This window comes from Pelomonas sp. BJYL3 (assembly GCF_027257975.1).
GTDB lineage: Bacteria > Pseudomonadota > Gammaproteobacteria > Burkholderiales > Burkholderiaceae_C > Roseateles_B > Roseateles_B flavus.
Window position 1 is genome coordinate 220,527 of the sequence record NZ_JANZKX010000007.1, and the last position, 44,556, is coordinate 265,082.

The 44,556-nt window shown below is 69.9% G+C and carries 38 protein-coding genes (1 of these 38 cut by a window edge); 11 read left to right on the forward strand and 27 right to left on the reverse strand.

Annotation, left to right across the window (positions count from 1 at the left end):
• Positions 1–70, reverse strand: the 5' portion of a protein-coding gene (gene aat, locus O9Y01_RS20345) for a leucyl/phenylalanyl-tRNA--protein transferase (protein ID WP_269633458.1). It extends 689 nt beyond the left edge of the window; 70 of the gene's 759 nt are visible here — the first part of the coding sequence; it begins with the start codon at positions 68–70; its stop codon lies beyond the left edge, outside the window.
• 64 nt (positions 71–134) lie between these two features.
• On the opposite strand from aat, the gene O9Y01_RS20350 reads away from it, so the two are divergent.
• The 3 genes from O9Y01_RS20350 (at position 135) to O9Y01_RS20360 (ending at position 2,652) form a co-directional block, all read left to right on the forward strand.
• Positions 135–488 carry an ArsC family reductase gene (locus tag O9Y01_RS20350; RefSeq protein ID WP_269633459.1) on the forward strand — a complete coding sequence of 118 codons (354 nt, stop codon included), beginning with the start codon at positions 135–137 and terminating at the stop codon, positions 486–488.
• 202 nt (positions 489–690) lie between these two features.
• Complete coding sequence (locus tag O9Y01_RS20355; protein WP_269633460.1) at positions 691–1,893, forward strand: ammonium transporter; 1,203 nt, start codon at positions 691–693, stop codon at positions 1,891–1,893.
• A 63-nt stretch (positions 1,894–1,956) separates the two neighbouring features.
• On the forward strand, positions 1,957–2,652 hold the full coding sequence (locus tag O9Y01_RS20360; RefSeq protein ID WP_269633461.1) for a riboflavin synthase subunit alpha: 696 nt from the start codon (positions 1,957–1,959) through the stop codon (positions 2,650–2,652).
• 28 nt (positions 2,653–2,680) lie between these two features.
• Here O9Y01_RS20360 and O9Y01_RS20365 read toward each other — a convergent pair whose 3' ends face one another.
• From O9Y01_RS20365 to O9Y01_RS20390, 6 genes are all read right to left on the reverse strand, one after another.
• The gene (locus tag O9Y01_RS20365) at positions 2,681–4,117 is read right to left on the reverse strand and encodes an aminotransferase-like domain-containing protein (protein ID WP_269633462.1); all 1,437 of its coding nucleotides are present in this window, start codon (positions 4,115–4,117) and stop codon (positions 2,681–2,683) included.
• A 9-nt stretch (positions 4,118–4,126) separates the two neighbouring features.
• Positions 4,127–4,714: a LysE family translocator gene (locus O9Y01_RS20370; protein WP_269633464.1), complete on the reverse strand. Its 588-nt coding sequence runs from the start codon at positions 4,712–4,714 to the stop codon at positions 4,127–4,129.
• 230 nt (positions 4,715–4,944) lie between these two features.
• Positions 4,945–6,255 (reverse strand): eCIS core domain-containing protein, encoded by a 1,311-nt coding sequence (locus tag O9Y01_RS20375; protein ID WP_269633465.1) that lies wholly within the window; start codon positions 6,253–6,255, stop codon positions 4,945–4,947.
• A 44-nt stretch (positions 6,256–6,299) separates the two neighbouring features.
• The gene (locus tag O9Y01_RS20380) at positions 6,300–7,586 is read right to left on the reverse strand and encodes a hypothetical protein (RefSeq protein ID WP_269633466.1); all 1,287 of its coding nucleotides are present in this window, start codon (positions 7,584–7,586) and stop codon (positions 6,300–6,302) included.
• Between the two features lie 99 nt (positions 7,587–7,685).
• The gene (locus tag O9Y01_RS20385; protein WP_269633467.1) at positions 7,686–8,297 is read right to left on the reverse strand and encodes a hypothetical protein; all 612 of its coding nucleotides are present in this window, start codon (positions 8,295–8,297) and stop codon (positions 7,686–7,688) included.
• A gap of 10 nt (positions 8,298–8,307) precedes the next feature.
• Positions 8,308–9,210, reverse strand: coding sequence for a DUF2272 domain-containing protein (locus O9Y01_RS20390; RefSeq protein ID WP_269633468.1), 903 nt, complete (start codon positions 9,208–9,210; stop codon positions 8,308–8,310).
• 240 nt (positions 9,211–9,450) lie between these two features.
• Here O9Y01_RS20390 and O9Y01_RS20395 point away from each other — a divergent pair, with 240 nt between their 5' ends.
• Positions 9,451–10,833, forward strand: coding sequence for a methyl-accepting chemotaxis protein (locus O9Y01_RS20395; RefSeq protein ID WP_269633469.1), 1,383 nt, complete (start codon positions 9,451–9,453; stop codon positions 10,831–10,833).
• A 287-nt stretch (positions 10,834–11,120) separates the two neighbouring features.
• Here the strand turns inward: O9Y01_RS20395 and O9Y01_RS20400 are convergent, their stop codons facing one another.
• The 20 genes from O9Y01_RS20400 to O9Y01_RS20495 all read right to left on the reverse strand — a co-directional run bounded on the left by O9Y01_RS20400 (position 11,121) and on the right by O9Y01_RS20495 (position 35,857).
• Positions 11,121–12,545 carry a hypothetical protein gene (locus O9Y01_RS20400; protein WP_269633470.1) on the reverse strand — a complete coding sequence of 475 codons (1,425 nt, stop codon included), beginning with the start codon at positions 12,543–12,545 and terminating at the stop codon, positions 11,121–11,123.
• A 234-nt stretch (positions 12,546–12,779) separates the two neighbouring features.
• Positions 12,780–13,103, reverse strand: a complete 324-nt coding sequence (locus O9Y01_RS20405) for a hypothetical protein (RefSeq protein WP_269633471.1) — start codon at positions 13,101–13,103, stop codon at positions 12,780–12,782.
• Positions 13,100–15,811, reverse strand: a complete 2,712-nt coding sequence (locus tag O9Y01_RS20410) for an Ig domain-containing protein (protein WP_269633472.1) — start codon at positions 15,809–15,811, stop codon at positions 13,100–13,102. The genes O9Y01_RS20405 and O9Y01_RS20410 overlap by 4 nt, the downstream gene beginning before the upstream one ends.
• Complete coding sequence (locus O9Y01_RS20415) at positions 15,808–17,151, reverse strand: ATP-binding protein (RefSeq protein ID WP_269633473.1); 1,344 nt, start codon at positions 17,149–17,151, stop codon at positions 15,808–15,810. The genes O9Y01_RS20410 and O9Y01_RS20415 overlap by 4 nt, the downstream gene beginning before the upstream one ends.
• Complete coding sequence (locus tag O9Y01_RS20420; RefSeq protein ID WP_269633474.1) at positions 17,135–19,573, reverse strand: contractile injection system tape measure protein; 2,439 nt, start codon at positions 19,571–19,573, stop codon at positions 17,135–17,137. Before O9Y01_RS20420 ends, O9Y01_RS20415 begins: the two co-directional genes overlap by 17 nt.
• Positions 19,570–22,140 carry a hypothetical protein gene (locus O9Y01_RS20425; protein ID WP_269633475.1) on the reverse strand — a complete coding sequence of 857 codons (2,571 nt, stop codon included), beginning with the start codon at positions 22,138–22,140 and terminating at the stop codon, positions 19,570–19,572. Before O9Y01_RS20425 ends, O9Y01_RS20420 begins: the two co-directional genes overlap by 4 nt.
• Positions 22,137–22,928, reverse strand: coding sequence for a hypothetical protein (locus O9Y01_RS20430; protein WP_269633476.1), 792 nt, complete (start codon positions 22,926–22,928; stop codon positions 22,137–22,139). The genes O9Y01_RS20425 and O9Y01_RS20430 overlap by 4 nt, the downstream gene beginning before the upstream one ends.
• Positions 22,925–26,875, reverse strand: coding sequence for a baseplate J/gp47 family protein (locus O9Y01_RS20435; protein WP_269633477.1), 3,951 nt, complete (start codon positions 26,873–26,875; stop codon positions 22,925–22,927). The genes O9Y01_RS20430 and O9Y01_RS20435 overlap by 4 nt, the downstream gene beginning before the upstream one ends.
• Positions 26,876–26,890: 15 nt before the next feature.
• Positions 26,891–27,298, reverse strand: a complete 408-nt coding sequence (locus tag O9Y01_RS20440; RefSeq protein WP_269633478.1) for a GPW/gp25 family protein — start codon at positions 27,296–27,298, stop codon at positions 26,891–26,893.
• A 1-nt stretch (position 27,299) separates the two neighbouring features.
• Entirely contained in the window at positions 27,300–27,599 is a 300-nt protein-coding gene (locus O9Y01_RS20445) for a PAAR domain-containing protein (RefSeq protein WP_269633480.1), read from the reverse strand.
• A 10-nt stretch (positions 27,600–27,609) separates the two neighbouring features.
• Positions 27,610–29,397: a type VI secretion system tip protein VgrG gene (gene vgrG / locus O9Y01_RS20450; RefSeq protein ID WP_269633481.1), complete on the reverse strand. Its 1,788-nt coding sequence runs from the start codon at positions 29,395–29,397 to the stop codon at positions 27,610–27,612.
• Positions 29,398–29,401: 4 nt separating this feature from the next.
• Positions 29,402–30,070, reverse strand: coding sequence for a CIS tube protein (locus O9Y01_RS20455; RefSeq protein ID WP_269633482.1), 669 nt, complete (start codon positions 30,068–30,070; stop codon positions 29,402–29,404).
• A 2-nt stretch (positions 30,071–30,072) separates the two neighbouring features.
• Positions 30,073–30,276: a DUF5908 family protein gene (locus tag O9Y01_RS20460; RefSeq protein ID WP_269633484.1), complete on the reverse strand. Its 204-nt coding sequence runs from the start codon at positions 30,274–30,276 to the stop codon at positions 30,073–30,075.
• Positions 30,273–30,788, reverse strand: coding sequence for a phage tail protein (locus O9Y01_RS20465; RefSeq protein WP_269633485.1), 516 nt, complete (start codon positions 30,786–30,788; stop codon positions 30,273–30,275). The genes O9Y01_RS20460 and O9Y01_RS20465 overlap by 4 nt, the downstream gene beginning before the upstream one ends.
• Before the next feature lie 7 nt (positions 30,789–30,795).
• Entirely contained in the window at positions 30,796–31,254 is a 459-nt protein-coding gene (locus O9Y01_RS20470; protein ID WP_269633486.1) for a phage tail protein, read from the reverse strand.
• Positions 31,255–31,331: 77 nt separating this feature from the next.
• Positions 31,332–32,945: a phage tail sheath family protein gene (locus O9Y01_RS20475; RefSeq protein ID WP_269633488.1), complete on the reverse strand. Its 1,614-nt coding sequence runs from the start codon at positions 32,943–32,945 to the stop codon at positions 31,332–31,334.
• Between the two features lie 9 nt (positions 32,946–32,954).
• Positions 32,955–33,674 carry a hypothetical protein gene (locus O9Y01_RS20480; RefSeq protein ID WP_269633489.1) on the reverse strand — a complete coding sequence of 240 codons (720 nt, stop codon included), beginning with the start codon at positions 33,672–33,674 and terminating at the stop codon, positions 32,955–32,957.
• Positions 33,671–34,252: a DUF4255 domain-containing protein gene (locus O9Y01_RS20485; protein ID WP_269633490.1), complete on the reverse strand. Its 582-nt coding sequence runs from the start codon at positions 34,250–34,252 to the stop codon at positions 33,671–33,673. The genes O9Y01_RS20480 and O9Y01_RS20485 overlap by 4 nt, the downstream gene beginning before the upstream one ends.
• Positions 34,253–34,490: 238 nt before the next feature.
• Positions 34,491–35,159, reverse strand: coding sequence for a response regulator (locus O9Y01_RS20490; protein WP_269633491.1), 669 nt, complete (start codon positions 35,157–35,159; stop codon positions 34,491–34,493).
• Positions 35,156–35,857 carry a histidine kinase gene (locus O9Y01_RS20495; RefSeq protein ID WP_269633492.1) on the reverse strand — a complete coding sequence of 234 codons (702 nt, stop codon included), beginning with the start codon at positions 35,855–35,857 and terminating at the stop codon, positions 35,156–35,158. The genes O9Y01_RS20490 and O9Y01_RS20495 overlap by 4 nt, the downstream gene beginning before the upstream one ends.
• 303 nt (positions 35,858–36,160) lie before the next feature.
• Here O9Y01_RS20495 and O9Y01_RS20500 point away from each other — a divergent pair, with 303 nt between their 5' ends.
• The 7 genes from O9Y01_RS20500 to O9Y01_RS20530 form a co-directional block, all read left to right on the forward strand.
• Positions 36,161–36,655, forward strand: coding sequence for an META domain-containing protein (locus O9Y01_RS20500; protein WP_269633493.1), 495 nt, complete (start codon positions 36,161–36,163; stop codon positions 36,653–36,655).
• 103 nt (positions 36,656–36,758) lie between these two features.
• On the forward strand, positions 36,759–37,277 hold the full coding sequence (locus O9Y01_RS20505; protein ID WP_269633494.1) for a hypothetical protein: 519 nt from the start codon (positions 36,759–36,761) through the stop codon (positions 37,275–37,277).
• Positions 37,278–37,355: 78 nt separating this feature from the next.
• Positions 37,356–37,904: a YbaK/EbsC family protein gene (locus O9Y01_RS20510; RefSeq protein WP_269633495.1), complete on the forward strand. Its 549-nt coding sequence runs from the start codon at positions 37,356–37,358 to the stop codon at positions 37,902–37,904.
• Positions 37,901–38,140, forward strand: a complete 240-nt coding sequence (locus O9Y01_RS20515) for a DUF1289 domain-containing protein (RefSeq protein ID WP_269633497.1) — start codon at positions 37,901–37,903, stop codon at positions 38,138–38,140. Before O9Y01_RS20510 ends, O9Y01_RS20515 begins: the two co-directional genes overlap by 4 nt.
• Before the next feature lie 33 nt (positions 38,141–38,173).
• The gene (locus O9Y01_RS20520; RefSeq protein WP_269633498.1) at positions 38,174–38,821 is read left to right on the forward strand and encodes a 2-hydroxychromene-2-carboxylate isomerase; all 648 of its coding nucleotides are present in this window, start codon (positions 38,174–38,176) and stop codon (positions 38,819–38,821) included.
• Positions 38,822–39,061: 240 nt separating this feature from the next.
• Positions 39,062–40,744 (forward strand): MFS transporter, encoded by a 1,683-nt coding sequence (locus O9Y01_RS20525; protein ID WP_269633499.1) that lies wholly within the window; start codon positions 39,062–39,064, stop codon positions 40,742–40,744.
• Positions 40,745–42,279: 1,535 nt separating this feature from the next.
• On the forward strand, positions 42,280–44,556 hold a 2,277-nt coding region (locus O9Y01_RS20530; RefSeq protein ID WP_269633500.1), incomplete at its 3' end, for a calcium-binding protein.

Below are 44,556 nucleotides of genomic sequence, written 5' to 3' on the forward strand. Positions count from 1 at the left end.
CGGAGTCCGGACCCAGGGCTTGCGAGACCGGGGGAAAATCCAGGGAATCGGGGGCCAGCCAGGGGATCATGGGCGGATGGTAGCCGCAGCCCGGCAGACGGCCCGGACTCGCCATACGTTCAAGAGAGGATCAGATGATCAAGGTCTACGGCATTGCCAACTGCGACACCGTGAAGAAGGCGCGCAGCTGGCTGGAGGCGCAAGCGCTGCCCTACGAATTCCACGACTACAAGAAGGCCGGCGTGCCGGAGGTCCTGCTGCCGCATTGGCAGGCCGCCCTGGGCTGGGAACCCCTGGTCAACCGCAGCGGCACCACCTGGCGCAAGCTGGACGAGGCCCTGCGCGCCGGCGTGGTGGACGCCCCGTCCGCCCGGGCCCTGATGCGGGCCCAGCCCAGCGTGATCAAGCGCCCGGTGGTCGACTGGGGCGACGGCCGCCTGAGCCTGGGCTTCAAGCCGGAACAGTTCGAGGCCCTGCAGCGGGGCTGAGCGCTGGCCGGACTTGGTGCGTGGCGCGCCGCCATGCGCCAGGCTGGGGCGCGCCGGGCCGGTGCATGCACCTGATCGGTGCCGGATGGATCGGTCGGGCATGCCCCAAGCTGGGCATTGTTCTTGCGTTCCTGGTGCGCGACGGGCCGCGCTGGTGCGGCCTTCCCACCCGCAACACCCCAGGAACGCCCCAAGGAAGCCCATGGAGTCCATCAAGCAAAGCGCCGACGCGCTCTTCATCCTGCTCGGCGCCATCATGGTGCTGGCCATGCACGCCGGCTTTGCCTTCCTCGAACTGGGCACGGTGCGCAAGAAGAACCAGGTCAATGCCCTGGTCAAGATCCTGGTGGATTTCGCCGTCTCCACCGTCGCCTACTTCCTGCTGGGCTACACGGTGGCCTACGGGGTGCACTTCTTCACCGGGGCCGAGGCCCTGGCCGCGAAGAACGGCTACGAGCTGGTCAAGTTCTTCTTCCTGCTGACCTTCGCGGCGGCCATCCCCGCCATCATCTCGGGCGGCATTGCCGAGCGCGCCCGCTTCGGCCCGCAGCTGATGGCCACGGCGGTCATCGTGGGCCTGATCTACCCCGCCTTCGAGGGCGTGGCCTGGAACCAGGCCCTGGGCGTGCAGGCCTGGCTCAAGGCGAGTTTCGGCGCCGAGTTCCATGACTTCGCCGGGTCCGTGGTCGTGCATGCGGTGGGCGGCTGGATCGCCCTGGCGGCCGTGCTGCTGCTGGGCCCGCGCATGAACCGCTACCGCAAGGACGGCGCCATCAGCGCGCATCCGCCCTCCAGCATCCCCTTCCTGGCCCTGGGCGCCTGGGTGCTGGCGGTGGGCTGGTTCGGTTTCAACGTGATGAGCGCGCAGACCCTGGACAAGATCTCCGGCCTGGTCGCCGTCAATTCCCTGATGGCCATGGTGGGCGGCACCCTGGTGGCCGTGCTGATGGGCCGCAACGACCCGGGCTTTGCCTACAACGGCCCCCTGGCCGGCCTGGTGGCCGTGTGCGCGGGCTCGGATGTCATGCACCCGCACGGCGCCCTGATCACCGGCGGCGTGGCCGGCTTCATCTTCGTGAAGATGTTCACCCTCACCCAGAACCGCTGGAAGATCGACGACGTGCTGGGCGTCTGGCCCCTGCACGGCCTGTGCGGCGCCTGGGGCGGCATCGCCTGCGGGATTTTCGGCAGCCAGGCGGGGGGTGGCATCGGCGGCGTGAGCTTCTGGTCCCAGCTGCTGGGCACCCTGATGGGCGTGGCCTGGGCCCTGGCCGGGGGCTTCGTGGTCTATGGCCTGCTGAAGCGCTTCGTGGGCCTGCGCCTGAGCCAGGAGGAGGAGTTCGAGGGCGCCGACCTCTCCATCCACAAGATCGGCGCCACGCCGGACCGCGAGGTCAGCTGGTAAGCTCAACGCCTCTTTGACCCCAAGCACCGCCCGCGGGCGGTGCTGCCGTTTCGAGCGTCCGCCATGTTCACAGGCATTGTTCAAGGCGTGGCCCAGGTGGCCGCCCTCAGCGACCGTCCCGGTCTGCGCAGCTTCACCCTGCAGTTCCCGCCCGGCTTCTGCCAGGGCCTGGAGATCGGGGCCAGCGTGGCCTCGGACGGCGTCTGCCTCACCGTGGTGGCGCTGCACGAGGGCGATCGCGCGGACTTCGACGTCATGCAGCAGAGCCTGAACCTCACCACCTTGGGCGCGCTGCAGGTGGGCAGTCGCATCAACGTCGAGCGGGCCGCGAAGGACGGCGCCGAGATCGGCGGCCATCCGCTCTCCGGCCACGTGGACTTCATGGCCACGGTGCAGTCCATCCGCCAGCCCGAGAACAACCATGTCATCCGCATCGGCGTGCCGGCTCCGTGGATGCGCTACATCTTCGCCAAGGGCTATATCGCGGTGAACGGCGCCAGCCTCACCGTGGCCGAGGCCGGCCGCGAGCGCGACGGCTCGGGCTGGTTCGAAGTCTGGCTGATCCCCGAGACCCTGCGCATGACCACCTTCGGCGAGAAGGGCGTGGGCGCGCCGCTGCACATCGAGATCGAGCGCCAGACCCAGGTCCTGGTGGACACCGTCCGCGCCGCGGTCGACGAGCGCCTGGGCCCGCTGCTGCCCCATCTGGAGCAGTGGCTGGCCGAGCGGGGTCAGGTCTTGCCCGACCTGCTGGGCTGAGGCCCGAGGCGTCCCGCGCGGGGCGGGGTCAGCGCTGTGCTGCGCGCTGCAGCACGCCCTGCACGCCACTGAGGGCGCCGAGCCGGCTGCGCAGGTAGTCGCCCAGCCGCGCCTGCTGGCTGAAGGCCACGTTGAATCGGATGTGCGGATCCGGGGTCTTGAGCGCCGAGAAGGTGGCGCCCGGCACCAGCAGGATCTTGTTGCGCCAGGCGTCCTGCACCAGCTCGTCCACGTCCACGCCCTCGGGCACCGAGGCCCACAGGAAGAGACCGCCTTCGCCCGGGTGGTCCAGCCGCATGCCGGCCTGCTCCAGCAGGCGGCTGCACTGCAGGCGGGCCTGCTGCAGCCGGCGCTGCAGGCGCTCCTGGTGCTTGCGCAGCCGGCCGGCCATCAGGACCTCCAGCAGCACGTACTCGTTCAGCGCGGCGCTGCTGAGCACCGAGCAGATCTTGGCCCGCAGCAGCGGCTTGAGCAGGGCTGGCTCCGCGGCGATGTAGCCCATGCGCAGCGCGGGGCTCAGCACTTTGCAGAAGCTGGAGTAGTAGATGACGCCCTCCAGGCCCGCCAGCGCGGCCAGTCGCGAGGGATGGCCGGGATGGAAATGGCCGTGCACGTCGTCCTCGGCGATCAGCAGGCCGTGCTGCCGCGCCAGCACCAGCAGGCGGTGGAGATTGGCAGGGCTGCTGCTCCAGCCCGTGGGGCTGTGCAGGGCCGGCTGCAGGAAGAGCAGGCGGGGGCGGTGCTCCCGGCACGCCGCCTCCAGCTGGTCCAGGTCCAGGCCGTCGGGGCGGCGTCGGATGGCGATGGGCTGCACGCCCTCCTGGCGCAGGCGGTCGAACATCAGGAAGTAGCCGGGGTCCTCGACCAGCACCGTGTCGCCCGCGCGCAGGAAGCTGCGGCAGATGAGGTCGATGGCATGGGTGCCGCCATAGCAGGTCATCAGCCGTCCGGCCTCCACCGGCAGGCCCTGGCCGCGCAGCATCAGGGCGATGCGCTCGCGCAGCTCGGGCAGGCCCTGGGGCGGGCAGCGCGAGGCCATGCCCGCACTGCTGCGTGCCAGGCCGCGCTGCACTGCGGCGGCGGGGATGGCGTCTTCCAGCCAGGCCGGGGGCAGGGCGCCGCTGCTGGCCAGCAGCACGCCGGGGCGCTGGTCATTGGCCTGCTGGGCGAGCCAGACGCCCTCCAGCGTGTCCCCGGCCTCCAGCCAGGCTTCGTCCCGCTCCAGCAGGGGCGGCTCGCAGACGTGGTAGCCAATGGTGCCGCGGGACTCGATGCGCCCCGCCGACGCCAGCCGGTCGTAGGCCAGCACCACGGTGTTGGGGCTCACCGCCAGCTGGGCGGCCAGGGCGCGGATGGAGGGCAGGCGGGCACCCGGCGGCAGCTGGCGGCGCTCGATCAAGCCGGCCAGGCCGGTCTCGATCTGGTCGGCCAGGGGCTGGGAGGCGTGGCGGTCAAGCGGAATCACGGCGCCAGCTTAGCGGAGAAGCAGCAAGGCGAGCAGTGCCAGCGCGCCGCCCATGCAGAGATTGAAGCCGCGCTGCACCGCCGGCCGCTCCAGAAGCCTGCGGATGGCCACGCCGAACAGGGCCCACATGGAGATGGCCGGGAATCCCACCACGGTGCCGAGCACGGCCACCAGCAGCCCCGCCTGCAGGGGCGGCAGTCCTGCCGGCATGAAGGCCGAGGCCAGGGTCACGGCCTTCAGCCAGCTCTTGGGATTGATCAGCTGGAACAGCGCGCCATGCGCGAAGCCCAGGGGCTGCGGCAGGGCGCCGGCCTGCGCCATCGTGGCCCCACTGAGCTTCCAGGCCAGGAACAGCAGGTACAGCGCGCCGCCGATGCGCAGCAGCTGCTGGGCCAGCGGCCAGGCCAGGAAGAGCTGCCCCAGGCCCAGGCAGCAGGCCAGGGTCAGCACAAAGCCGCCCAGCAGGATGCCCAGGATCTGCGGCAAGGTGGCCCGGTAGCCGAAGTTGGCGCCGGAGGTGGTGAGCATGACGTTGTTGGGGCCGGGCGTGCCGGACATCAGCAGGCAGTAGCTCATCAGGGGGAGGAGGTCGGACATGGCGGGCGGCGGGCAGCAGTTGGATGCCGCAAGGCTAGGGCCACCAGGGTCGATGTCCAAGACACAGCGACAGGGCGCAGGCCAGGCGCTGTGTCAGATGGGCGGCTGATACAGCGCCTGGCTCAGTCGGAGAGGTACTTGATGCCGAGCGAGTCTTCGCCGGAGCTGACCGACTCAATGTCCGTGCCGCCGAACTCGTGGCCATGCTGGATCAGCACAGGGGTGGCGGATCAGTTCAGGGCCAGCGCGTCCTTGAAGCGGTAGCCGCGCGTCTGGCGGTCCTGCTGCCACTGGTGGAAGTCCTGGCGCTCCTGGTAGCGGTTGACGTAGTCCAGCGCCTGCACGTCCTCGCCCCAGTCGTGATAGGCGGCCATCACGTCGATCTCGTCGAAATCGTAGGCGGCCGGGCCGCCGGCGGCGGTGACGGCCTGCTGCGCTCGGTCGGTGCCCTTGTACTCGCTGGTCGAGGGAGAGAAGAAGCTGCTGCTGAGGTTCTGGTAGGCATGCATGTATTCCTCCAGGGCCATGAAGAGAATCTTGCGGGACAGCGCCGCGTCGTCGGTCCAGAAGGTGGCCAGATGATCGGCAAAGGTCGCAGGCATGACGATGCGGATGCGCCGGTCAACGGGGAAGTACATATTGCGCTCGGCGACCGTGTCCACCATGTCTGCGGCCGTGGCATTGCTCAACTGCAGGTCCAGACGCAGCCCCAGGCTGCCCAGGACCGCCGAGCGCCGGTCGGACAGGGCATTCGCCGCGGCCTGGTGATTGCCGGCCTGGATGTCGGCGCGGACGTTCTGGATGAGCTGCTGCAGGGCGGGCAGGTGCGCCGCGGCCGCCGGGTCTGCGGCTCCGCCGCGCTGGCCCCTCGCCTGGCGCCGCTGCTTCTTGTTGTAGATGTGATTGCCGATGAGGCCGCCGATGGCCGTCCCCAGCACGGGAATGATGCTGCCGATGGCGGCGCCGATGCCGATGTGCCCGCCGCGCCCAACCCGCTGCAGCGGCGCCGCACGGGACTCGACATCGGGCCCATGGCGCAGCCGCTGCACGGGCTGCCCGGCCGCAGCCTGCGCGCGGGCGCCCATCCGGTCGGCCTCACGCTCCAGGGCAGGGCTGTCGTTGAGAGCCACGCCACCCTGCATCTGCGCGGTGGCCTGCACCCGCCCCTGGGCCTGCTGGACCAGGTGCCAGGCTTCGTGCGGCAGGTGCCGCTCCTGCCCCGGCCCGAGGTGGATTTCGTTGCCCTGTGCGTAGGCATGGGCCTGCAGCGCTGCAGGCCGGGCGGAGTTGCGGTGCACGCGCACGCCCGAGAGGTCGATGCCGGACAGCGCCGCGATGCCCTGGGTCAGGTCCTGCGGCAGCGCGCCCTCGGGGCTCGCACGCAGCTGGGCCAGGCGGTCATCCTGCTGGCGCTGCCGCGTGCTGCCGGATGCCGGCGAGCGGGCAGCGCGCTGGGCCGGCCACTCGCTGCCCTCGGCGGCGGGGCGCTGCGCCTGGCGCTGGGCCAGGGACTGCTCCGTCGTATGCGTGAACCTGCGCATGGCGGCACTCCTTCGATGCTTGCTGGGTCGCCGGGCCTTCCTGCTCAGAAGAGGGAGTCCAGATTGCCTTCGGTGTCAGAGCCCTCGTCCGAGGGCTCGACGGCCTTGCTGGCCTTGCCGCCCGTGCTGCTGGACGCGACCCGGACCTCCTTTTCCAAGGTCTCCGACAGTCCGAACAGGAGCTTGGCGTCGTCGGCGAGGTCCTTCAGGGGCGAGACGGCGCCGGCCCGTTTGCCGGCCGGGTAGCTGGCGGGGTAGGGGATGGGCAGCTCGTGCGGCGCCCCGCGCTGGACGAAGTCCGCCACGCCGGACTGGCCGCTGACATCGAAGTCGGGCAGCGGGTACTCGGGCGCATGCGTCAACCTGCCGGCCCCGTCGTACTGGCGCAGCATGCCGACCCGCCCGGCGCCTTTGTCCTTGCGAACCGTCAGCCAGATGCGGATGGCATCGGCCTGTGCCGTCTTCTCCTCCTGGACGACGGCCAGCACCTGATGGTCGATGTCCGCGAGCGCGTTGGCGTCGACCGCCTCGGTCACGCCGATGTCGGCGACGCGTGCGGCCTCGGGCGGTGGCGTCTCGCCATGCAGGCCATTGACCTGCCGGATGGCCTTGGGGAGGTTTTCCTTGGCGCTGATCTTGCTCGCGTCGAGGATGGTCTTCATCTGCGCCGCTGCGGGCCCGCCGCTGTTGATCCAGAAGGCATCGGCCTTGGCCCTGGGATCGCCGCTGTCCTTCGTCTGCCGCAGGCGATCCTGGCCGGCATAGAGGGCGCCCAGCGAGAGCTCACGGGTATAGCCCTGGATGTCGGCCCAGCCATTGCGGCTGAGCTGCAGGTCCTTGCAGATCTGCTCCAGCAGCTTGACGCCGTCACCCTTGGCCTGGGGTTGTTGCTTGGCTTTGGCCTTGGCGCCGGATTTGGCGCTGGAGGCGCCCTGCGAATCGCTGGCCTTGGGAGTCATGCTGTTGGCCATCGGCGTCAGCGCCCCCTTCACCGCAGCGGGAATCTCGTTGCGCAAGGTATCGGCATGCCCTTTCAGCGTTCCGGCATCTGCAGTTCCATGGGCGACGGACAGGGCCGAACGCGTCTGTGGCTCGTGCGGCCCCAGGAAGCACTGGATGGGCGCGGCCCCAGGTACGGCGGGCCGGGCCAGGGCCGTCCCGCGGAGCTGGGCGATCTGCCGGTCCTGCTGCTGCTGGCGAGGGCTGCCGGCCTGCGGGCCTGGGCGGCGTGTCTCCAGGCTGGTGTCCGCGACAGCCTCACGCGCGGCAGGGCCGCTGTGCGAGGCGCCGGTGCCGCTTTGCGGGCTCAGATGCTGCTCACTGCGTGACACGTGGAACCTCACTTCCGACGGGTTTCTGAACGCTGCCCGGTCGCCTTCTCCGGGCCGTGCCTGCAGGCGGGCCCGGACTGCGCACGCGCCGCCCCCGCCTCACCCAGGGCACCCCGGCTCCTTCCCCGCCGGCAGCTTGCGGCTGAACTCATAGCAGGCGCGCAGCCACTGGATGTTGGATCCCAGGTCGTTGAGCGGCTTGCCGGGGCCCTTCCAGTGGGCCGCCAGCGCCTGGCGCAGTGGCGCGATGGTGTCCATGTACTCGTCCGGGAAGGCGATGATCTCGTAGACCAGCGGGAACTCGATGTAGCCCAGCTTCACCAGCGCCCCCAGCTGCTCGTAGTGGTAGTGGACGGCGGCATAGTCGGCCATCTCTTCCGAGAGGTAGAAGGCCTCGCCGCTGCCCGCGGCCAGGATCTTCTCCTGGATGTGGGACTGGATCTGCAGCCAGTGCGTGCTCAGAAAGCGGTGTGCGCGGCGCGCCATCTTGGCGTCCTCCGCGAAGAACTCCTTCACGTGCGAGAGCGCGGCCAGGCGGCGCGACATGTCGCCCTTCACCGAGTTGTCCACGAACTCGCGGAACTGCCCCACCGAGATCGCCGCGCCCACGATGACGCTGATGCCCGAGGCGATGCCCACCAGGCTGCGCCAGCGCATCAGCGCGGTGCCGAGACGGCCGTTGGGGTGCGCTGCCGGCAGGTCCTCGTCCATGCAGCCGTCCTCAGGGGCGGGCGCGGGCCAAGCCGGTGCCGGTCGGCTCCGCCCGCCGCAGCAGCAGCAGCCAGGGCCGCTCGGCCTGGGGCAGCAGGCGGCCCTGGGCGTCGACGGCCGCCTCGGTCCAGACCACCCGCTCGTGCACATTGCCACCGATGGCGCCCACGCGGTCGGCCTGCACCTCGACGACGAGGTCGCAATGGAAAGGCCACATCCGCTCCCGCTCCGCGCGCGTCAGGCGCTGCAGCTGCGCGAAGCTGTCGAAGCGCTGGATGGCCGCCTCGCGCGGGGCGCAGATCAGGTCGCCGATCCGCGGGCTGGCGGCGGCCGCGTCCAGCAGCTCGAAGCTGCTGCGCCGCGGCTGCTCCAGGCTGGCGCGGATGTAGCTCCAGTGCGCGGCACTGGGCGGGAACTGCTGGGCGCTCAGGCCGGCGGTCTTGGCCAGGTAGGAGATGAAGGCGGCGGACCAGGGCAGCAGGGAGCCGTCCGGATAGAACAGCCGCTGCTGCCCCTCCGCCTGGCCGATGGCGAACCAGTAGTGCATCACCCGGCTGGTGAAGGCCGGCTCGGCCTCCGAGGGGCTGGAGAGGCCGCGCGGGCGCTCCAGCTCGTCGCTCTGCAGCTTCCAGCGCACCTGGCCCCAGAGGGTCCATTCCTGCAGGGCCAGCTGGGTGATGCGCGCACTCCAGTCCGGGATGGCCACGGGGTGACCGCCCAGGCCGTCACCCTCGCTGCGTTCGACAGACTCCACATCGGGCAGGGGCGGCGGCTCCACCCGCGGCGGCATCGCCGGTGGCGCCGACACGCTGGCGCAGCCCTGCAGGATGGCCAGCAGCACGCAGGCGCTCAGCCGGGCCGGCCACGGGGCCAGGGCATCACGGAAGGAGGATCGCGGGACGAGAGCAGGCATGAAGGACTCCGCTTGAGGCGACGGCAGCGGGAGCCGCAGTGTGACCCGCGCCAGCCCTTGACGCCTATCAGTCAAAAGCTGATTCCGCCTGGGAGAAATACCGAAATCGCCCGAAAAGATGCCGGCCAGCGCCGCGTCTGAGGCGGCCCGGCAACGCGGGGCGGGGCCAGGTCTTGCACCTGCTGCCGGACTTGATAGTCTGGCTGCCGCCCCCGGCTTGGGACGGGGCAGGAGCACATGATGCAGTGGACGCTCAAGAAGCGACTGACGCTGGGGTTCGGCGTGATGCTGGCCCTGCTGGCCCTGGTCGCCCTGGTGGGGCAGTACCAGCTGGGCCAGATCCAGTTCTACAACAGCCGGCTGGACTCCCGCGCCTTCCGCCTCTCCCTGGCCCAGGCCTGGGAGACACAGGTGAAGCTGGCGGTGGCGACCAAATCCGCGCTGCCGGCGCTGGACGCGGAGCCGGTGGGCAAGCTCAAGGGCCTGGTCGAGGCCCGCGAGGAGCGGCAGCTGCTGGACGCCGCCCTGTCCTCCGTGGCCGCCGGCCCGGAGGGGCACCAGGCGGCGGTGGGGCAGCTGGCGGGCGGGCTCGTGAAGCTGCAGATCGCCGACAGCAGCCAGCTCCAGGCGGCCCTCAATCGCGCGGTGACGCTGAACTGGAGCGTGCTGGCCTTGGGCATCGTCGTGGGCGTGATCGTCGCGCTGCGCCTGCTGGCCGCCATCCTGACGCCCCTGCAGAAGGCCTCGGCACTGGCCGAGAGCATTGCCGACGGCGACCTGACCGGCGCGGTGGGCGCGCATGCCCAGGACGAGGTGGGCGCGCTGCTGGACTCCCTGGAGCGCATGCAGGCCAAGCTTGCCACCCTGGTCGGCCAGGTGCGTGGCGGGGCGGAGTCCGTGGCCAATGCCTCCAAGGAGATCGCCTCGGGCAATCATGACCTCTCGGCCCGCACCGAGCAGCAGGCCGCCTCGCTGGAGGAGACCGCGTCCAGCATGGAGGAGCTGGGCTCCACCGTGCGGCACAACGCCGACAACGCCCATCAGGCCAAGCAGCTGGCCCAGCAGGCCTCCGACGTCGCGCGTGACGGCGGCGTCGTGGTGGGCCAGGTGGTGGACACCATGCGTGGCATCCACGAGGCTTCGCGCAAGATCGGGGACATCATCGGCGTGATCGACGGCATCGCCTTCCAGACCAACATCCTCGCCCTGAACGCGGCGGTGGAGGCGGCCCGCGCCGGCGAGCAGGGCCGCGGCTTCGCGGTGGTGGCGGGCGAGGTGCGCAACCTGGCCCAGCGCAGCGCCGAGGCCGCCCGCGAGATCAAGGCCCTCATCGGCGCCAGCATGGAGCGCGTGGAGAAGGGCACGGCCCTGGTCGACCAGGCCGGCGGCACCATGGGCGAGGTGGTGGGCGCGATCCAGCGCGTCAGCGACATCGTGGCCGAGATCTCCGCCGCCAGCGGCGAGCAGGCCAACGGCGTCACGCAGGTGGGCGAGGCCGTGCATCACATGGACCAGGCCACGCAGCAGAACGCGGCCCTGGTCGAGCAGATGGCCGCCGCGGCCAGCAGCCTGCAGGGGCAGGCGGACGAGCTGGTGCGGCAGGTGGGGGTGTTCAGGACATGACGCTACGGCCGTTCATCGTAGGCAGCCTGTCGTGGCAGGCCTCCGGCACCAGCGGCGGCAGTTCATCGAACGCCTTCTGACGCCCGCCCGAGCGCACCGTGCCCACCCGCTCACACGGGCCAGGGCCGCAGACATGAGGTCCCTGCTTGAAATCGCGGGGGCGCTGGATGGCGCTCTCGCTCGTCGTGGCTGAGGAGTCCCGCATGCCGGGATCGGGGCCTTCTTGGAGCACATGGCAGTTCTGAGGCCCTGCTCCCGGATGTGTCCGCGCAAGGCGAGGCCGGCGCCTACTGCCATGGCGTAAAGGGATAGCTCGTGCTCGGCTTCTGGTAGGGCGTGGCCGCTGAGGTCTTCCGGTCGTTGGGGTATGTCTGGTTCGGAATGTCGTAGTACTCGGCAGTTTGCCCTGTGGGCTGGATCATGAAGTGCTCCCGGTCGGGAATGGCGGTGCCATCCATGGTGCGGTCCGGCGTCGCGGAGTAGTCGTAGGAGACCAGCACCGCGCCGCCTGTGGGCCTCATGCCCCGCACCAGGTGGTTGCGCGCACCTTCGTTGAAGGCCGTGTTCTCCGGCACGTAGTTGTGTGACGAAGAGGTGGTGGACTGGCTGCCCTCGGCATGGTCCACCACGTGGCCCCGGCCCAAGGTCTGGTGGGTGACGGAATGCTTGTAGTCCTTGGACGTCATGGGGTAGTCCCGCGGCCCTGTGAAGTGATTGCCGCCCGGCTGTACCTGGAACATCCCCCCGAGCACTTGGGTGCCTCCAGACGAGGACGGATCGGAGATGTATGACGTGCAGACGGTGGAACTGCCCACGTCCTCGGAGTCCACGTTGAAGCCGGGCGAGGTCGGGCAGACGACGGGATCCCGCATGGGAATGTAGGGTGTGGACGAACTGCCGCCACCGGTCCAGGTGTAGCCCGGAGGGACGGGGGGCAGCAGGCTGTGCGGCAAGACATGGAAGGACGACGTCTGGGCGCTCGGGTCGAAGGTGGCGCTGGGGACAGTGAATCCACCCGATGGCGTCATGCTCGTCGTGCCTCCCGGCCCAAAGGACTGTCCGATCAGGCTCACGCTGGTGTCGACCCCCTGCGACTCCAGGACACTCTTCTTGTAGAAGGTCCAGCCCGGACCCATCGACTTGTTATGGGGCCCGTTGTCCACGTGCGTGATCTTGCCTCCAGCGACCTGGATCCAGGGATTCATCTTGGCCTGGACCTGGAACCGGTCACCCTGGACGGAGAGCCGGGTGGCCTGCGGAGACAGGCCCCGGATGCCGCTGGCCAGCCCGGTGCCAGAGGCGCCTGGGCGGCTCAGCGATGGGAGGATGACTTTCCCCCCGCTGACCTCCAGGCTTCCGTCCGCCACCCCGCGGGCCAAGGGTCGCTGCCCTGGCTTCCCGGCGCCTCGCAGGCCTTGAGCCAGGCGGTGGACCTCCTGAGCCGGCAGCGCCTGCTCAACCGGTTCATGAGACACCTGGCCCGGGCCGAGCGTCCCGGCCAGTGCCATTGCCCCCGCGGGCGACTCGGCCGCGGCGAGACCCTGGCACTGGGCGATCCTGCGGCCCTGCTGCAACTGCCGCGGACTGCCGGACCAGGCCCCGGACGCCGGGGCCGGGAGCCGGGCAGAGTCCAGGCCGCCGTTGGCGGCTGGTTCGCGCCGCGGGCCTGCGGCCTGAGCGCCGTGGTGCTGGTGAGTGGTGGAGCTGGTCATGGGGTGTGCGTTGAAGTGGGGATCAGTCCGATGGACCCGGCCACCGCAGGCCTGCCGCCCGGCCGCATGGCATGCGCTGCTCTCCTCGAAGTGACGGGTCGGCCTTGCGGCGAGCCTGACCTGTCCCGGCACGGGGCCTGGCCTGATGCAGGCATGGCGGATCCACCTTGCGTTCCGTGGAAGCGGTGCCGGGACTGGGCGGGGCGGGTCCCGACGGTGGTGGCGGGGGGGGCCTCAGGTTCCGGAGCCCTTGGCGATGGAGTTGCTCACATTGGCCTCCATCTGGCGCCGGCGCTTGTTGTTCTTCGCGGCGCTGATGCGCGGGTTCTCCGTGCGGCCCTTGCCAGGCTTGTGCGAGGTGGTCTTGCCGTTGGGGCCGGTCTTTGAATGCGAGGGGCCCAGTGAGTGGCCCTTGGCCTTGCGGGGGTTGAGCTGCGCGATCTGCGCGCCCTGCGCCTGCTGACGCGGCGAGCCGGACGCCCCGTTCGCGCCCGCATGGGCGGCCGCCTGGCGCTGGACGGGCGCCACCGGCGCCTGGGTTCTCTCGTTCGACTTCATGGCTTCTCGACCTTTCTCTTGAGCAGCGCCATCAGCGCTGCAACCACGGGAATCGCGATGAGGGCCAGCAGCTGCGCATTGCTGTTGCGTATGCCGGCCAAAGCCGGGTCGCACTCCAGCAGGGCCGCGCCCAGGATCACCGGCGGGATGCCCGCCAGCAGGGCCAGGCGGCCGTAGCGAGAGCGCCATTCGCAGTTCCACTGGAAGGCCACCCACGTCAGCAGGCCGGCCAGGATCAGCAGGTCGAAGAGCAGGCGCAGCAGCCAGCGGTTGGGGCAGACGAAGCCGCAGATGGCCTCGCTGATGCCCAGGCCCGGATCGCCGACGAAGACCCGACGCAGCATCTCGCGCTGCTCGTTCTTCATCAGGCTGTCGACCAGGGGCGAGGGCCAGAAGCCGATGCCGTCGAAGTTGTCCTGCACATAGACCAGGTCGTCCTGGTACTGCTGGGTGTCCAGCTGCGGCAGCACGAGCAGGGGCACGACGCTGCGCAGGAAGATGCGGCGGTCCCCGCCCTTGAGCGCCGGGCTGGCCTCGATGGTGCTGCGCAGCTGCTTCTTGCTGTCCGAGCTGGGCTCCGACAGCAGGACCAGGAAGCGCAGCTGCACATTGCTGTTGCGCTTGTAGTCGCTGTTGGTCTCGACGATGCGGCCATTGAGCATCTCCGGCTTCTCGACGGCCTTGAGCAGCTCGAAGAGCTTGTCCACCGCGAAGGGCCCGGCCTCGGCCAGCAGGCGGTCGCTGAGCATCAGGTTGATCGCATAGCGCCGCTCCGGGTTCTCGCCCAGCGCCTCGCCCAGGCCGCGGATGAAGCGGGGGTAGAAGGCCGCGAAGCGGTCGGCCAGCACGGGGTCCTTGCTGCGGTCGGGCAGCTGGTCGAAGTAGACCGTCAGCCCGTCGCCCGCGTACTGCACCTCGGCAAAGCCGGGCAGCCAGGACCGGGCCTTGGCCTTCCAGCCCTTCAGCGGTGTGTCCAGCAGGTCCCGTGCATGGCGCGGCACCTGGGTGCTGAGACGAGCCAGCAGGGCCTCGCGCGCCTGGGCCGGCTCGGTGGCCAGGAAGCGCCAGTCGCGGCGGTAGATGCCGAAGTCGATGCGGGTGTCGTAGCGGCGGGCGGTGTCGATGTAGTCGACCTGGTCGGCGGCCAGCGAGGGGAGGGTCAGGTCTTGATCCAGGGGCAGCGCAAAGGGCGTGATGCGGTGGATCAGGCTGAAGTCCATGGGCTGCGGCGGCTCGGGGCTCAGCCAGTTCGGGGCGATGGCGTAGATCAGCTGGCGCGCCCGTGCATTGGTGCAGTGGCAGTCCGGCGTGGCAGACCACTGCGGCGATCCGGCCCACAGCACCCGTTCGCGCGCGGCGGCATCCGCCAGCCATTCGCGCAACGCGGGGGGCAGCAGCCAGCTCGGCAGCTCGCGCAGGGAGAGCTGCTCGGCGGCCGCGGGCAGGGCGCTGGCAGCGGCGCCGGGTGCTGCGCTCGCCGCCGCACTTGCCGCACCTGCCGCACCTGCCGCGCTCGCCGCACTCGCCGCACTCGCCGCTGGCTGCGGGCGGCGCGCGCCGGCCTTGGCCGTGCCTGCCTTGCCGGCGGCGGCCTGGGGGGCGTCCTCGCGGGGCGGGTTCAGGGCCTTCGCGCAGGTCTCGGCCAGCTGCCGGCTGTCGGGTGCCGGGCGCTTCAGGCGCTGCGCCTCGGCCGTCACCAGCTGGCGCACCTGGGCGCAGGCCAGGGCATCGACGGCGGCCAGGAACAAGGCGCGGCTGGGGTACTCGATGCCCATCACGGGCTCCAGCCACAGGGGCAGCTGCTTGTTCTGGTCCTCGGTCCAGGCCAGGCCGGCGGGCGGCGGCAGCGTGGGGGCGCCGGGGTCCGCCGCGGGGAGGCTGGCCGCGGGTTCGGAGGCGGGCGCGCCCTCGGTGCCGGCCGCAGTGCCCGCATCGGCCCCTGCGGCAGGCTTGATGAGGGTGGCCAGGGCATCCAGCTGTGCGGGCTGGAGCTGGTAGACGATGGCGGTGGTCGCGCGGTTCGGAGTCTTGCCCAGCTCGCGGCGGTCGATCTGGCTCAGCGGCGGCGTGGGGCTGCTGGCCGCGGAGGCAGCGGGCTCGGGCTTGCGCACCGGCAGGATGCGCAGCACATAGGCCTGCCCGGCCAGGCGGCCCGCGCCGTCCTCCACGCTGAGCCGGAAGCGGAAGAGCCCGGCCTTGGTGGGCACGCCGCCCAGCGGGCCGGTGGGGTCCAGGCTCAGGCCGTCGGGCAGGCTGCCCTCGGCCAGGCTGAAGACATAGGGCGGCTTGCCACCGACGGCGCGCACCTCGCGCTGGTAGCGCACGCCCACCGTGCCGTTGGGGAGGTAGTCGGGGCGGCGCTCCATGCTCAGCGGGTCGGGGTCCACGCAGGCGGGACGCGGCGCGGCGCTGCACTGGGCCGCGCCGGGCAGCTGGATGCTGGAGACCGACGGCGCCGGCGTCACGGGCCGGGTCTCGGCGGGTGGCGCCGTCGCCGCGGAGGCTGGCGCAGCGGCCGCTGCCGGTGCCGAGCGGGCTGGCGCCGGCGCGCTGGCGGGCGTCTGGGCCTGGGCCGGGCCAGCGCCCGCCCCGTCACTCCAGACGGTCAGGCCGGCGGGCAGCAGGGCCAGGGCCAGCAGCGAGGCCAGGCCGGCACTGCGCCGCAGCAGGGCCGTCAGCCGGCGTCCTTCAGGCGCATGGCGGCTCATAGGGTCCTCCCTTCCTTGCGCAGTTCCTTGGCCAGGCCGGTGCGCAGCTCCAGCAGGCGGATCTGCTGGCGGCCGTCGCGCAGCGCACTGAGCGCGGCATGGCGGATCACGTTGGCGATGGCACCGCCGGCCAGCTCGTAGCGCTGCGCCAGGCCGATCAGGTCCACCTCGGGGGCCAGGTGTTGCGCGGCCAGCATGCCCTGCCACAGGCGCAGGCGGGCATCGGCATCGGGCATGGGGAAATAGATCATCGATTGAAAGCGGCGAGAGAAGGCCTCGTCCAGGTTGCTGCGCAGATTGCTGGCCAGGATGACGACGCCCGGGAAGTCCTCCACGCGCTGCAGGAGGTAGGCGATCTCCTGGTTGGCGTGGTGGTCGTTGGCATTGCTGACGGCGCCGCGCTTGCCGAACAGCGCGTCCGCCTCGTCGAAGAACAGGATCCAGCGCCGCGTGGCGGCCTGGTCGAAGACGCGGGCCAGGTTCTTCTCCGTCTCGCCGATGTACTTGGAGACCACCATGGAGAGGTCGATGCGGTAGACGTCCGCCCCGGTGCGCTGGCCGATCAGCGTGGCCGTCAGCGTCTTGCCCGTGCCGGGCGGGCCGTGGAAGAGGGCGCGGTAGCCGGGCTTGAGCGCGCGGGCCAGGCCCCAGTCCTGCATCAAGACCTGACCCTGCTGCATCCAGGCGCAGATCTGCTCGACCTCGTCCAGCACATCGGGCGGCAGCACCAGGTCGCTCCAGTCCAGGGGTGACTCGATGCGCTTGGCGGGGAAATGCAGGCTGTAGTCCGGGCGCTCCGCCTGGCCGCTGCTGAGCAGCTGCAGGGCCTCGCTGCTGAGCTGCAGCGTGCCGCTGAGCCGGGGCTCGCCGGCCGGCGGCAGGTCCAGCTGCAGGAAGCCGCGCTGCACCAGCGGGTGGCGCGGATCGAAGAGCTCCAGCAAGGCCACGCGCCGGGGCAGGGACTCGCCGGCGATCAGGAAGGCCGCCGTCTCGCCCGTGGGCAGGAAGCCGCCATGCGCCTGTGCCTTGATGCCGCCGAACTCGGTGAAGCCGCGCTCCAGGTTCTCGTTGCGCATGAAGAGCAGGTCCAGGGCTGCGGGGCGCAGGTGGGGGACCAGGCCCAGGGCCAGCAGCAGGCGCTCCTCGGGGCCCAGGCGCATCTCGTCCACCCAGCGGCCCAGCTCGCTGCCGGCGGGCGGCGCGGGGGGCGGATCGGCCGCCTCCAGCCCTTCGTCCCGCTGCTGGAAGTGCTGCTCCAGGCGCAGGGTCAGCACCCGGTCCAGCCAGTCCAGCTCCTGCTGCAGGGCCAGGCTGTGCGGGGTCTCAACGCCATTCCACATGCAGCACTCCTTCCATCCATGGCAGACGGATCGTCGAGAAGCCCCAGGGCAGGCGGTCCAGCAGCACGTCCAGGCCGCGCTTCTCCACCCGCAGGCGCCAGGCCGGCGGGGCGTCCGATCGCGGCTTCTCCGGCGCCAGGCGGCCCTGACGCTGCAGAAAGGTCTCGCGCAGGCCGGCCACCGAGGTGCGGCCCAGCGCCTTCCAGTGCGCGATGACGGCCTGCAGCAGCTGCTCCAGCACGGCCAGGGTCTCGGCCGGCAGGGGCGGCACCGGGGGCAGCACCGTCGCCGTGCCGGCGCCGCACAGCAGGCGGGACAGCACGCTGTGGCATTCCTCGCGCGGCTGGGCGCCATGGCACAGCTGCTGCAGGCACTGCACGGCCACGGCGCGGGCGGTCTCGTCGCGGAAGCGGCCCTGGTCCAGCAGGTCCAGGTGCTTGAACAGGCGCTCGGCATAGGCTGCAAGCAGGACCTGCCCGGCGTCGTCCACCCAGATGGGCTCGCGCCCGGACACCGGCGCAGGCGCCGCCGGCTCGGTGGCGGGCGGCCTGGCCTGCTGGTAGGCCTCGCGCAGGGGGCCGGCCTCGGGCGGGCGGCCCTCCAGGAACAAGACGCGGCACAGGCGGCGCCAGTGCTCGGCCAGCGCGGCGGCGGGCTCCTGCATGGCCTGGCCCAGCCAGCGCAGCAGGCGCCCGGCCCGCTGCTGCAGGCCCTGGGTCGTGGCTCCGAACTGGGCGCGGATCATCTGCCAGCGCCGGGACTCGTCGAACAGGCGGACCCAGCGCGCGCAGGCCTGCTCGGTGCTGAGCAGGCGCGCCAGGCGCAGGCGCTGCGGCCATTGCCAGCGCCCCTGCTCGCACTGGCGGGCGAGGCCCTGCAGCGCGCGGTCCAGGGTGGCGCTGGGCGGGCCGTCCTGCGCGGCGGAGCGCTCGGGCCGGGGCGGCGCGGGCGGCAGCCAGGGCTCCTTCGCCGGCGCCGGCGGGGGGGCCGGCGCGGTCTCGGCAAGCCGCGGCCGGGCCAGGTCCTCGGGCCGTTCCCAGCGCCGCCAGGCGGCTTCCCAGAAGCGCTGCCAGCCGGTGTGGCTGTCCGGCAGGCGCTCGCCGCGGGCGAGGGCATCCAGGCAGGCCTCCATCAGCAGGCCCTGCAGCCGCGACAGGCCCGGCCGCAGCCCCGGCAGGGCGAGGCGCTGCAGGCGCAGGGCGGTTTGGCGCAGGGACTCGGCCCAGTGCAGGGCCGGCGCCGCCTGGGGCAGCGGCAGGGCCTCGGCTCCGCGCGAGTGGCTGCTCTCCAGGCAGCCCAGCAGGCCACCGAAGCTGGCGGCGTCCAGGGCCAGGGCCCAGCGGCGGCGCGCCGGGGCGTCCTGCATCCACAGCCGCAGGCGCTGGCCCAGGGCCTGCGCGTGCTGGCCGGACAGCATCCGCAGCTGCTCCAGCAGGCGGACCTGCCGGGCCTGGCTCAGGCGGCGCCCGCCATCGAGCAGGGGGCGCAGGCGCTGCAGGCTGGCCTCCCAGACGCGGCCCGGGCTGGCGCCAGCCGCGGCGCCGGGGGTCAGGTCTTGCCCTGGCTGGGCATCGGGCTGTGCGGCCAGCAGTGCCTGCAGCAGGCCGGGCTCGCCCGAGGCGGGGGCCAGGGGCAGCAGGCGCTCCTGCCAGCCCGAGCCGAGCGAGCGGCCCAGTTCGGCCTGCAGGGCCTGCAGCAGGCGCTGGCGCCGGGCCTCGCCCAGGGGCCGGCCGCGGGCGTCCCAGAGCAGGTCCAGGGCCTGGGCCCGCAGCACCTGCTGCAGACGCTGGCGCTCGTAGGCGCTGAGCCGGCCGCTGGCCTGCAGGGGCAGCAGGGCGCCTTCGTCGAGCGCCTCCAGCTGGCGGCCCAGGTCCGGGTCACGCTGGGCCAGCAGGGCCTGCAGGCCCTCGTGAGGGCTGATCAGGCGCAGGCGCTGCAGGAGGAGCGGGCCGGCGCGGTGGCGCTCCAGGGCCCGCCACAGCTGCGGCCCCTGCTGCCGGACCAGCCAGGCCAGCCAGCGCGACAGCGAACCCTGAGGCGTGCTCGTCAGCTGCCAGGGCAGGTGGCCCCGTTCCAGGTAGGTCAGGAAGTGCTGCAGGGCCTGGCCGCCGGAGACGGCACCGGGGGCCTCGGCCGGCTGTGTCCAGGGCAGCAGGGCCTCTTCCAGGGCCCGCTGCAGGCGCAGGCCCCATTCCTGCTCGTCCTGGGCGGCATGCAGGCGGCCCAGGTCCAGCACCAGGCTGTCCAGGGCGGGTTGACGCAGGCGGGGTGCCAGCCGGTCGAACAGCTGCTCCATGTGACGCTGGCCCTCGCCGCGCAGGAAGCGCATCAGGCGCTCGTGCAGGGCGTGGCCGTGCGTGGCGGCACGGCCGCTCGGGTGGCGCAGCTCCAGGCGCAGGGTCTCGATCACGTGCGTGTTCATGGCCGGGCCCGTGAGTGCGGAGGCGGCGGCTCGTCGGCGGCGTTCTGGCCTGACTTCTGCGCCGTCTCCAGGCACTGGCGCAGCTGCTCGGCGGCCTGGTCCAGGGTCTGGCAGAGGCTGGGCGCGGCCTGGCCGCCGAGCAGGGCCTGGCAGTAGCGGCGCCGCAGGTCCAGCCAGTGCTGCCAGCGGGCTTCGAACTCGCGCAGGGCATCGGCGTCCAGCCACAGCACGCTGCAGCGCAGATGGGCCGGGGCCTCGCGGCGCAGCAGGGCCTGGGTCAGCTCGCGAAAGCGCTCGTCGCGGCCGCGCGCCGTCCAGCCGCTGCAGACCAGGTAGAGCTGCACGCCCCCCTCGGGCAGCGGGCAGGCGGCGCTGCGGCCGTCCGTGCAGGGGCGCAGCAGCAGGGGCTCGACCAGGTGCAGGCCCTCGCCCTGCAGCTGGACCAGGCAGGCCAGCTCGTGCAGGGCATGGGCCAGGTTGCGGGCCTGATCACGGCTGGGCACCGCGGCCAGGCGCCAGGCGGCACGGCCGCTGTCGTCCAGCAGCAGCAGGGGGCCGGATTCGCCCGCCTCGGCATCCACGACGAAGCGCTGCGGCGCGAGAGCGGCCAGCAGGCAGTCGGTGTCAGCGCCGATGCGGCGCAGCAGCGGGCCCAGCTGCTGCAGCCGCTGCTCCAGGGGCGGCCCCTCCAGCGGCCGTGCGCGGGACTGCGAATCCAGCACGGGCTGCAGCCGGTCGATCTGATCCTCGCCCAGCGCCATGCGGGGGCTGCTGCCGCTGTGCTGCGCCTCCAGGGCCGCGAGCGTGCGGCCCAGCAGCCGGCTGTGGCCGCTCAGCATGCCCAGCTGCAGGGCCAGGCGCTCCTGCAGCGGCGGGGTGTTGTCCGCCTGGTCCAGCAGGGGCCGGCTGTAGTCGGGCGCGGCATGGCGCTCCTGCGTGAGCCGTGGCAGCCGTTGCGCGAAGCTGCGCTTGAGCCGCAGCAGGTGCAGGCTCCAGGCCGAAGGCGCGAAGTAGCAGGGCAGGCCCTGCAGCAGGCCGTGGTCCAGCACCTCACCGTGCAGGGCCAGCTGATAGTCCAGCAGGCGGTGGCGCCGCTCCAGGGGGTCGTCGTCGATCCAGCCGCCGGAGGGCAGCTGGCTCGGCGGTGTCTGCAGCAGGGCCTCGATGCCAGGCAGCTGGGCTTCGCCAGGAAGGCCGGGCCAGTAGCTGCGGGTGTCCGGCTGATCCAGGGCATAGAGGTGCGGCATCTGTTCGCGCTGGACCTGCACCTGCAGCAACCCCTGCTCCAGCAGCGCCCGGTAGCCGGTCCATTGCGCGCGCAGGCCGGGCACCTCGTCCCGGGCGGCCTGCAGGGCCTGTTCGTAGAGGGCGGGCAGCACGGCGGTGGCCGGCAGGTGATCCTCGCGCCGCGTGGGCAGGGGCGGCAGGTCCTCCTCGGCCGGAAAGCCCTGCCAGGTCTGCAGATGGGCCTGGGACACCGCCGAGCCGCCGCTGCCGGCACGGCGCATGTACATCACGCGGCGCCATTCCTGCAGCTCCGCCAGCAGCGGCCCCAGCTCCAGGCGCATGGCGGCGCCGTCCTTGAGCACGGTCCAGCCTTCCAGGTCGGCGGCCCGCTCGGGCCAGCGCAGCCGCAGGGCCCAGTCCATGCCCCAGCGCTGCAGCCCGCCGTGGGGCAGCAGGGTGGCGTCGGCCAGGGCCTGGTCCTCGGGCGGCAGGTCCAGGCGCAGGTCCTCGACGCTCTCGAGGCCGGGCAGGCCGCCCAGCTGCCGGGCCAGGTCGGCCGGGTGCAGCACGGGATGGCGGGACTCCAGCCACTGCAGCTCCTCCTCGTGGGCGGCCCGGCCGAGGGGGCCGTCGCTGAACTCGCCCTCGGGCTGCAGCAGGTCCTGCTCGGGGCTGTCGGGGATGCGGCTGGAGATGCAGTCGTCGCAGCGCTGCAGCAGCTCGCCCAGCAGCTCGGGCAGCTCCCGCTCGCCGGTGATGGCGATGCGCAGCTGGCGCAGCACGATCCAGCGTGGCTGCAGGGCCTGCGGCGGATGCGCCAGGTCCTCGGCCAGGTTGCGCCGGCTCCAGAAGGCCTTCAGCGCCTGCTGGAGCAGGCCGGGCTGGTCGGGGTCGGCGTCGCCGCGGTCCTGCAGGCTCAGGGTCCACAGGCCCTGGAAGCGGCCGGCCGGGTCCTGCTGGGCGCGGATCTGCAGCTGGCGGGCCTGGGGCAGCTGCTGGCGCAGCCACAGCTGCCAGTCGCGTTCGCTGAGGGGGCGGCAGGGCTCCTGGCGTTCGCGGTGCGAGAGGCCGAAGCGCTCCCAGGCGGCGTCGTCGTCCTGCGGCTGCAGGCCCAGCAGCGTGGGCACGGGCTGGCGCGCGGCGAAGACGTCCTCGGTGATCGCGTAGCACAGCGCCTCCAGCAGGCTCACGCCGGGGTCGTGCAGGTTGTAGTCCGTCCAGAGCCGGCCCGAGGCCTGCTGCGCGCGGTCCACACCCAGGGCGCGCAGGGCGTCGAAGCCCAGCGGGTCGGGGCTGTCGCCGCGGTGGCGGGCGATGCCGGCGGGCAGGGGGGCGTTCATGGCTGGCCTCCGCGGGGCTGGCCGCCCTGCATGTGGGGATCGAACCACAGCTGGCTGAGATGGACCTGGATGCGCAGGTCGTCCCCGAAATTGCAGGCGGTGCGGATCTGCAGCTTGTAGCTGGCCTTGCGGCCTTCGCTGCCGTGCCAGCGCAGCTGCAGGCGGTCGCAGCGGCGGCCCCACCAGGACTGGGTGGTGCGGATGCCGCGCTGGCGCTGCAGCCAGCCCAGCAGGCCACGGCCGGGGTTGTAGGTGCTCAGGGCGATGGCGTGCATGAGGCTGAAGTGACCGCTGCCGGGCTGCCCGGCGCCGGCCACCAGTTCGAAGCCCTGGCAGCCCTGCAGCTCGGGGGTCAGGTCTTGCCAGCTGCCATCGGCCAGCACCGGCCCGGGCAGGGGCAGGTTGCCGCGGCGGCCGTGGGCTGCCACATGGCCCTGGACGTCCAGGCGGTCGGCGGGATCGGCCGTGCCGATGCCCACGCGCTGGCGCAGGTCCAGGCTCAGCAGGGGGTCCGTGCCCTGGCCGGGGCTCTGGAACAGCAGCTGGTTGCGCTGGGCGTGCAGGGATGCGCGCCACAGGGCCTGCTCGGGCATCTGGTCGCGGTAGAAGCTGATCAGCGCGTCATGGCCCACGGGCGCGTAGATCTCCTCGCCGTTGGCGACGGTCTTGCGGAAGCCCTCGTCGGCCATGTTGAGCATGGAGTCGATGAGGTCGGCGAAATGCTCCTGCGTGGGCAGCTGACCCTCGCGGAAGTAGTTCTTCAGCGTTTCGCGGTTTCTGCTCGTCATGGAGAGTCCTGCCCGATGATGAAGCTGCCACCCAGGGTGAGCTTGGCGATCCCGCTGACGGGCGCGCGGGGGCTGGGGTGTTCGCTGAGTTCAAGGAGATGACCCCGCGTGGGCAAGGCCAGGCTCCAGGGCCTGGCGGGCCTGAGCAGGCGATGGCCGGTGGCGGTGTCGCGCAGGGTGTAGTGGCCCTCGTCGTCACGGATGATGTGCAGCAGCGAGGCCTGGCCGATCTGCCCCACGCCGGGCTGGGCGCGCAGGAAGGCCTCGACTTCGTCGACCTGCAGCTGCCAGTCGAAGTGCATGGTGGGGCCGCCTTCGCGCCAGGGGGAGAGGAAGCCGCGCAGGGCGTCGGTGATCTGGCGCAGGCGCTCGCCGGCGGGCTCGCCGGGCTTGAGGCGCAGGCTGCAGCGCACCTGCAGGCGTTCGTAGGTGGCATTGCGCACCAGCAGGGGCTGGCCCGGCGGCATGCGGGACTGCAGCCAGCGCTGGATGCGGGCCAGGGTGGCGGCGTCCAGCTTGGGCGCCTCGGCCCCGTCGGGAGCGACGCCGGCCGGCAGGGCGGGCACGACGACCACGGTCAGGCGGCCGTCGCCGCGCGGGTCGCTGCGGGGGATGCACTTCACGCGCTGCACCTCGGGGAACTGCTGCAGCACCAGGCGCTCGTAGTCCCAGGGCATGGCGGCCCGGCCGCGGTGCCGCAGGCGCTCGGCGATGCGGGTGATCCACTCGGGCTGCGATTCGGCCGCGCGTTCGGCGAAGGAGGGCCAGGGCTGGCGCACGGCGGCAAGACCTGGCACCGCCTCCTGGGCCGCGCGCACCGACAGCGGCGCCAGCGGGCGCGGCAGGGCCGGGCCCTGCAGGCGGGTCAGTACGCCATTGGTCCACACCCCCTGGAGACCCGCCAGCAGGGGCAGGCGCCCGTCGCCCAGCAGGCGCAGCCAGAAGGGGCCGGCCGGCAGGCTGGGGCAGCCGCTGCTCATGCCCGCGGGCAGATCCAGCAGGACCACGCCGCTGCGCAGCAGGCCCTCGGTGCCGTCCATCAGCACGCGATGGGCTTCGAGCTCGACCCAGTCGTCGCCGCACCAGGCCTGCCAGCGCAGGCGCGGAAGCGGGCGGCCCAGGGGCTCGCGCGCCGATTCGGAGCGCAGCTTGAACAGCAGGCTCAGCGTGCCCTGCGGTTGCTCGCCCTGCAGGCCGATCATCAGCTGGCCCATGGCCGGCCAGTGGGGCAGCACGGGGCGCGGGTCTGACTGGGGCAGGGCATGCAGGGCCTGGCTGCCGAAGGGCCAGAGGTAGCGCAGCTCGGTGCCGTCCGCCAGGGGCTCGCCGCTGCGGGCGGGGATGCGCTGCCTGGCCACGTAGTCCGCCTCGACCGCGGCCAGGGTGGGGGTCCAAGGCGCTTGCGGCAGGGGCGCGGGCTGCTTGAGCTTGCTGTTGAGGGTCAGGGTGCTGGTGAGCAGGCGCGGGTAGTCGGCATGGCCGAAGGCATGGGGCGTGCCCGCGAGGGTCAGGCGGAAGTAGCCGTGGCGGGTCAGCAGGCTGTAGTCGCGCGCCGGGCCGGTGGCGGGCCGGTGCAGGCGCAGCAGCGGCGTGCCGTCGAAGTCCAGGGTCTGGTCCGCCAGGGGCTTGTTGCGGGGCGCGGCGGGGAACAGGCGCAGGCCCTGGCTGTCCGTCGGGCCCTGCCCGCCCTCGTTGTCGCCGTCCCCGCCGACCTCGCGCCACCGGCCATCCGCCAGCACTGAGGCCTGCACGCGCAGGGCCTGGCTGTTCCAGGGCGCATCGGGGTAGCCGGCGTAGTGCTCGTCCCAGGCGCGGCGCGGCAGGCCTTGCCAGTGCAGGTGCAGCTGCAGGGATTGCAGCGGCTTCTGGACCAGCTCCGGGTGGCTGAACATCAGGTAGGAGCCGGGCTCGGGCAGGGGCCCGAAGGGCATGAAGGGCTTGCTGGGATCCAGGCGGCCCAGCTGGTTGTGCAGCTCCAGGGCCCGCAGCCCCTGCACCTGGACCTCCAGCTGCAGGGCCTCCAGGGGCAGCTGCTGCAGCAGGCTGCTGGCGAAGAGGCGCGAGCGGCTCTGCAGCTGCAGTTGCAGCACGGGCAGTGCGGGCCAGCCCTCGCCGTGTACCGCGGGCCGCGCGGCGCTGACGGCCGCTTGCTCCGAGCCCAGCAGCAGGCACAGCAGGAAGCCCGCGGTTGGCGGCTGGGCCGTGCCGGCTGGCTCCGCCGGGCGGGCGCCCGGCGCGCTGTGGGCCAGGGACCCATGAATGGCGAAGACCTCGTCCACGGCCATCCAGCCCTCGGCGCCGCTGAGGGCCGCGGACCACGCGCCGCGGAACACCCGGTCGAAGACCAGGGAGCGTTCCAGCGGGCGCTCCGAGTAGAGCAGGGACAGCGGGTCGTCCACGTCGACCTGCTGGCCGGGTTCGGGCACGTACTCCGCCAGCACCTGTGCGGCGTGGCCGCGCAGCAGGCCCAGGGCGTCCATGGGCAGATCGGCCGTGGTGGCGCAGAGCCAGACGGCGAAGAGCCGGCCCAGCCAGGGTGTCAGCGTCTCCGGGCTCTGCGCATGCAGGCAGCGGGCCAGCAGGTACTGCAGCCAGGGGGCGCCCTGCAGACCGGGGGCCTCGTCCGTCAGGCGCTGCAGCAGCAGGCGCCAGTGCGCCTGATCCGGCGCCTCGCCCGGTGGCTGCCAGCCCTCCTGGCGCTCGCGCTGAACCAGGTACTGGCAGGCCGCCACCGAGGGCGGCGGGCCGCCGTCGGCAAAGCCTTCCGGCACGCGCAGGTGCAGGTGCAGCTGGATGCGGCGCTGGCCCTCGCGCAGCTGCAGCAGCGGGCTGGCCAGGGCCAGGCCCTGGCGCGCAGGCCGGCTGTCGCTGCCACCGCCCAGCGGCGGGCGGGCCTTGGGGTCGACGTCCGCCAGGCTGTCGGCGGCCGGCGTCTCGCCCTGCCAGGCCAGCGTGCCGGTGGCATAGCCGTAGTCGCGCTCGGGCGAGATGTCGGGGTCGCGGGGCTGGTAAAGGCTCAGCAGATGGCTCACCCGCAGCGGGCTCAGCCACAGCTCGTGCAGCGACTCCACGCTGCGGCTGACGCCGTCCTGGCTCGCGACGAAGCGGGTGCCGGCGGGCAGCTGCACCGGGCGCCGGGCATGGGGCTGGCGTTCCAGCAGCAGGTGCACCAGGGCCGGCACCTCGGGCTCGCGGCCCAGGCCCAGGCGCTGGGCGTAGTAGTAGTGCGTCAGGCGTTCGTTGAAGCGGTCCAGCGGCTCGCGGCTGAGCTGCAGCAGCTGGGTCTGGGCCAGCAGCAGGCCGATGGAAGGCTCGTGCCACTGCGTGCGCAGGCTGCCGGGCAGGGCCTTCTGGGCGGCGACCTGCAGGCCGGCCAGCACGCGGCACATCGACAGCCACAGCAGCCGGTGCTCGCGCAGGCCGGCGGGGCGCGTGGAGGTGTCCGTGCCGCTCGCCTGAAGGCCCCAGTGCGGATGCCAGGCGCGCGCGGCCTCCTCCGGCGTCAGCAGGGCGCGCAGCTGCGGGGCCAGCACGCCTGCCAGACGGTCCTGCAGCAAGCGGGCGACGGCATGCAGCGGGTCGTCCGCCGGCACGCCGGGCTCGTCCAGGCAGGCCAGCAGGCGGCTGTGCCAGCGGTTGAGGGCCTGGGCCAGGGCCAGGCACTGGCGGCGCTGCTGGGCGGGGGCGAGGGTGTCCAGCTGCAGGGCCTGCGCCTGCCACTGGGCCACCGGCAGGGCCGAGAGCTCGGCCAGCAGCAGGCTCAGGTCCTGTTCCAGCAGGTCGGACCAGCGCCCGCCGGGCAGGCCGCGCAGGGTGATGAAGTCCAGCTGTCGCGACCACTGGAGCAGCTGGCGCAGGCGCTGGGCCAGGCTCAGCTCGTCCGGGCGGAAATGGCCGGGCAGCAGCGCGGGGCTGAGGCGGGTGTCCTGTTGCGAGCCGGTGTACATGCGCTGCCTTCCTGCTCAGCCAGCCTGGACCGGGTGGCTGGCCTGGTCCAGGTAGAGCGGGTAGACCATGTTGTGCCGGGTGTTGGTGGTGCGCACGCGGTAGGACAGGTCGATCTCGATGCGGGCCCAGTCCTCGGGCGAGACGCGCGCCTCCAGCGCCTCGACCTCGATGCGCGGCTCGAAGTACATGATGGCCAGGCGCAGCATGCTGCACAGCTCGTGGAGCGTCTGCGGCGTGGCCTGCTCGAAGACGAACTGGTGCAGCAGCGTCCCGTAGGCATGCTGCATGACCCGCTCGCCGCGGCGCGTGCCGAAGAGGATGCGCAGGCTCTCCTCGATGTCCGGCACGTCCTCGCACAGCACCAGGCGCTGGTCCGCGTCGAAGCGCGGGGGGAAGCTCCAGCCTCGGCCAAGAATGCTCATGTCATCCACCAATCAGGACAGTGGGGAGGCCGAGCACGATGCTGCCGCCGTGCGCTGTGGGATCGCCCAGGCGTGCGGCCGGCTTCTTGCCGATCATCACGGTGGTCGAGCCCATCACGATGGTGTCGGGCGGGCCCACGCAGACGGCGTTGTCCCCGACCACGGCGGCCGGGATGCTGCCGATCAGCACGGTGGGCACGCCCGGCCCGACGATGGGGCCGCCCACGTGCGGGATGGGCGGCACCCCGGGCGTCTGCATGGGGCAGGTGTGGAGGTCGGTGAGGCGGGCGGCAGGGGGCATGGCGGGCCTCTCAATTGATCATGACCAGCGCACCCTTGACGGTGGTCTGGCCGGACGCGGAGAGCTCGGCGGTGGCGGCGCCCTTGGCGGTGAAGCCGATCTGGGCCTCGGCGCTGACGTTGAGCCCCTTGGCGCTGTAGTCGCCCGTGGCGCTCCAGCTGATCTTGGCGGTGGCGTCGCCCTGGATGTTGGCCTGGGCCGTCATCTTGATGTCCTTGATGCTGTCCAGCGTGATGCCGTTCTGGTCCAGGGTGATGCTGTTGCCGTTCTGGTCCTTGAGCACGCACTGCTTGCCCTCGTCGTCGAGGATCAGCGTGTTCTTCGAGGCGGTCTCGATGGTGATGGACTTCTTCTCCTCGTCGAAGATCAGCCGGTGCTTGTAGCGCGTGACCACGGCCTTGGTGTTGTTCTCGGCGGCCAGCTCGTAGGGCGGCATGCGGCTGCTGGAGTAGAGGCTGCCCAGCACCACGGGGTGGGTGGGGTCGTCGTTGAAGAAGCCGACGATGACCTCGTCGTCCACCTCGGGCAGGAAGAAGCTGCCGAAGCCGTTGGAGGCATGGAACTGGGCCAGGCGGGCCCAGATGGTGGGCGTGTCGGCCATCAGTGCCGGCAGGGAGATCTGGATGCGCTGCTGGCCCTCCGGGTCGGCGTCGAGCTTGACGACTTTGCCGATGTGCAGGCCGCGCACGCCCGGCAGCAGGCCGGCGTTGGCGGGGGCCTTGATGTCGGGGCGCTGCATCTGCCAGTCCGGCGGCATGCCGAACTCGGCGTGGCTGATCCAGTTGCCGTCGCTGATCTCGTGCTGGACGGCGCTGAGGTAGCAGTTGCCGTTGAAGCGCGCGCTCACGCCCTTGAGCTCCAGCACGGTGCCAGGTTTTGCCAGTGCGCTGCCCTGGAAGCTCAGCTGGCCGCGGTGGCGTGCGAGCGCGGCCTTGAGCTGGGTGGACTTGGCCCAGGCGTCCAGCACGTCCTTGGTCTGCGGGGCGCAGCTCTGCAGGGCGACGGTGGCGGGCGAGGCCACGCCGGCCAGGGTGCTGCCGTCCAGGTTGCCCTGGCCGGCGTCCGCGCCCGGGCTCTCGCTGCTGCCCTGCAGCAGGGCCTGGCTCTCCAGGCTCCAGCTGGAGGCCTGCACGGCGGTCCACTGGCTGCGGGCGTCGATGTCGGCGCTGAAGTCGATGAGGTCGGCGCCCCAGGTCACCTGCAGCGTCGGGGCGGCGCTGAGCGCGGGCGCCTTGACGACCAGCTTGCCGTCCTCGCACTGCAGCACGAGGCCCATCAGCTCGGCGCGGGCCAGCATGAAGTCCCAGTCGCTGCAGTAGTGCTGGGCCAGCATCTTGTGCTGGGCCGAGGTGGCGTCCACCTCGGCACCGAGGCCGTGGGCCGAGATCAGGCTCTGGATGATGGCGCTGTCGGTCTGGTCGACGTAGTGCGCGCTGCGCCGGCCCAGGGTCATCTTGCAGGCGGCATGCCGGCATTCCAGCTCGAGGCGGCTGTCGTTCTCGCCGAAGATGCGGAAGCCGTGGCGCACGAGCAGGCCGCTGAAGATGGGCTGCTCCTCGTCGCCATACCCGGCGCTGATGCTGATCAGCGCGCCGGGCTTGAAGAGATTGCCCTCGCTGAGCGGGGCGATGCCCTGGGGCATGTCGCCGTCCTGGATCACCAGGCGGGCCCAGGACACGCTGTTGAGCGCATGGCGCACCGTCAGCGAGATGAGGGGCAGCACCGCCTGCGACGCACCGTCGCAGCTCACGGTGACCCGCACCGGGCCGTCGCTGTTGAGGGCAGGGGACTGCGGCATGGTGTCAGCTCAGCGGAGGGAAATGCAGGCGCAGGCCGGCGGGCAGGCGGCGGAACTCGCGCAGGCCGTTGAAGGCCGCCACCTCGGGGTAGTAGCGTGCGTCGCCATAGATGCGCAGGCACAGCAGGGGCAGGGTGTCGCCCTCCACGACCAGCACGCTGTGGCTCAGGTCGGGCGAGGAGCGGTTGGCCTCCAGATTGGCCTGCGAGTTGCTGGCGAAGCCCATGAAGCTCATCTCGCAGTGCGCGCGCAGCGGCGCGCCGCTGGGCTTGAAGAGGGTGTACTGCGTGCTTAAGGACTGCAGCCGGCCGTTGAAGATCAGCGTGCCCCAGGCCACCTGCACATGGTTGGGCTCGTGCGCGCTGCTGTCGTAGTTGTAGACGATGCGGCACAGCTGCTCGAGCTGGGTCACCACCTCCACCACCGGACCCTCGCCGCCCACGGCGCCGGTGCCGTCCAGCACCAGGCTGAAGCTGATGGAGTCGGGCTCCACGGCGCTGAAGCGCATGCGGTTGCGGTTCTGCCCCTGCGTGCGGCGCTTGTTGTAGCGGATCTCACGCGAGTGGGTGAACTCGGCCGGGTTGATCTGGACCTTGAAGCGCTTGCCGGTGTCCGGCGTGGGCGGATCGCTGTTGGGCACCAGCTGGGTGATGGTGAGGGGCTGCTTGCTCATGGTCAGCGCTCGCGTTGCTGGCGCAGGGCTTCCTGGAACCACTGGCGGCAGGCCGCGAGGATCTCCTGCTTGAGCAGCTCGGCATCCAGGGCGCTGGCCTCGGTGTCGCCGCGCGCGCGGGCCTGGCTGCTGCCGGATGCCTCGGCGTCGTCGTCCTCGTCGGCCACCGTGGCCTTCAGCACCAGTTGACGGACTTCCAGGCTCATGACGGGGTCACCAGGCTCTGGTAGGCCAGCTCGATTTCCTCGATGGCCACCTCGTTGCGTTGCGACTCGAAGGCGTTGATGGTCCAGCGGATCGGATAGGCCCTGCTGCAGGTCCAGACCATCAGCGGATTCAGCTCGGCGTCCATCAGCTGCACCTGCACGTCATTGAGGACCAGGGGGATGGAGAGGCCGGGCTCCAGGCTGTCCTTGCACCAGCGCACGAAGGGCGAGCCGCGGTCGACCAGGCCGCGCTTGAGCAGCAGCCGACGGGCCTTGGCCTGCTTGGGCAGCTGCAGCACGAAGCGGTTCTCGCCGCCGTCGGTCACCTCCTCCGTCTCCAGGCTGTGCTCCAGCCCGGAGACTTCCTGGAAGGAGGTCAGGACCGGGCTGGCGCTGCTGCCTGAGCGGGAGAATCCCACCCGGAAAGCGAAGGCCGCCGGCATCTCGGCCGGCGGTGCGTCGGCCATGAAGTTCGGCGAGCCCTGCATCCAGGCGGGAAGTGCCACGGGCATGGTGTCCTCAGGCGTTGGCGATGGTGAGGCCTTCGTGGACGATCTCGATCGTCTCGACGGCCACCTCGTTGCCCTCGGACTTGAGGTCCGTGCCCGTGATCTTGCTGGGCCAGGCATTGGTCAGCGTCCACACCATGGTGGGCTTGCCTTCCTCGTCCAGCAGGCTGATCGTGACCGGCACGCGCTTGATGGTGTTCATCTTGATCTGGTTGAACCACTCCCAGAACTTGTTGTCCGACTTGAACACGCCCTTCTTCATGGTCACGTTGCCGTACTTCTTGAGGCCCGGCATCTTGATCGCCGAGAAGACGGGGCTGTCGCCATGCCGGTACTCGATGGGCTGGGCCTCCACGTCCAGCCCCGAGATCTCCTCGAAGGACAGCACAGCGGAATCCCACTTCACCTGGAAATAGAACTTGGGCAAGGGCCACACATTGGTGGATTGCTTGGAACCGTCATCAGCCATTTCTTTGCTCCATTGCTTGTTGCCTTGGGGGCAGGGGGGCTAGCGCACCACCCTGCGGCCAGTCGAATGCCGTCCGGTCAGGACTTGGGCATCTGCTGCTGGAAGGTGATCTCGATGAACTCGGCGGGGCGCACCATGGCCACCAGCACGGTGACGCGCAGGATGCCTTCCAGCACGTCGTCGGGCGTCATGGTCTCGCCCAGGCCCACATGGACGCTGAAGGCGTCCTCGGGCACGGCCCCCATCAGACCGCCGCGCTTCCACACGCTCGTGAGGAAGTTGCTGATCATGCTCTTGATGGTCACCCAGGTATTGGCCACATTGGGCTCGAAGACCAGGGCCTTGGCCGCCAGGCGGCAGGACTCCTCCAGCATGATCATGGTGCGGCGCACGTTGATGTAGCGCCAGTCCAGGCTGTTGCCGTCCAGGGTGCGGGCGCCCCAGACCAGCACGCCCTCGCCGATGAAGCTGCGGATGGCGTTGATGGACTTGCCCTGCGCGGTGACGTTGAGGTCCTCCTGCTGCTCGGCCGAGATGCTCACGCAGGGCGAGATCACGCCGGCCAGGCTCACGTTGGCCGGGGCCTTCCAGACGCCGCGGGTGTTGTCCACCATGGTGTAGACACCGGCCATGGCGCTGCTGGGCGGCATGACGTTGAGGTGGCGGCGGGACTCGGTCAGCACGGTGTTGAAGACCGAGCTGTGGCGGCTCAGGGTCTTGTTGAGCAGGGCCTTGCGGGCCAGGATGCCGGCGCTGAGCTCGTCGGGTGTCAGCGGCTTGGCATTGGGGCGCTTGGCGGCTTCGTCGGTGACCAGCTTGGCGAAGTCGCCGTTGATCTCCTCGATGGCATCGTTGAGCGCGCGGGTCTGGGCGCTGACGCCGTCGGGCAGCGGCGTCGGGATGCGCAGCTCGGCGCGGATCAGGGTCTTGAGCAGGTCGATGCTGTCGGCCGAGAGGTTCTCGAAGCTGAGGTCCTTCTCGCCGACCACCGTGGTGTTGAGCCAGGGGTAGTAGGCCGCGGCGAAGTCCAGGAAGTTGATGCCCAGGTTGTCGCGGAACTTGCCCACCGGGTTGTCATCGTTCAGCGCCTTGTAGCCGTTGTAGACGTCCAGGATGGCGATGCGGTTGCGCATGCGGTTGCCGCAATGCTGCAGCATGGCCTGCTGCAGGTCCGTGCACTGCTCCTCCTTGAGCTTCACGGCCTCGGGCACCAGGAGCATGGTGGGCTCCTGCTCCTTCAGCAGCTCGTCGATGCCCAGCTTGAAGCGGTCCGGGTCCAGCTCCTGCTTGTAGGTGCCCACCGAGACGATGTAGCAGGGCCCGCCGCCGTTCTGGTAGAAGTGGCGCAGGGCCTGGTAGAGGCTGTAGCTGCCGCCGTCCGGACCGTCCAGCTGGGTCATGCGGTAGCCCTTCTTGCTGGCAGGATCATCCGCCGCGGTCTGGGCCATGAAATCGGGCTGGTCCGCCGCCTCCTCCAGCTTGAAGACGGGCTTGGGCGGGCCGCCGAAGAACTGGTGGTACTCGGCCATGGAGCTGATGCGCCAGGGCGTCAGGGCCAGGGGCTTGTTGCGGTTGTCCGCGAACTCGGTGTGGCCCACGAAGGCCGGGACCGCGGTCGCGACTTCGACCACGGAGTTGGGAAAGGCGTTCTTCTCGACGATGTAAACGCCTGGCGTCTTCATAACGGCCATAGGGCTCTCCTAGGGGTGAACAAAGATCTCGCTCACTGGCCGCGTGCGACCATGGCGCTTCTCGAGGATCAGGCCGCGCGGGGCGGCCAGGGGCAGACGGGCCTGCAGCACGCGCTCGCGGCGTCCTGCCAGGTCCTTCAACACCAGGTGCTGGGGGCCTTGGGCTCCCAGGGGCCAGCGGCGGCGCGAGCGGAAGACCCAGGCCATGCGGCCATCGGGCAGCTGCTCGTCCTCGTCGCGGCGGAAGGCATCGGGCTGGCCCGCCATCTCCAGGGCGGGCTGTGCGGCGTCCCAGTCGCCCAGCAGCAGGTACTTCCAGGTGCACAGCCGGGCCTTGAGTTCGATGGACAGCTCCTGCGCTGCAGGCCGCTGGCCGGACGGCGCGTCGGCGAACGGCGCGTCCAGCACGGGCACGCTGAGCTCGCGCGGGGCGCGGCGGTCGGTGTAGAGCGCGTAGTCGGGGTCGGCGGCCTCCAGCTGCCAGCGCAGCTGGCGCGGGCTGCCGTCCGCCTGCAGGCGCTCGGACCACAGCAGGGCCAGGCGCTCGGCGGGCACGTGCAGCCACAGCTCGCTGCCGTCGCAGCGCTCGACCAGCTGATGGCGGGCGATGAAGGCCTGCGTGTCAGCGCTGGCCCGCAGGCGCAGGCGTCGCGGGCGGCCATCGGCAAAGTAGGTGTGACGCAGGCGCAGTACCAGGATGGGCTGCCAGCTCAGCAGGCGCGCCGTCATGACAGCCCCCGGATCGCTCGCGGGTCGAGCTGCGCAATGGGCGTCTCGCGACCCTGGATGTGCTGGCCCGCAATGCTCACCATGCGGATGCGGTACAGCACCGAGGGCAGGTAGCGGCCGCTGTGGATGCCCCAGAGGCTGTGCATCTCGGCGCTGCTGAGGTTCTCGATGTTGACCACCAGCTTGTCCAGGCGCGGGTCCAGCGCAGGCGTGTTCTGGTGGTCCAGCACGGGCCGCTCATGGAAGAAGTGGATGGCCCCGGACAGGAACTTCAGCGCCTCCGGATAGTTGCTGCCGCTGAAGTTGGCGGCGCACATCATCAGCAGGTTCAGGAAGACAGGCTCGGCGCCGCGCAGCTGGGCCTGGGCGTTGAGCCCCATGCCGATGGCGCGGTGCGCGTAGGCGTCCTGCTCCACGCCGACGAGGAACAGCACCAGCTTGTTGGCGATCAGCGGCACCAGGGTGCCGTTCTGCTCGAGCAGGTTGGACAGGACGGCCAGGTCCTCGTTCACCTGGAAGCGATGGCGCAGGTGGACGTTGAGCTGGCTGGTGATCTGGGTCAGGGCGGCGTCGATCATGGCGTGTCACGGAGACAGGTCGCAAGACTAGGTGCCAGGTCTTGCGCCGGCCATCGGCAGCACGCGGAATCTGTCTAGGACATTTGCTGAGGGGCTCGGGTGGGTGCCGAGCCGGGGTGCACGCGGGTGTCAGATCGGGCGCCAGCCGGGGCGCAAACGCAGGCACCCCGGTCGCCGTGAAGCGAGCGGGGTGCAATGAAGACGTTGGGGAGAAGAGGGCGGCGCAGGACGGGCCGGCTCAGTGCCCGGCGCCCTGGCGGCTGCGGTGCACGTCCAGGCTGCTGATGCCCTCGCGCAGCGCAAAGCGCGTGAGCTCGGCGATGCCGTGGATCTGCAGCTTGGCAAAGACGTTCTCGCGGTGCGTGGCCACCGTCTTGGCGCTGAGGTGCAACTGGCTGGCGATCTCCTGGGCGCTGTAGCCCTCGGACAGCAGCTGCACCATCTGGCGCTCGCGCGGGGTCAGGCGGTGGCTGTCGCGCGAGGGCGTGGCCTGCGGCTGCAACAGCGCGCCCATCAGCTCGCCGCTGACGAAGACCTGGCCCAGCATCACATTGCGCACGCCGCGCGCCAGCTCCTCGTAGGAGTTGTGCTTGAGCAGGTAGCCGCGGGCGCCGGCGTCCAGCACCTGGCGCACCTGCGGCGCGTCCGCCTGCACCGACAGCGCGATGCAGCGAGGCCCCCAGGCCTCCTTGTGCATGTGCTGGATGGCTTCCAGGCCGTTGAGGCCGGGCATGCAGAGGTCGACCAGGGCCACGTCGGGCTCGAACTCCCGGCAATGGCGCATCAGCTCCATGCCGTCGCGGGCCTGGGCGAGCACGCAGATGTCCGGCTCCCGCTCCAGCAGGGCCACCAGGCCTTCGCGCACGAGCTTGTGGTCGTCGGCGATCACGAGGCGGATGGACGTCATGCGGCACTCCTGCGAGTCGGCCAGAGGATGGCGGCATGGACGCGGTCGTTCTGGCGCTGCCACAGCAGCTGGGCATCGACGGTGGCCAGCTGCTCGCGCACCAGGCTCAGGCCCCGGCCGCCACTGCCCACGGCCTCGAGCTGGTCATGCAGCGCAGCGCCGCGCGAGGCGGTGTTGGTGACGCTGATGCGCAGCTGGCGATGGCCGCCGACCAGGCGCAGCCGCGCCGAGGAGGGCTGGCCGTGCTGGCAGGCGTTGATGAGCAGGCCCTGACTGGCGCTCAGCAGGGTCTGCGCGGTGGCGGGCGGCAGCTGCTCGGTATGGCCCAGGGCACTGAAGCCGAGCTGCTGCTGATGCTGGTCCGCCAGGGCCTGCACGCTGCGGTGCAGGCCGGCGGCCAGGTCGGCGAAGCCGGCGAGGGCGGTCGGCTCGGCCGGGCTGCGCACTTGCTCGATCAGGCGGCGGCAGGCCTGCAGGGCTTCCATCATGCGGGCCTCGGCCTTGTGCAGAGGGTCCGCCTCGGGGAGCTCGCGCCGGGCCTGCGCCAGATGCACCAGGCCCAGGGATAGGAGCTGGCAGAGCTCGTCATGCAGGACGCGCGCCAGCTGCAAGGGAGGAGCCGCCGAGGGCAGGCGCCAGGGCGCCAGGCCGGAGTTGAGGAGTGATCTGCCGGCGTGACCCTTGCGGGGGCTGTTCATGGGAAAGGACCTCATTGCCAAGAAGTTGCGGGAAGGCAGGTCGGCCAGCCTGGTGGGGCGTCCGGGCAACAGGGGCGCCCAGGCATGCCGTTTGCCGCAGCAGATTAGGTGGTCGTTTCAAAGAGGGTCAAGCTGTAAGAACTCGCAAGCTAGGGGGTTTCCGGCATCACTTCGGTAGCGGGCCCCGAGGGCGACCAGACAGCAGCAGCGAGTGCGCCGCAGGCGATCCCGAAGGGCCGCTAACATGGGCCGATGCCGTCCTCTCACACCTCCCGCCGCCGCCCCGCGGCGCTCGCACCGTTCATGAACAAGGTCTGCCTGGCCCTGGTGCCGGGTCTTGCCCTGCTCCTCGTTGCGGGGCCGGGCGAAGCCGCCGAGCGCCTGGAACCCGAGCCCGCGCTGGCGGCCCGGGCGCCCGCATCGGCGGCCTCCGGTGCCCAGCTGGCGCTGCAGCAGGGCCTGCTGGGGGTGCGCTGGCGGGTGAAGGAGCTGCTGGGGGCGCCCCTGGGGCCGGCAGCGGGCGGGGCCCGGGCGCCCCACCTCGAATTCGACGCCACGCACCTGCGCCTGTCCGGCAGTGGCGGCTGCAACCGGCTGATGGGCAGCGTGGCGCTGGATGGGCAGCGCATCCTGTTCAAGCGCGTGATCACCACCATGATGAGCTGCCCCCAGGGCATGGCGCAGGAGCGCTCCCTGATCGAGGCCCTGGGCCAGGTGCAGCGCTGGCATCTGGAGGACCGCACCCTCATGCTCCTGAACTGGCAGCAGCAGGTCCTGGTCAAGCTGGTGCGCGAGTGAGCGTCCGGTGAACGGGCCCCAACTGCAAGGCTTGTAAGCGCTTGTGAAAGCCGGTCCACCGGCGGCGTGCGGCGGGCGTTGGACGGGCAGAATGGAGGCCCATATGCAGATCCTTTTGCAGATTCGATCCACCGCCCGATCCCTCGCCCGGTCCACCGCCGGTCTCTGTGCCGTGGCGCTGCTGGGGCTGGCCTCTCAGGCACAGGCCGCCGATGTCGGCATCTCGCTGAGCGTCGTGCAGCCCGGCGTCTATGGCCGGATCGACATCGGCCCGCAGTACCGGCCGGACGTCGTCTATGCCGAGCCCGTCTGGATCCAGCGTCCGCGTCACGTCTACCGCGCACCGCCCCCCATCTATCTGTATGCGCCGCCCCACCATGTGCGCGAATGGGGCCGCTACTGCGGCGGCTACGGTGCCTGTGGCCGGCCTGTGCTGTTCATCGAGGAGCGCTGGGTGCGCGACTGGCATGACCATCGCGGCTGGGAACACGATCACGGCCGGGGTCACGGTCACGGTCACGGTCACGGGCATGGTCATGGCCACCGCCGGGACCGCGACTGGGACCGCGGCTGGGACCGTGACGACGACCGCTACGCACCCCAGCGCGGCCGCCGCGACTGAGCGCGGAGCGCATGCCCGCGCCCGGGGGCTTGGCCGGGCCCGGCAGCACCCGGATGCCGCAACTGACACAATGGCGGCATGAGCGAGATCCTGTCGACCCAGCACGAGCCCCAAGCCCCGGCCGCAGCGCCCTCTCACGAGGGCTTCGAGCGCGTGCGTGACGCACTGCAGCAGTTGTCCCATGAGCACCCGCCGCGCTGGCTGGAGGTGGCCGCCCGCACCGCGCAGGAAGCGGCGGATGCCCTGGGCGTGAGCCTGGGCCAGATCGCCAAGAGCGTGGTCTTGCGCCGCCGCGCCGACGAATCCGCCGTGCTGGTGATCGCCGCCGGCGACCGCCGGGTGGACGAGAAGAAGCTCCAGCTCCACACCGGTCCGCTGGGCCGTGCCGATGCCGACTTCGTGAAGGCGCGCACCGGCTTTTCCATCGGTGGCGTCTCGCCCCTGGGGTTCGCTCCGGCGGCCGGCCTGCCGATGCCGCTGCTCTTCATCGACGCCTCCCTGTTCCGCTTCGATCGCATCTGGGCCGCGGCCGGGCATCCCAACGGCGTCTTCCCCATGACGCCCCAGCAGCTGCAGCAGCTCACCGGCGCCGCCGTGGTCGAGGTGGTGCACGAGGTGGTGCAATGAGCGCACTGCCCCTGACCCCACCGCCCGCGCCCCGCGTGGCCTCGCCCTGCACCAATGTCTGCCGCATCCACCAGCCGACCGGCTGGTGCGAGGGCTGCGCCCGCAGCATTCCCGAGATCACCGTCTGGTCCAAGGCGGATGACGCGACGCGCCTGGAGATCCTCGCCCGCCTGCCGGAGCGCCGCCAGCAGCTGGTGGAGCAGGGCATCTTCACCGCGGCGGAGCCCAGTGTCTGAAGCCCCGGCCGGGGCGTGAACCAGGAGTCCGGCATGCGCCATCTGCGCTTCTATTTCGACCCCATCTCGCCCTATGCGGCCCTGGCCTTCGCCAGGCTGCCCGAGGTCCTGGACGGGCTGGATGTGGTGGTGGACTACGTGCCCGTGCTCTTCGCCGGCTTCCTCAAGGCCCATGGCCACAAGGGGCCGGCCGAGATCCCGGGCAAGCGCAGCTGGACCTACCGCCAGGTGCTCTGGGAGGCCCATCGCCTGGGGCAGCCCCTGCAGCTGCCGGTGCACCATCCCTTCAATCCTCTGGCCCTGCTGCGCCTGTGCTGGGCCGCCGCGCCGGCGGGCCGGACGCCCTCGCGCTGGGTCGTGGAGCAGGTCTTCCGCCATGTCTGGGAGGGCGGCGGCGATCCGCTGGATCCCCAGCGCCTGCAGGCCCTGCAGACGCTGCTCGCGCCGCCCCTGGATCCCTCGTCCGACGAGGTCAAGTCGCGCCTGCGCCTGGCGACCGACGACGCCGTGGCCGCCGGCCTCTTTGGCGTGCCCACCGTGCTGGTGGAGGGCGAGCTGTTCTGGGGCCTGGACGGCCTGCCCCTTCTTTCGGCCTGGCTGCGCGGCGACCCCTGGTTCCAGCAGGGCGGCTGGGAGCAGGCCGCCCGCCTGCCCGTGGGGCAGGCCCGGCCCGGCAGCTGAGAGCGTCATCCCCGGGCGGAGCGGGGGCAGGCAAGACCTGACCCCCATGCGGCCCGCCCCTCGGGGCTTTCCCCAGCGGACCCCGTCAATTTCTCCATGTGAAATTTCGCCTCCGGGTTGCAACGGGTTTCGTCAGCCAACGTTCAGGCTCGCGTCAGATCGAGGTCAGAGGAGGGGATCACAGTCGCCCCAAGGCTCACCGGGGTGGTGGACCTCAGACAAAGATCCAGGAGACTAAACATGGCGACTGCTTCCGCAGTGTCGACCAGTACGCCGATGACGGCTGAAGAGAAGAAGGTCATCTTCGCCTCTTCACTCGGCACGGTGTTCGAGTGGTACGACTTCTACCTCTACGGTTCGCTGGCAGCCATCATTGCCAAGCAGTTCTTCTCCGGCCTGGACCCGTCCGCGGCCTTCATCGCCTCGCTGCTCGCCTTTGCCGCCGGCTTCATCGTGCGCCCCTTCGGCGCCCTGGTGTTCGGGCGACTGGGCGACATGATCGGCCGCAAGTACACCTTCCTGGTCACCATCCTGATCATGGGCCTGTCGACCTTCATCGTCGGCGTGCTGCCCAGCTATGCCTCCATCGGCGCGGCCGCTCCGGTCATCCTGATCGGCCTGCGCATGCTGCAGGGCCTGGCCCTGGGCGGTGAGTACGGTGGTGCCGCCACCTATGTGGCCGAGCACGCCCCGCAAGGCCGCCGCGGTGCCTACACCTCCTGGATCCAGACCACGGCGACCCTGGGCCTGTTCCTGTCGCTGATGGTGATCCTGGGCACCCGTACCGCCATCGGCGAGACCGCCTTCGCCGAGTGGGGCTGGCGCGTGCCGTTCATCGTCTCCATCCTGCTGCTGGCCATCAGTGTCTGGATCCGTCTGTCGATGAACGAATCGCCGGCCTTCCAGAAGATGAAGGCCGAGGGCAAGACCTCCAAGGCCCCGCTGTCCGAGTCCTTCGGCCAGTGGAAGAACCTGAAGATCGTGATGCTGGCGCTGTTCGGCCTCGTGGCCGGCCAGGGCGTGGTGTGGTACTCGGGCCAGTTCTACGCGCTGTTCTTCCTGACCAGCGTGCTGAAGGTGGACTCGGCCACGGCCAACATCCTGGTGGCGGTGTCCCTGATCATCGGCACGCCCTTCTTCGTGATCTTCGGCACCTTGTCCGACAAGATCGGCCGCAAGCCCATCATCATGGCGGGCCTGCTGCTGGCCATCGTGACCTACTTCCCGCTGTTCAAGGCCCTGACCGACGCCGCCAACCCGGATCTCGCCAAGGCCCAGGCCTCGGCCAAGATCACGCTGACCGTGGACCCGGCCACCTGCTCCTTCCAGGGCAGCCCGGTGGCACGTGAGGTGGACTTCACCAGCTCCTGCGACATCGCCAAGCGCGCGCTGGCCCAGTCCGCCGCCAGCTACGAGACCCTTCCCGGTCCGGCCGGCACCGTGGCCCAGGTCAAGGTGGGCGAGACGGTGGTCAACTCCCTGAACGCCACCAAGGCCACCGAGCACAAGTTCGACGAGGCCAGCACCAAGGGCATCGCCGCCTTCAAGAAGGAGCTGGGCGATGCGCTGAAGGCCGCTGGCTATCCGCCCAAGGCCGACCCGGCCAAGGTCAACAAGCCGCTGGTCGTGGCCATCCTGACCGTGCTGGTGATCTACGTGACCATGGTCTACGGCCCGATCGCCGCCATGCTGGTGGAAATGTTCCCGACCCGCATCCGCTACACCTCGATGAGCCTGCCCTACCACATCGGCAACGGCTGGTTCGGCGGCCTGCTGCCCTCCATCACCTTCGCGATGGTGGCGCAGAACGGCAACATCTATCACGGCCTCTGGTACCCCATCGGCGTGGCCGCGATGAGCTTCGTGATCGGCATGCTCTTCGTCCGTGAGACCAAGGACGTTGACATCTACGCCCGCGATTGATGACTGTCAACCGGTCGAGGGGCTGCACCCTCGACAGTGACACCCGGCCGCCGCAGCCTGCGTCAATGCACTGACACACTGCGGTGCGCCTGAGTACAACGCCTTGCAACGAGAGTTGTGAGGCGTTGCCGCTTCTCGGCCATGAGCGAAGCAAGGGCCTGAGCGAGCAGGACGCAAGGCGGACAAGCTGGTCCCGCATGGCGCAGTCGAACGGGACCGCAGCGCCTGCATGCGCAAGCTCTGCCGCATGCGGGGGAGTCCCAGCATTGATTCGAAAGGCCTTCTAGCGCGTGCATGCCCGCGCCACCCCCGAGCGATGCGGGTGCGCCGCCGGGTGGGGGCGCCTTCCATGCCGTGCAGGGAGCCTGCGCAGCGGGCCCGGCAGCCGAGGTGACCGTCCCGTGACAGCCGGATGCCTTCAGACGCGCTCGCGATCATCCGCCGGCGCCCCTCAACGCTTCACGCAAGAATGCCTTGGATGGCTTCGATGCACTTGCTGGCCGCGTCTGCCAGACTGTTTGGACGCGGGCTGGTCGGACGTCTTTTCCTTATGGAGCCGATAGACGTGAGCGGCTCGGATCCGCCGGCCTTGCGTCCTTGCATCAGCGCTCAGTCCGCGACCTCCCCAGCTGCCGTGGATACTGAGTCGCACCCATGGCAGCCAACGACCCATGACATACGACAGGCGCTCGCAGCCGCTCTCTGGCGCAGCCAGTTCCAATCTTCACTGCATCATTGCACGTGTTTTTGTGCCATATTTACAGCTTGTGCTCGTAAAGATCGTTAAATGAGCTCATGTTCATAGATCTGTCATTGATGCTGGAAGTTCATTGTTAGAACAACTAGATCGTCAATAATTCACGAGTATCTGCAGCTGTCGACTGGAGTCTGTCGGCGATCGCTTCCCTCACGTGCGTGCATGTACGACGATGTCTGCCGCGAAAAACATGGGCAAAGCTGGGAGAAGGAGGGAGCGCGGCATGAAAATCGGTGCAGATAGCGAATCGCACTGGGACAGCCTGGACTAAGTGCTGGCCTGGCTTGCAGCGTCCCTGGGGCCTGCGGACAGAGACCGATCGGTCGCTGTGGACTGAACCAGGTGTCCGGCGACAGTCCACATGCTTGGCGCACAGTCAGCGCCAGCGCTGCGCCAGCTGATGCTGCCTCTGTCGGATGCGCTGGCTCTCAGTGAGTCGCCCCGGTGCGGAAGAATCTGTGCGCCAGGCGGAGATTCGATTTGTGCTTGTGTGTCTTGACGGACACATGCCTGCATTTGACCGTGTGGCTCAGTCACTGAGGCCAGCTTGAACGGTCGACGACGTTCTCTATCGCGCGCTTGACCCGCAGAAGCCTGTCGGACGACGCCAAGCTGTTGGCTGCCTGCAGCGCCGCGTGACCGCATTGTCCTCGCTCGACCCAGGCCATACTGGGTACGGCCAGCCTTTGAGGCTTTGCATTACAGAATTTACTCCGCAGCACTGCGGCGACCTCGCACTGTCGATATACGTGCTATTCAATAAGCAACTGAGGGAATCATGGGAGAAAGAGACTTCTTTGGCACGCTGGAGCAGGCATGGAAGGCTGCCAAGACCTATAAGAAAATTGCAGAGCCTATCAAGAAGGGGAAGGACATCAAGGATGTTTGGGATGCCTCCGATGAACTTCAAAAGGCGTGCAAAAAATGGGCCGAGGATCCGTCTGCTCAGAATAGAAAGGGCGTCGACGATGCCTACAAGAAGCAGTACAAAGAGCTGGTGGAAGGTCTTCCACTACCTTATCCAGCCATCCCTAAGAAAATTCGTGACGATACGGTTGAAAATCTTTCAAAGGACCGGTTCACGGACGAAATGAGGAAGGCGCTCGATGATCTTGAGTGGCGAAAGGGAAGGGACGATACCTACCTTGATGACAAGCAGCGGAAGGAGTGCAGTAAGTACCCCCAGGAGAAATTCAAGCGAGCGAAATGGTGGCGTCGGTTGCAGGATCCACTGGCCCTGGACCTTGATGGCGACGGCATTGAAACTGTTGGAGCCGATGCGGGAATTCTGTTTGATCATGACGCTGACGGGACCCGCGTTGCAACGGGCTGGGTCAAGGGCGATGACGGCCTGCTTGCCATCGATCTCGACGGAAACGGAAGAATAGACTCCGGCCGCGAGCTCTTCGGCGACCACAGTCTGTTGGCCGATGGCTCAGTGGCGACGAGCGGTTTTGCGGCCCTGGCGCAATACGACTCCAACCATGACGGGAAGGTTGATGCGTCTGATGCGAGGTGGGGAGACCTACGGGTTTGGCGGGACATCGATGCCAGCGGTACGAGCCGGGCTGATGAACTGTTCACCCTAGCCGAGCTGGGAGTTGCCGCTCTTGACATTTCGTGTCATGACTACTCGATAACATTTGGAAATGGCAACAGCGCGTCGGCGGCAGGAAGTTTCCTTACCTCGCAGGGGAATAGTCAACTGCTGGTGCAGCTTAATTTGGATGAGGATCGATCAAATGTTCGTTATCCGGTTGGTGATTTGGATATTCCGGATGATATTTCGTCCTTGCCGCGACTGGCCAGCATGGGTTTTGTTCGGGATCTTCACTCGGCAGCAGTTGAATCTGGTGCTTTGAAAGTCGCGTTGCAGACCCTCGCGAATTCGGGGAGCCCTTCCGAACTGAGTGTGAATCTTGATCGCCTGCTCGACTCATGGGCTGCTACTGCTTCGCATGTCCCCAGTCACACAGTTGTGTCCTACGAATTTGAAGGAATTCAGAAACTTGATGCCAGTGCCGCTGTAACTGATCAATATGCGTCGCTGACAAGGAAAATATGGATCCTGGAGGTATTCACCGGCGAGTCTTTCGCGAGGCCGGGAGCGAGCGGTCTTACACCCGTGAGTGGCGTGCAGATAGGTCTAATTAATTCAGCCTTTGATGACCTAAAGAACTCATTTTATGACCATCTTGTGCTGAATACCATACTGGTTCCCTACATTTCCAGGATTCAGTACTCCGAGATCGATGGTGATGCATTCATGCATTTCAACCTTGTGGAGGAGTATTTCAATGCACGTTACGCCCAGGATCCTGGTGCTGCGGTCGTTGAATTGATGGATCTTTGCCGGTTGCAGCAAAAGCAGTTTGCCGCGGTTGGCTGGAATGCCTTTGGGTTCGCAGCGCAAGCCTTGAAGGGAAAGCATGTCAGCGACTCAGCGGCAGCACAGCTGAACGCAAGAGGGGTGTTCTTGGGCAATGATGGGCCTGATTCAATCTCGCTTGCTGGGCAGCAGTCATCGATCACATTCGACGGTGATGACACGATCAACTCGGACAGCGCTGCGCAGACTATCTATTCCGGCGCGGGCAACGACACCATCCAAGACGCGGGAGGTGACGATCTCATCGATGCAGGCGATGGGGACGACGTCATTTATGACATGGGTGGCCGCAACGAGCTGCGTGGCGGAGCCGGTAATGACATGGTCAAGTTCTTTGGCGCTTCGTCCAACGTGGTGTACGGCGAGGCTGGCAACGACACGCTGACCGTGGACAACGAGGGCTATGGCAACTACGACGGCCACGCCAACCGCCTGGAAGGGGGGACGGGTAACGACACGATCCGCACGGGAGCCACGGCAGACACCGTGGTCTTCAACCGAGGCGACGGCCAGGACAGTTGGCGGGACAACGGGGTGGTGGGTTACTCGGGTGGCGTGCGTTACGACCCGGGCATGGACACGCTGCAGTTCGGGGCGGGCATTGCAAAGAGTGATCTGTCGCTGAGCCGCCAAGGCAGCCATCTGGTGGTCGATGTGCGCGACCCG

What these genes read in the sequence shown, in the direction of transcription:
- O9Y01_RS20485 (WP_269633490.1), bottom strand. Translation starts at nt 34,252, where the DNA reads ATGATCGACGCCGCCCTGACCCAGATCACCAGCCAGCTCAACGTCCAC.
- O9Y01_RS20515 (WP_269633497.1), top strand. Translation starts at nt 37,901, where the DNA reads ATGAGCGCACTGCCCCTGACCCCACCGCCCGCGCCCCGCGTGGCCTCG.
- O9Y01_RS20355 (WP_269633460.1), top strand. Translation starts at nt 691, where the DNA reads ATGGAGTCCATCAAGCAAAGCGCCGACGCGCTCTTCATCCTGCTCGGC.
- O9Y01_RS20470 (WP_269633486.1), bottom strand. Translation starts at nt 31,254, where the DNA reads ATGGCTGATGACGGTTCCAAGCAATCCACCAATGTGTGGCCCTTGCCC.
- O9Y01_RS20405 (WP_269633471.1), bottom strand. Translation starts at nt 13,103, where the DNA reads ATGAAGTCGAACGAGAGAACCCAGGCGCCGGTGGCGCCCGTCCAGCGC.
- O9Y01_RS20440 (WP_269633478.1), bottom strand. Translation starts at nt 27,298, where the DNA reads ATGAGCATTCTTGGCCGAGGCTGGAGCTTCCCCCCGCGCTTCGACGCG.
- O9Y01_RS20525 (WP_269633499.1), top strand. Translation starts at nt 39,062, where the DNA reads ATGGCGACTGCTTCCGCAGTGTCGACCAGTACGCCGATGACGGCTGAA.
- O9Y01_RS20475 (WP_269633488.1), bottom strand. Translation starts at nt 32,945, where the DNA reads ATGGCCGTTATGAAGACGCCAGGCGTTTACATCGTCGAGAAGAACGCC.
- O9Y01_RS20520 (WP_269633498.1), top strand. Translation starts at nt 38,174, where the DNA reads ATGCGCCATCTGCGCTTCTATTTCGACCCCATCTCGCCCTATGCGGCC.
- O9Y01_RS20400 (WP_269633470.1), bottom strand. Translation starts at nt 12,545, where the DNA reads ATGACCAGCTCCACCACTCACCAGCACCACGGCGCTCAGGCCGCAGGC.
- O9Y01_RS20460 (WP_269633484.1), bottom strand. Translation starts at nt 30,276, where the DNA reads ATGAGCCTGGAAGTCCGTCAACTGGTGCTGAAGGCCACGGTGGCCGAC.
- O9Y01_RS20490 (WP_269633491.1), bottom strand. Translation starts at nt 35,159, where the DNA reads ATGACGTCCATCCGCCTCGTGATCGCCGACGACCACAAGCTCGTGCGC.
- O9Y01_RS20385 (WP_269633467.1), bottom strand. Translation starts at nt 8,297, where the DNA reads ATGGACGAGGACCTGCCGGCAGCGCACCCCAACGGCCGTCTCGGCACC.
- O9Y01_RS20375 (WP_269633465.1), bottom strand. Translation starts at nt 6,255, where the DNA reads ATGCGCAGGTTCACGCATACGACGGAGCAGTCCCTGGCCCAGCGCCAG.
- O9Y01_RS20420 (WP_269633474.1), bottom strand. Translation starts at nt 19,573, where the DNA reads ATGAACACGCACGTGATCGAGACCCTGCGCCTGGAGCTGCGCCACCCG.
- O9Y01_RS20410 (WP_269633472.1), bottom strand. Translation starts at nt 15,811, where the DNA reads ATGAGCCGCCATGCGCCTGAAGGACGCCGGCTGACGGCCCTGCTGCGG.
- O9Y01_RS20495 (WP_269633492.1), bottom strand. Translation starts at nt 35,857, where the DNA reads ATGAACAGCCCCCGCAAGGGTCACGCCGGCAGATCACTCCTCAACTCC.
- O9Y01_RS20465 (WP_269633485.1), bottom strand. Translation starts at nt 30,788, where the DNA reads ATGCCCGTGGCACTTCCCGCCTGGATGCAGGGCTCGCCGAACTTCATG.
- O9Y01_RS20350 (WP_269633459.1), top strand. Translation starts at nt 135, where the DNA reads ATGATCAAGGTCTACGGCATTGCCAACTGCGACACCGTGAAGAAGGCG.
- O9Y01_RS20370 (WP_269633464.1), bottom strand. Translation starts at nt 4,714, where the DNA reads ATGTCCGACCTCCTCCCCCTGATGAGCTACTGCCTGCTGATGTCCGGC.
- O9Y01_RS20430 (WP_269633476.1), bottom strand. Translation starts at nt 22,928, where the DNA reads ATGACGAGCAGAAACCGCGAAACGCTGAAGAACTACTTCCGCGAGGGT.
- O9Y01_RS20435 (WP_269633477.1), bottom strand. Translation starts at nt 26,875, where the DNA reads ATGTACACCGGCTCGCAACAGGACACCCGCCTCAGCCCCGCGCTGCTG.
- O9Y01_RS20455 (WP_269633482.1), bottom strand. Translation starts at nt 30,070, where the DNA reads ATGAGCAAGCAGCCCCTCACCATCACCCAGCTGGTGCCCAACAGCGAT.
- O9Y01_RS20360 (WP_269633461.1), top strand. Translation starts at nt 1,957, where the DNA reads ATGTTCACAGGCATTGTTCAAGGCGTGGCCCAGGTGGCCGCCCTCAGC.
- O9Y01_RS20480 (WP_269633489.1), bottom strand. Translation starts at nt 33,674, where the DNA reads ATGACGGCGCGCCTGCTGAGCTGGCAGCCCATCCTGGTACTGCGCCTG.
- O9Y01_RS20390 (WP_269633468.1), bottom strand. Translation starts at nt 9,210, where the DNA reads ATGCCTGCTCTCGTCCCGCGATCCTCCTTCCGTGATGCCCTGGCCCCG.
- vgrG (WP_269633481.1), bottom strand. Translation starts at nt 29,397, where the DNA reads ATGCCGCAGTCCCCTGCCCTCAACAGCGACGGCCCGGTGCGGGTCACC.
- O9Y01_RS20505 (WP_269633494.1), top strand. Translation starts at nt 36,759, where the DNA reads ATGCAGATCCTTTTGCAGATTCGATCCACCGCCCGATCCCTCGCCCGG.
- O9Y01_RS20500 (WP_269633493.1), top strand. Translation starts at nt 36,161, where the DNA reads ATGAACAAGGTCTGCCTGGCCCTGGTGCCGGGTCTTGCCCTGCTCCTC.
- O9Y01_RS20415 (WP_269633473.1), bottom strand. Translation starts at nt 17,151, where the DNA reads ATGTGGAATGGCGTTGAGACCCCGCACAGCCTGGCCCTGCAGCAGGAG.
- O9Y01_RS20445 (WP_269633480.1), bottom strand. Translation starts at nt 27,599, where the DNA reads ATGCCCCCTGCCGCCCGCCTCACCGACCTCCACACCTGCCCCATGCAG.
- O9Y01_RS20425 (WP_269633475.1), bottom strand. Translation starts at nt 22,140, where the DNA reads ATGAACGCCCCCCTGCCCGCCGGCATCGCCCGCCACCGCGGCGACAGC.
- O9Y01_RS20395 (WP_269633469.1), top strand. Translation starts at nt 9,451, where the DNA reads ATGCAGTGGACGCTCAAGAAGCGACTGACGCTGGGGTTCGGCGTGATG.
- O9Y01_RS20510 (WP_269633495.1), top strand. Translation starts at nt 37,356, where the DNA reads ATGAGCGAGATCCTGTCGACCCAGCACGAGCCCCAAGCCCCGGCCGCA.